Source organism: Castellaniella sp. (assembly GCF_049651205.1).
Classification (GTDB): domain Bacteria; phylum Pseudomonadota; class Gammaproteobacteria; order Burkholderiales; family Burkholderiaceae_B; genus Castellaniella.
Genome location: NZ_JBASBR010000004.1, coordinates 56520 through 113676, shown reverse-complemented (window position 1 = coordinate 113676; position 57157 = coordinate 56520). Strand labels below are relative to the sequence as shown.

General features: G+C 59.7%; 52 protein-coding genes and 2 tRNA genes (2 of these 54 only partly in view). 33 read left to right on the top strand and 21 right to left on the bottom strand.

The window, feature by feature from the left end; translation table 11 throughout:
- A protein-coding gene (locus WA928_RS01680; RefSeq protein WP_424298722.1) for an RNA methyltransferase crosses the window boundary here: on the bottom strand, positions 1 to 819 show its 5' portion. 6 nt of this gene lie to the left of the window's left edge; 819 of the gene's 825 nt are visible here — the first part of the coding sequence; the start codon lies at positions 817 to 819; its stop codon lies beyond the left edge, outside the window.
- A gap of 40 nt (positions 820 to 859) precedes the next feature.
- On the opposite strand from WA928_RS01680, the gene WA928_RS01675 reads away from it, so the two are divergent.
- Together WA928_RS01675 and WA928_RS01670 are read left to right on the top strand one after the other, a co-directional pair.
- Complete coding sequence (locus WA928_RS01675; RefSeq protein ID WP_424298719.1) at positions 860 to 1642, top strand: inositol monophosphatase family protein; 783 nt, start codon at positions 860 to 862, stop codon at positions 1640 to 1642.
- A gap of 12 nt (positions 1643 to 1654) precedes the next feature.
- Positions 1655 to 3235, top strand: coding sequence for a TerC family protein (locus WA928_RS01670; protein WP_424299571.1), 1581 nt, complete (start codon positions 1655 to 1657; stop codon positions 3233 to 3235).
- A gap of 39 nt (positions 3236 to 3274) precedes the next feature.
- On the opposite strand, the gene WA928_RS01665 is transcribed toward WA928_RS01670, so the two are convergent.
- From WA928_RS01665 to WA928_RS01655, 3 genes are all read right to left on the bottom strand, one after another.
- A complete protein-coding gene (locus WA928_RS01665) occupies positions 3275 to 4051 on the bottom strand; it encodes a UDP-2,3-diacylglucosamine diphosphatase (protein WP_424298717.1) in 777 nt (258 codons plus the stop codon).
- Positions 4044 to 4553, bottom strand: coding sequence for a peptidylprolyl isomerase (locus WA928_RS01660; protein ID WP_417252043.1), 510 nt, complete (start codon positions 4551 to 4553; stop codon positions 4044 to 4046). The genes WA928_RS01665 and WA928_RS01660 overlap by 8 nt, the downstream gene beginning before the upstream one ends.
- A 153-nt stretch (positions 4554 to 4706) precedes the next feature.
- A complete protein-coding gene (locus tag WA928_RS01655) occupies positions 4707 to 5411 on the bottom strand; it encodes a tetratricopeptide repeat protein (protein ID WP_424298714.1) in 705 nt (234 codons plus the stop codon).
- 146 nt (positions 5412 to 5557) lie between these two features.
- Between WA928_RS01655 and cysS the strand changes: the two genes are divergently transcribed.
- From cysS to WA928_RS01615, 8 genes are all read left to right on the top strand, one after another.
- On the top strand, positions 5558 to 7000 hold the full coding sequence (gene cysS, locus WA928_RS01650) for a cysteine--tRNA ligase (RefSeq protein ID WP_424298711.1): 1443 nt from the start codon (positions 5558 to 5560) through the stop codon (positions 6998 to 7000).
- Positions 7001 to 7008: 8 nt separating this feature from the next.
- The gene (locus tag WA928_RS01645; protein ID WP_424299567.1) at positions 7009 to 7656 is read left to right on the top strand and encodes a DNA-3-methyladenine glycosylase family protein; all 648 of its coding nucleotides are present in this window, start codon (positions 7009 to 7011) and stop codon (positions 7654 to 7656) included.
- A 28-nt stretch (positions 7657 to 7684) separates the two neighbouring features.
- A complete protein-coding gene (locus WA928_RS01640) occupies positions 7685 to 8647 on the top strand; it encodes an acetyl-CoA carboxylase carboxyltransferase subunit alpha (RefSeq protein ID WP_424298708.1) in 963 nt (320 codons plus the stop codon).
- The gene (tilS, locus tag WA928_RS01635; RefSeq protein ID WP_424298705.1) at positions 8622 to 9665 is read left to right on the top strand and encodes a tRNA lysidine(34) synthetase TilS; all 1044 of its coding nucleotides are present in this window, start codon (positions 8622 to 8624) and stop codon (positions 9663 to 9665) included. The genes WA928_RS01640 and tilS overlap by 26 nt, the downstream gene beginning before the upstream one ends.
- Positions 9666 to 9730: 65 nt before the next feature.
- Entirely contained in the window at positions 9731 to 10999 is a 1269-nt protein-coding gene (locus tag WA928_RS01630) for an aspartate kinase (RefSeq protein ID WP_424299564.1), read from the top strand.
- A 34-nt stretch (positions 11000 to 11033) separates the two neighbouring features.
- Positions 11034 to 11126: transfer RNA gene (locus tag WA928_RS01625), tRNA-Ser, on the top strand.
- 181 nt (positions 11127 to 11307) lie between these two features.
- Positions 11308 to 12210, top strand: a complete 903-nt coding sequence (locus WA928_RS01620) for an ATP adenylyltransferase family protein (RefSeq protein WP_424298702.1) — start codon at positions 11308 to 11310, stop codon at positions 12208 to 12210.
- 112 nt (positions 12211 to 12322) lie between these two features.
- Entirely contained in the window at positions 12323 to 13252 is a 930-nt protein-coding gene (locus WA928_RS01615) for a 2-hydroxyacid dehydrogenase (protein WP_424298699.1), read from the top strand.
- 13 nt (positions 13253 to 13265) lie between these two features.
- Here WA928_RS01615 and WA928_RS01610 read toward each other — a convergent pair whose 3' ends face one another.
- Entirely contained in the window at positions 13266 to 14495 is a 1230-nt protein-coding gene (locus WA928_RS01610) for a nucleoside recognition domain-containing protein (protein ID WP_424298696.1), read from the bottom strand.
- A gap of 15 nt (positions 14496 to 14510) precedes the next feature.
- Positions 14511 to 15065: a hypothetical protein gene (locus WA928_RS01605; RefSeq protein ID WP_424298693.1), complete on the bottom strand. Its 555-nt coding sequence runs from the start codon at positions 15063 to 15065 to the stop codon at positions 14511 to 14513.
- A 187-nt stretch (positions 15066 to 15252) separates the two neighbouring features.
- On the opposite strand from WA928_RS01605, the gene WA928_RS01600 reads away from it, so the two are divergent.
- Positions 15253 to 15327: transfer RNA gene (locus WA928_RS01600), tRNA-Arg, on the top strand.
- Between the two features lie 36 nt (positions 15328 to 15363).
- On the opposite strand, the gene arsC is transcribed toward WA928_RS01600, so the two are convergent.
- The 3 genes from arsC to xerD form a co-directional block, all read right to left on the bottom strand.
- Entirely contained in the window at positions 15364 to 15786 is a 423-nt protein-coding gene (arsC, locus tag WA928_RS01595; RefSeq protein ID WP_424298690.1) for an arsenate reductase (glutaredoxin), read from the bottom strand.
- A gap of 90 nt (positions 15787 to 15876) precedes the next feature.
- A complete protein-coding gene (locus WA928_RS01590) occupies positions 15877 to 16380 on the bottom strand; it encodes an aminoacyl-tRNA deacylase (RefSeq protein ID WP_424298687.1) in 504 nt (167 codons plus the stop codon).
- Between the two features lie 23 nt (positions 16381 to 16403).
- Positions 16404 to 17315 (bottom strand): site-specific tyrosine recombinase XerD, encoded by a 912-nt coding sequence (gene xerD, locus WA928_RS01585; protein WP_424299561.1) that lies wholly within the window; start codon positions 17313 to 17315, stop codon positions 16404 to 16406.
- Positions 17316 to 17448: 133 nt separating this feature from the next.
- Here xerD and modA point away from each other — a divergent pair, with 133 nt between their 5' ends.
- Genes modA through WA928_RS01570 form a run of 3 tightly spaced genes read left to right on the top strand, consistent with a single transcriptional unit; the run spans position 17449 to position 19646 of the window.
- Positions 17449 to 18198, top strand: a complete 750-nt coding sequence (modA, locus tag WA928_RS01580) for a molybdate ABC transporter substrate-binding protein (RefSeq protein WP_424298684.1) — start codon at positions 17449 to 17451, stop codon at positions 18196 to 18198.
- 57 nt (positions 18199 to 18255) lie between these two features.
- Positions 18256 to 18942, top strand: a complete 687-nt coding sequence (modB, locus tag WA928_RS01575; RefSeq protein ID WP_350382142.1) for a molybdate ABC transporter permease subunit — start codon at positions 18256 to 18258, stop codon at positions 18940 to 18942.
- Positions 18939 to 19646, top strand: a complete 708-nt coding sequence (locus tag WA928_RS01570; RefSeq protein WP_350382141.1) for a sulfate/molybdate ABC transporter ATP-binding protein — start codon at positions 18939 to 18941, stop codon at positions 19644 to 19646. Before modB ends, WA928_RS01570 begins: the two co-directional genes overlap by 4 nt.
- Positions 19647 to 19676: 30 nt before the next feature.
- Here WA928_RS01570 and WA928_RS01565 read toward each other — a convergent pair whose 3' ends face one another.
- Positions 19677 to 20513: a TOBE domain-containing protein gene (locus WA928_RS01565; protein ID WP_424298680.1), complete on the bottom strand. Its 837-nt coding sequence runs from the start codon at positions 20511 to 20513 to the stop codon at positions 19677 to 19679.
- Between the two features lie 67 nt (positions 20514 to 20580).
- Between WA928_RS01565 and mog the strand changes: the two genes are divergently transcribed.
- The 7 genes from mog to WA928_RS01530 all read left to right on the top strand — a co-directional run bounded on the left by mog (position 20581) and on the right by WA928_RS01530 (position 26520).
- Positions 20581 to 21222 carry a molybdopterin adenylyltransferase gene (gene mog / locus WA928_RS01560; RefSeq protein WP_424298677.1) on the top strand — a complete coding sequence of 214 codons (642 nt, stop codon included), beginning with the start codon at positions 20581 to 20583 and terminating at the stop codon, positions 21220 to 21222.
- A 70-nt stretch (positions 21223 to 21292) separates the two neighbouring features.
- Complete coding sequence (gene fba / locus WA928_RS01555) at positions 21293 to 22357, top strand: class II fructose-bisphosphate aldolase (protein WP_417252005.1); 1065 nt, start codon at positions 21293 to 21295, stop codon at positions 22355 to 22357.
- A 6-nt stretch (positions 22358 to 22363) separates the two neighbouring features.
- Positions 22364 to 23251 (top strand): phosphoribosylaminoimidazolesuccinocarboxamide synthase, encoded by an 888-nt coding sequence (locus tag WA928_RS01550; RefSeq protein WP_417252004.1) that lies wholly within the window; start codon positions 22364 to 22366, stop codon positions 23249 to 23251.
- A complete protein-coding gene (purE, locus tag WA928_RS01545) occupies positions 23248 to 23766 on the top strand; it encodes a 5-(carboxyamino)imidazole ribonucleotide mutase (RefSeq protein WP_417252003.1) in 519 nt (172 codons plus the stop codon). The genes WA928_RS01550 and purE overlap by 4 nt, the downstream gene beginning before the upstream one ends.
- Before the next feature lie 32 nt (positions 23767 to 23798).
- Complete coding sequence (locus WA928_RS01540) at positions 23799 to 24947, top strand: 5-(carboxyamino)imidazole ribonucleotide synthase (RefSeq protein ID WP_424298672.1); 1149 nt, start codon at positions 23799 to 23801, stop codon at positions 24945 to 24947.
- Positions 24940 to 25959 carry an L-threonylcarbamoyladenylate synthase gene (locus WA928_RS01535; RefSeq protein WP_417252001.1) on the top strand — a complete coding sequence of 340 codons (1020 nt, stop codon included), beginning with the start codon at positions 24940 to 24942 and terminating at the stop codon, positions 25957 to 25959. The genes WA928_RS01540 and WA928_RS01535 overlap by 8 nt, the downstream gene beginning before the upstream one ends.
- A 111-nt stretch (positions 25960 to 26070) precedes the next feature.
- Positions 26071 to 26520, top strand: coding sequence for a MaoC family dehydratase (locus WA928_RS01530; protein WP_417252000.1), 450 nt, complete (start codon positions 26071 to 26073; stop codon positions 26518 to 26520).
- 70 nt (positions 26521 to 26590) lie between these two features.
- Here WA928_RS01530 and purU read toward each other — a convergent pair whose 3' ends face one another.
- The 4 genes from purU to WA928_RS01510 are packed head-to-tail and all read right to left on the bottom strand — an operon-like array spanning position 26591 to position 29276.
- Positions 26591 to 27439: a formyltetrahydrofolate deformylase gene (gene purU, locus WA928_RS01525; RefSeq protein WP_417251999.1), complete on the bottom strand. Its 849-nt coding sequence runs from the start codon at positions 27437 to 27439 to the stop codon at positions 26591 to 26593.
- Positions 27440 to 27444: 5 nt separating this feature from the next.
- Positions 27445 to 27975, bottom strand: coding sequence for a flavin reductase family protein (locus WA928_RS01520; RefSeq protein ID WP_424298667.1), 531 nt, complete (start codon positions 27973 to 27975; stop codon positions 27445 to 27447).
- A gap of 5 nt (positions 27976 to 27980) precedes the next feature.
- Positions 27981 to 28613 carry a pyridoxamine 5'-phosphate oxidase gene (pdxH, locus tag WA928_RS01515; RefSeq protein ID WP_424298664.1) on the bottom strand — a complete coding sequence of 211 codons (633 nt, stop codon included), beginning with the start codon at positions 28611 to 28613 and terminating at the stop codon, positions 27981 to 27983.
- 9 nt (positions 28614 to 28622) lie between these two features.
- Entirely contained in the window at positions 28623 to 29276 is a 654-nt protein-coding gene (locus tag WA928_RS01510) for a gamma-glutamylcyclotransferase (RefSeq protein ID WP_424299558.1), read from the bottom strand.
- A 174-nt stretch (positions 29277 to 29450) separates the two neighbouring features.
- On the opposite strand from WA928_RS01510, the gene WA928_RS01505 reads away from it, so the two are divergent.
- The 12 genes from WA928_RS01505 to acs all read left to right on the top strand — a co-directional run bounded on the left by WA928_RS01505 (position 29451) and on the right by acs (position 49963).
- Entirely contained in the window at positions 29451 to 31121 is a 1671-nt protein-coding gene (locus tag WA928_RS01505; protein ID WP_424298661.1) for a BcsE family c-di-GMP-binding protein, read from the top strand.
- Positions 31122 to 31331: 210 nt separating this feature from the next.
- The gene (gene bcsG, locus WA928_RS01500) at positions 31332 to 33017 is read left to right on the top strand and encodes a cellulose biosynthesis protein BcsG (RefSeq protein ID WP_424298658.1); all 1686 of its coding nucleotides are present in this window, start codon (positions 31332 to 31334) and stop codon (positions 33015 to 33017) included.
- An 11-nt stretch (positions 33018 to 33028) separates the two neighbouring features.
- A complete protein-coding gene (gene bcsR, locus WA928_RS01495) occupies positions 33029 to 33223 on the top strand; it encodes a cellulose biosynthesis protein BcsR (protein ID WP_424298655.1) in 195 nt (64 codons plus the stop codon).
- The gene (bcsQ, locus tag WA928_RS01490; RefSeq protein WP_424298652.1) at positions 33220 to 33954 is read left to right on the top strand and encodes a cellulose biosynthesis protein BcsQ; all 735 of its coding nucleotides are present in this window, start codon (positions 33220 to 33222) and stop codon (positions 33952 to 33954) included. Before bcsR ends, bcsQ begins: the two co-directional genes overlap by 4 nt.
- Complete coding sequence (gene bcsA / locus WA928_RS01485) at positions 33951 to 36581, top strand: UDP-forming cellulose synthase catalytic subunit (protein WP_424298649.1); 2631 nt, start codon at positions 33951 to 33953, stop codon at positions 36579 to 36581. Before bcsQ ends, bcsA begins: the two co-directional genes overlap by 4 nt.
- An 8-nt stretch (positions 36582 to 36589) precedes the next feature.
- Positions 36590 to 38881 (top strand): cellulose biosynthesis cyclic di-GMP-binding regulatory protein BcsB, encoded by a 2292-nt coding sequence (bcsB, locus tag WA928_RS01480; RefSeq protein ID WP_417251990.1) that lies wholly within the window; start codon positions 36590 to 36592, stop codon positions 38879 to 38881.
- A gap of 97 nt (positions 38882 to 38978) precedes the next feature.
- Positions 38979 to 40103, top strand: coding sequence for a cellulose synthase complex periplasmic endoglucanase BcsZ (bcsZ, locus tag WA928_RS01475; protein WP_417251989.1), 1125 nt, complete (start codon positions 38979 to 38981; stop codon positions 40101 to 40103).
- Entirely contained in the window at positions 40088 to 43633 is a 3546-nt protein-coding gene (bcsC, locus tag WA928_RS01470; protein ID WP_424298645.1) for a cellulose synthase complex outer membrane protein BcsC, read from the top strand. Before bcsZ ends, bcsC begins: the two co-directional genes overlap by 16 nt.
- A 94-nt stretch (positions 43634 to 43727) precedes the next feature.
- On the top strand, positions 43728 to 44543 hold the full coding sequence (locus WA928_RS01465; RefSeq protein ID WP_424298642.1) for a tRNA threonylcarbamoyladenosine dehydratase: 816 nt from the start codon (positions 43728 to 43730) through the stop codon (positions 44541 to 44543).
- A gap of 146 nt (positions 44544 to 44689) precedes the next feature.
- A complete protein-coding gene (locus tag WA928_RS01460; protein WP_424298639.1) occupies positions 44690 to 46576 on the top strand; it encodes a propionate--CoA ligase in 1887 nt (628 codons plus the stop codon).
- A gap of 2 nt (positions 46577 to 46578) precedes the next feature.
- Entirely contained in the window at positions 46579 to 47910 is a 1332-nt protein-coding gene (locus WA928_RS01455; RefSeq protein WP_424298636.1) for an MFS transporter, read from the top strand.
- Between the two features lie 73 nt (positions 47911 to 47983).
- Positions 47984 to 49963, top strand: a complete 1980-nt coding sequence (acs, locus tag WA928_RS01450; RefSeq protein ID WP_424298634.1) for an acetate--CoA ligase — start codon at positions 47984 to 47986, stop codon at positions 49961 to 49963.
- Positions 49964 to 50090: 127 nt separating this feature from the next.
- Here acs and WA928_RS01445 read toward each other — a convergent pair whose 3' ends face one another.
- The 7 genes from WA928_RS01445 to WA928_RS01415 all read right to left on the bottom strand — a co-directional run.
- On the bottom strand, positions 50091 to 51440 hold the full coding sequence (locus tag WA928_RS01445; RefSeq protein WP_424298631.1) for an MmgE/PrpD family protein: 1350 nt from the start codon (positions 51438 to 51440) through the stop codon (positions 50091 to 50093).
- Between the two features lie 44 nt (positions 51441 to 51484).
- Positions 51485 to 53038: a class I adenylate-forming enzyme family protein gene (locus tag WA928_RS01440; protein ID WP_350382116.1), complete on the bottom strand. Its 1554-nt coding sequence runs from the start codon at positions 53036 to 53038 to the stop codon at positions 51485 to 51487.
- A 13-nt stretch (positions 53039 to 53051) separates the two neighbouring features.
- Complete coding sequence (locus WA928_RS01435; protein ID WP_424298627.1) at positions 53052 to 54245, bottom strand: acyl-CoA dehydrogenase family protein; 1194 nt, start codon at positions 54243 to 54245, stop codon at positions 53052 to 53054.
- A 63-nt stretch (positions 54246 to 54308) separates the two neighbouring features.
- The gene (locus tag WA928_RS01430; protein ID WP_350382113.1) at positions 54309 to 55166 is read right to left on the bottom strand and encodes a nitrilase-related carbon-nitrogen hydrolase; all 858 of its coding nucleotides are present in this window, start codon (positions 55164 to 55166) and stop codon (positions 54309 to 54311) included.
- 42 nt (positions 55167 to 55208) lie between these two features.
- Complete coding sequence (locus WA928_RS01425) at positions 55209 to 56102, bottom strand: glycine betaine ABC transporter substrate-binding protein (protein WP_350382112.1); 894 nt, start codon at positions 56100 to 56102, stop codon at positions 55209 to 55211.
- A 40-nt stretch (positions 56103 to 56142) separates the two neighbouring features.
- Positions 56143 to 56889, bottom strand: a complete 747-nt coding sequence (locus WA928_RS01420; RefSeq protein ID WP_350382111.1) for an ABC transporter permease — start codon at positions 56887 to 56889, stop codon at positions 56143 to 56145.
- Positions 56886 to 57157, bottom strand: partial view of an ABC transporter ATP-binding protein gene (locus WA928_RS01415; protein ID WP_424298622.1) — the end only. The gene runs 769 nt beyond the window's last position; the window shows 272 of its 1041 coding nt (coding positions 770–1041); its start codon lies beyond the right edge, outside the window; the stop codon is at positions 56886 to 56888. The genes WA928_RS01420 and WA928_RS01415 overlap by 4 nt, the downstream gene beginning before the upstream one ends.

The window sequence follows — 57157 nt, the reverse complement described above, 5'->3', positions numbered from 1 at the left end:
ATTTTCCTGGTGGGGGGCTGCCTTGGCCGTGCGGATCATGGCAGTGCACATGCCTCGCAGCATATCAACTTCGTCCACACTGATGTGGCTGCGTGTCCACAGGTGTTGCATCCGGGGCAGCAGTTTTTTTGGGTGCTTGGGATCCAGAAACCCGACCGCAACCAGGGCTTGCCCAAAGTGTTCTACCAGCGCGTGGATGCGCTCGTTGCTGGCGGGGTCTGCGCCCGGGTTGTGGCGGCCGTGCGTATCCGGCAGGCGGGCCTCGTGTGTGAGAGGAAGCAGCGCGTAGCGCATTTCCCAGGCGGCCAGCTGCAGCGCCTGAGACACATTGAGCGAGCTGTAGGCCGGGTTGGCCGGAATGTGGCACACCTGCTGGCAAAGCAGGATGTCTTCGTTGGACAGCCCCGAACGCTCGGTGCCCAGCACGATGGCGATGGTTGCGTCGGGTGTGTCCAGCGCCTGGGCCGATTGCAAGGCGGCCTCGCGAATATCGCAAGGGGGCGCCCCCAGGGCACGCGCCCGGGCCGTAAGGGCAAAGGCCAGGGTGCTGGGACCCAGCGCTGTGGACAGATCCGGGTGTATCTGCACGCGTTGGAGAACGTCTGTTGCGCCGCTGGCCAGCGCCTGGGCGTCCGGGTGCTGGCAGATATCGGGGTTGGCCGGGGCCACCAGGTGCAAGTGCTCGAATCCCATGGTTTTGATGGCGCGCGCTGCCGAACCTACGTTGCCGGGATGGCTGGGGCTGACCATGATGAAGCGCACGCGAGCGAAGGGATTAGGCCCGCTGGAGGGGAAATCGGAGGAATCTGGCAGAGTCATTTAAAATAGGAAGTTATTTACCCGTGATCTTTGGAAACTTATGCACCCGATGCTTAACACCGCCATCAAGGCGGCACGCCGCGCAGGCGCCATTATTAACCGCGCCAGCCTGGATCTCGAACGCCTGAACGTAGCGCGCAAGGGACCCAAAGACTACGTCACGGAAGTCGACCGCGCCGCTGAAGAATCCATCATCGACATTTTACGCACAGCCTACCCCGAGCACGGGTTTCTGGGTGAAGAATCCGGCGAACATGCCGCGGCAGGCACAGGTGCCGAAGCAGAGTTTCAGTGGATCATCGACCCCCTGGACGGTACCACCAACTTCATTCATGGGTTTCAGCATTACGCTGTCTCCATTGCGTTGATGCATCGTGGCCAGGCCGCGCACGTCGTTATTTACGATCCTTCCCGCAACGAGATGTTTACGGCCAGCCGCGGCAGTGGCGCCTTTCTCAACGATCGTCGGGTTCGGGTCTCGTCCTGCCTGCGATACCACGATTCCTTGCTGGCCTCGCATATCCCGCAATCCACGGCTTTGCCTGCAACGTCTCCTTATGTGTCCTTGTTGGCCGATTGCGCAGCTGCCCGGCGTACGGGCTCTACGGTGCTTGATCTGGCCTGGGTGGCATGCGGCCGTCTCGATGGTTTTTGTGGCGTTGGCCTGAAGCCTTGGGATATGGCGGCGGGCAGCCTGCTTATTCTCGAAGCCGGTGGCCTCATTGCCGATTTTGATGGCGAGCAGGCCTGGCTTCAGTCTGGCAATGTGCTGGCGGCAACGCCCAAGATATTTGCCCAGATGATTTCACACTGGCAGGCCTGATAAGGATTGATGATGGAATGGTTGCTGGATCCGGCAGCCTGGGTGGGGCTTTTCACCCTGATTGTCCTGGAAATTGTTCTGGGCATCGACAATCTGGTGTTTATCGCCATTCTTGTCGACAAGCTGCCACCCAAAGAGCGCGATCGCGCCCGAGTGCTGGGCCTTACTCTGGCCCTGGTGATGCGCCTGCTGCTGCTTACCCTGATGTCGCATCTGGTCAAGCTCACGGCGCCTTTGTTTCATCTGGGAGATTTCGGGTTTTCAGGAAGGGACCTGATCCTGATTGTCGGTGGGTTTTTCCTGCTGTTCAAAGGCACCTTCGAGCTGCACGATCGCATCGAGGGCCGCACACAGCATGCCTCAGGCTCTCGTCTGCATGCGGGCTTCTGGGTGATCGTCACGCAGATTGTGATTCTGGATGCGGTTTTCTCCATCGATTCCGTCATCACAGCCGTCGGGATGGTCGATCATCTGGCCATCATGATGGCTGCCGTCGTGATTGCCATGGGGATCATGTTGGTGGCCTCCAAGCCGCTGACAGCCTTTGTCAATGCGCACCAGACGGTGGTCATTCTGTGCCTGGGGTTCTTGCTGACCATCGGTTTCTCGCTGGTGGCCGACGGCTTCAAGTTTCCCGTGCCCAAAGGCTATCTGTATGCAGCCATCATTTTCTCGGTGATGATCGAGGCCTTGAACCAATGGGCCAAGCGTAACGTCCGACGGGCAGAATCGCGCCGCCCCTTGCGTGAACGCACCGCCGAGGCTGTTTTGCTGATGCTGGGCCGCCGTCCGCTGGTGGGCCCGGAGCCCGAGACGGGCAATGCTGCGCATACAAGCATCCAGGCATTTGGTGACGAAGAACGCAATATGGTCAGCGGCGTGCTGACGCTCAGCGATCGCAATGTCCATTCGGTGATGACGCCGCGCACCGACGTCTCGTGGATCAATCTCGAGTCTCCCCCTGAGGAAATCCGTGAGCTGATCATCCGCGAGCCGCACAGCTTTTTCCCGGTGTGCCGCGGAACACTGGATGAGGTGGTGGGCGTCGGACGCGCCAAAGAGCTGCTGCTCGATGTCCTCGAACACGGTGCCGTCCGCGAAACGCGCCTGCGTGAGCCCATCATTGTTCACGAGTCCATCGAAATTCTGTCGCTGATGGAAACCCTCAAGCGCGCGCACGGCTTGCTGGTGTTGGTGGCCGACGAATTTGGCTCGATCGTGGGGGTGGTGACCCCCATCGATATCTTCGAAGCCATTGCCGGCGAGTTTCCCGATGAGGATGAGGCGCCCGACATCATCGATCAGGGTAATGGCCGCTGGCGCGTGGATGGCGCGGCCGACCTCCATCACCTCGAGCAATTGCTGCACACAGACGGGCTGGTCGATGAGGACGAAGAATACTCCACGATTGCAGGCTACCTGCTCAGCCGCTTTGGGCGCTTGCCCGAGGTGGGTGACCACTGCGAGCTTGTGCATGATTACGATGGCTTTCGCTTTACCGTCGCTGCGCTGCAGGGCAGGCGTATTGCGGCTGTCCAGATTGAGCGTCTATTGTTAGCCGACGCGGATCCGGATGTCGAGGTGCTGGGCTAAGCCAGTGGCCGTCCCCAGGGCTGTCTGCCAGGCCCTGGTTCAGGCATCGGGCGGCCAATGATGTGCCTGGATGCCTGCCTGGCTGATGCTGATCCAGCCGCCACGGCCCTTTGAGTCGTGGTCAAAATCCCAGTCGGGCAACACCCAGCGCTGTGCGGCCTGGCCGTCTATCGTCAGGGTGTGCAGGGCCGGCTGGTGTGTGTGTCCGTGAATCAATACCCGGCTATCTGCGCTACGTAATGCCTGGCAGACCGCCTGCGGGTTCACATCCATGATCTGCATGGGCTTGTGGTGGCGTGCCTGGCGGCTGCGGGCCCGGGCCCAGTCTGCAATGGCACGCCGCCACGAAAGCGGAAAGGATAAAAACAACCGTTGTATCCAGGCTGTGTGCACGATTTGTCGAAAGCGCTGATAAGACAGATCATCGGTGCAGTATTCGTCGCCGTGGGCCAGCAAAATGACGCCTGCCCGGGTGTCAATCAACACCGGGGCAGGCAGCAGATGCGCCCCCAGGGCCGCAGCCAATGCATCGCCCATTAAAAAGTCGCGGTTACCGCGCGACAGGTACACCGGGATGGCGTGCGCCGTTTGGCGCAAGTGTGTCAGTGCTGTGGCCAGCCAATCGGGAGGTTGATGCAATGCGTGGTCGTCGCCGATCCAGGCGTCAAAGACATCGCCGCACAAGATCAGGCCTTGCGCCTGCTGGCGCGCCAAGGCCAGAAAATCATAAAAGGCCTGGGCGGTTTTGGGGATGTCTGCCCCCAGATGGATATCCGAGGCGATCCAGAGATCGCCCTGCAGCGTCAGATTATTCAACCAGCGTGGCGCTTTCGATGACGACGTCCTCGACGGGCACGTCTTGATGAAAGCCCTTGTTGCCCGTTTTAACTTTCTTGATCTCGTCGACCACTTCGGTGCCTTCGATGACCCGGCCAAACACGGCGTAACCCCAGCCATTGGAGGTGGGAGCGGTGAAGTTCAGGAAGTCGTTATCGGCGACGTTGATGAAGAATTGCGCGGTGGCCGAGTGAGGGTCTGCCGTGCGGGCCATGGCCAATGTGTAGCGGTCGTTTTTGAGGCCGTTGTTGGCTTCGTTTTCGATGGGCGCGTGGGTTTGTTTTTGTTTCATGCCGGCTTCAAAGCCGCCGCCTTGCACCATGAAATTATTGATGACGCGGTGAAAGACGGTGCCGTTGTAGAAGCCTTCTTTGACGTAGCTGAGAAAATTCTCGACCGTCTTGGGCGCTTTCTCTGCGTCCAGTTCGATCAGCATGTCGCCCATGTTGGTATGCAGTTGGACGCGTGGGTTTGTGCTCATGGAGTTGCCTTCGGTGGAATGAGTGGGGCTGGACGCTGCGCTGGCCAGGCCCGGGGCCAGGATCAGGGCGCAGCCCAAGCTGAAAATACGTATCCCGGAAAAGATACGCGAGTGAGAGAAGAGATTAAGCATCGTGCAGACCAGAAAACGGGTTTATCGGGTAACCGCATCCGCAGGCTGGCTGGGTGCCTGCATGGCATCCGGCGGAGTACCTGCCGCGGGCTGGGAGGCTGTCTTGCCTTGCATCGCTTTAGCCCGTGCAAAGGACTGTTGGGCCAGTGCCATTTGAACATGCCCGAGGTTTTCGAGGGCAGGGGCAAAATTGGGATCTGAGACCAGCGCCATATCGAGGGCATTGCGGGCCAGCTCAAGGTGGCCTTCACGCGTGTACTCGATGGCTAATGCGTTCCAGGGCTCGGGAAGCTCTGGATAGGTTTGTGTCATGGACAGCCACAGCGCAGTGGCTTGTTTGTGCTGGCCCAATGCCACCAGTGCGCGTCCTTTTTGGAACATCAGTTGCACGTCCTCGCCCAGGGTGCCGGCCTCTTTGCGTGCCGACTCGCGTTGCTGGATGATTTTCAGGGCATCTTGTGCCTTGCCGTTGTCGATGAGGGTAGCCACGCGCTGGCTGATCTGGGCCGGGGTAAGCGGCACCGCTGTATTAACCGATGGCGTGGCTTTTTTAAGGAGATTGGCCAGCCCCTGCCAGCCACCTTCGGGAGCGGGCGCTTCGGTAAACTCGCCTGTTGATGGGTCAAACGTCAGGCCTTGGATCGTGGTGACAGACGCGTTAGTATCAGGGGGCGCACTTTGTGCAGGGGCGACAGCCAGGCCTGTGCACAGAATAAGAGTAGTCAAAAAAACACGGATCACGACGCGCGGCACCTAAGAAGGGGTTTCGGAGATGAGGTCTGGGGACGGTTATACTTGGCAGTTCATTTTACATCCCATTGCGCGGCCCAACGGTTGGGCGCGTCGGGATGGTTTGACCTTCTCCACCCGACATGCTGCACATTTATAACACCCTTTCGCGCCAGAAAACCCCCCTGCAGACAACACAGCCTGGGGTGGTTCGGATGTATGTATGCGGGATGACAGTCTATGATTTCTGTCATCTTGGCCATGCGCGCATGCTGGTCAGTTTCGATGTAGTGCAGCGCTGGCTGCGGGCGTCGGGTTATCAGGTGCAGTATGTGCGCAACATCACAGACATCGACGACAAGATCATTCGTCGGGCCGTCGAACGCAACATGCCCATCCGTGCCCTCACCGAGTTCTTCATCGACGCCATGCATGCCGACGAGCGCGCCCTGGGGGTGCAATCACCTACCCACGAGCCCCGCGCCACCGAGCATGTGGCCGGTATGCTCGATATCATCCAGACGCTCGAAGCCCGCGGCCTGGCCTATCAGGGGACGGATGGCGACGTCAATTTTTCAGTTCGCAAGTTTCCTGGTTACGGCAAGCTGTCGGGCAAATCCCTCGATGACCTCCGTGCGGGCGAGCGCATTGCCGTCTCGGCGGGCAAGCAAGATCCGCTTGATTTTGTCCTCTGGAAATCCACCAAGCCCACCGAGCCCGCCGACACCCGCTGGGAGTCGCGCTACGGCCCGGGGCGTCCGGGCTGGCACATCGAGTGCTCGGCCATGAGCCGGGCCTTGTTGGGGCTGCCGCTGGATATCCATGGTGGCGGGCCTGATCTTAAGTTTCCGCACCACGAAAACGAAATCGCCCAAAGCGAAGGCGCCTTTGGGGGCACCTTGGCCACTACCTGGATGCACTGCGGGCCCATGATGGTGGACGCCGAGAAAATGTCCAAGTCACTGGGCAATTTTCGCCGTATCCGCGATACGCTATCCACGGATGCACAGGATAACGCGGCCACCTATACCGTCAACCCGCGTGAAGCCGAGATGCTGCGTTTCTTTTTGCTGCGCAGCCATTACCGCAGCATGCAGAACTACGCGCCCGACAACCTCCAGGATGCCCAGCACGCGCTGGATCGTCTGTATCAGGCCTTGGCCAATGTCCCGCCGGCGGCAGTCAGCATCGATTGGGATTCCTCGCATGCGCAGGCGTTTCGCGAGGCCATGGACGACGACTTCAATACCGCTGGTGCCGTGGCCATCCTGTTCGAACTGGCTACTCAGGTCAATCGCACGCAAGATGGTCTTGTTAGTGGGCAGTTGCGGGCACTGGGCGGTGTGCTGGGCATTTTGCAGGCGGATCCCCAACACTATTTGCAGTCACCCACCCGGTTCTTGTCGGCGCAGCCGTCGGTGCCACAGTGTTCCTCAGACGACATCGAGGCCCTGATTGCCCAGCGCAAACAGGCCAAGGCCGAGCGTGATTTTGCCCGGGCTGATGACATCCGTGCCCAGCTGCGTGCCTTGGGTGTTGAGCTTGCCGATGTCGCCGCAGGTGACACGCAATGGCGGCGGGTGTAGAGATGGATATGCATTGTCCGGATATGCGCCTGCAACGCCCTGCGTACTGGGATGAGGCCTGCGATCACCTTGTTCAGCGCGACCGCATCTTAAAGAAACTGATTCCCATGTATGGCCAGGAGTGCATTCAAATGCCTCAGGGGCCGTATCAAACGCTTATCCGCATCATTGTGGGCCAGCAGATCTCGTTGGCGCTGGGGCGCAAGCTTTGGCGGCAACTGGTGCAGGACTGTGGCCCAGAGCTGCATCCCGAGTGTATCCTGAGCCGTACCGAGGCCGAGCTTCGTTCTTTGGGCCTGTCGTTGCGCAAGGCACAATACGTGCGCGACGCCGCACAGTATTTTCAGCAAGCCAGTTGGCTGGATGGCGCGTGGTGGCAGGCGCAGGATAACGCGGCCATTGTGGCGCGCCTGTGCGAGATCCGCGGGGTGGGCCAATGGTCTGCCGAGATGTTCCTGATTTTCTTTCTTGGGCGCCCTGACGTACTGCCGCTGGATGATACGGCACTGCTAAAAGCCATCTCCTGTCATTATTTCAGTGGCGAGCCTGTCTCCCGCTTCGAAGCCCGAGAAGTGGCTCAGGCGTGGGCACCCTGGCGTACGGTGGCCAGCTGGTATCTGTGGCGCAGCCTGGATGCTGCCGCCGTCGAATATTGATTTTTTCCTTCCCGGAAATCCTGCTCTTATGCGAAATACATTTCTAGAATTCGAACAGCCCCTGGCAGAACTTGATCAGAAGATCGAAGAACTCCGCTATGTGCAGACAGACTCTGCCGTGGATATCTCCGAAGAAGTCAGCCGGCTGCAACAAAAAAGCCAGGCCCTGGCCAAGAGCATTTATGCCAAGCTCACGCCCTGGCAAACGGCACTGGTGGCGCGCCATCCCCAACGCCCCTACACGCTCGATTACGTGCAGGCGCTGTTTACCGATTTCCACGAGCTGCACGGTGATCGCATGTATGCCGATGACCAATCCATCGTGGGTGGGCTGGCGCGTTTTAATGGCACCCCGTGCATGATCATTGGCCACCAAAAGGGGCGGGACACCAAAGAACGCGCCTTGCGCAACTTTGGTATGCCGCTGCCCGAGGGCTATCGCAAGGCCTTGCGGCTGATGCGCCTGGCCGAGAAATTCGAGCTGCCCATCTTTACCTTTGTGGATACCCCGGGTGCCTATCCCGGCGTAGGGGCCGAAGAACGCGGCCAATCCGAGGCCATTGGCCATAACCTGTTTGCCATGGCCGGCCTCAAGGTACCTATCATCGTCACCATCATCGGCGAAGGTGGATCAGGTGGCGCATTGGCCATTGCCGTCGGCGATACAGTGATGATGCTGCAATATTCCACTTATTCCGTCATCTCCCCCGAAGGCTGCGCTTCGATTTTGTGGCGCAGTGCCGAGAAAGCCTCTACGGCGGCCGAAGCACTGGCCATTACCGCACCCCGCCTCAAAGACCTGGGCCTCATCGACCGCGTAGTCAGCGAGCCCGTGGGCGGTGCGCACCGCGATCCGGACACCATGGCGCGTCAGTTGCACCGTGCGCTGGCCGACGCCTTGCGAGAACTCTCCAGCCTCGAAACCGACGAGCTGCTGCGCCGGCGCATGGATCGCATTTCTTCGTATGGCCGCTTCCAGGAAGCCCGCTAAGCCTGCCTGGGCGCTTGATCCCCACCTGACGGCCGCCCTGCAAAAAGCAGTGCAGGCCTTGCCGGATGCGGCTCCTCTTGGGGTGGCGCTCAGTGGCGGGGCGGATTCCGCCATGCTGGCGGTGCATGCTGCGCAGGTGGCGGCTGTGTCGGGGCGCACGCTGCATTGTTTTCATATTCATCATGGCTTGCAGCCTGCCGCCGACGAGTGGCTGGCGCAGGCGCACCGCCTGGCCGGTATCCTCGGGGTGGCTTGCCACAGCCGGCGGATTCAGGTCAGTGTCCAGGGCACTGGCATGGAGGCCGCCGCCCGAGAGGCGCGCTATGTTGGCCTGGCTGCTCTGGCGCAGGCGGTTGGAGTGGATATCCTTTTTTTGGCCCATCACCAGGACGACCAGGCCGAGACGGTTTTGCTGCGGCTGCTGCGTGGGGCAGGGCCAGAGGCCCTGGCGGCCATGTCGGCACAGATTCACCACCACGGTATCTTGTGGTGCCGCCCGTGGCTAAGCCAGCCCCGGTCCCGGATCCTGCAGGCGGCGGGTCAGTTTGCCGCTATTACGGGCTGGCATCCGGTGCAAGACCCCAGCAACCACGATACCCAATACAAGCGCGCCGCCCTGCGGCACGACCTTGCCCCGGTGCTCGACAAGCATTGGCCGGCATGGCGTACCAGCCTGGCGCGCCATGCCGGCCAGGCGGCTGATCTTGGCCTGTGGATAGCCAGCACCGCCAGCGACGACTGGCAAGGCCTTGATCCTTCTGCCGATGGACGCAGCTTCTCGCTGCTTGCGTGGCGTCAGCTGCCGGCCGTGCGTCAGGCGGCCTTGGTTCGCTATTGGCTGCAGTGTCAGGGCTTGCGCATGCCCACAGAAGCTCGCCTGGCCGATTGGCTGCGCCAGTTTCGGCAGGTGCATGCGCTGGGGCATGATCGCCTGGTTTCTTTGCCACACGAAGGGCATCTGGTGCAGGTGCAACGCGGCCGTGTCGTTCTCTCGGAAACATCTGTGAAACCCAGTTAGAATAACCAGTTCATCTCCGGTTTCGTCTTTTGGCATTGCCGGCCTGCAGTGTTTACGTCTTAGTCATCATGCTTATTGTTCAAAAATACGGCGGCACCTCGATGGGGTCTGTCGAACGCATTCAGAATGTCGCCAGGCGCGTAGCCAAGTGGCATGCGGCAGGCCATCAAGTGGTGGTGGTGCCGTCCGCCATGTCCGGCGAGACAAACCGTCTGCTGGGCCTGGCCAAAGAAATCTCTCCGCAGCCTGATCCCCGAGAGCTCGACATGCTGGCCGCCACTGGCGAGCAAGCCAGCAGCGCCCTGTTGGCCATTGCGCTCATGCGCCAGGGTGTGGCGGCACGCAGCTATGCCGGCTGGCAGGTGCCTGTGCGTACCGACAGCAGCTACACCAAGGCACGCATCAAATCGATTGACGACACGCGCGTGCGCAGCGATCTCGATGCGGGCCGGGTAGTTATCATCACCGGCTTTCAGGGTATCGACGACGATGGTCATATCACCACGCTGGGCCGTGGCGGTTCGGATACCTCCGCAGTGGCCGTAGCCGCTGCCATGAAAGCCGACGAATGCCTGATTTTCACGGATGTCGACGGCGTGTACACCACCGACCCCCGTGTCGTGCCCGAGGCGCGCCGGATGAACGTCATCTCATTTGAAGAAATGCTCGAGATGGCCTCACTGGGGTCCAAGGTGCTGCAGATCCGCTCGGTCGAGTTCGCCGGCAAATATCAGGTGCCTTTGCGTGTCCTGTCGTCGCTCACCGACCCTCTGATCCCCGTTGATGTTGAAATGCATTCGGGCACACTGATTACTTTCGAGGAAGATCAAAAAATGGAATCCGCCGTTGTTTCTGGCATCGCCTTTAGCCGCGACGAAGCCAAGGTTACGCTGCGCAACGTCCCCGACACCCCGGGCGTTGCCTATTCAATTCTTGGGCCCGTGGCTGCGGCCAACGTCGATGTCGACATGATCCTGCAAAACATCTCGCAGCAAGGCATGACCGACTTCTCCTTCACCGTCAATCGCAACGATTTCACCCGCACGCTTGATCTGCTCAATAACCAGATCGGGCCTGCCGTGGGCGCCGGCGAAGTTGTCTCCGACGAGAAAGTCGCCAAGGTCTCCATCGTTGGTATTGGCATGCGCAGCCATGTGGGTGTCGCCAGCCTGATGTTCCGCACGCTGGCCGAAGAAGGCATCAACATCCAGATGATCAGCACATCAGAGATCAAAACCTCCGTGCTCATCAACGACAAGTACATGGAGCTTGCCGTACGTGCCTTGCACAAGGCCTTCGAACTCGATCAGGAGCCTGTGCAGGCCGACGTCTGAGATCCGGCACCTGTGCTAGAATGCCGATCTTGCTGGAGACGTGGCCGAGTGGTTGAAGGTACTCCCCTGCTAAGGGAGCATGCGGCTTATACCCGCATCGAGGGTTCGAATCCCTCCGTCTCCGCCAGCAAGCCCAAAAGCCCTGATTTCTCAGGGCTTTTTGCTTTTCTGATAAAAGGCGGCTGGGCCCGTGTCCAAAAGCACTTTGCATGGATATCCTACAATCGTCCGGGAGTCCGACGGCGGGGGGCCGAAGCGGACAGCATGGGGCCAGGGTGATCATCCCACCCCCAGACCGGGAGAACACCATGGAATTCAGCCTCATGCGCGATGTGCGCATCCGCACTGAGTCGGCCATCGCCTCGGGCGATTTATTGCCTATTCAAGCCGAACAAGTGATTCTGCAGGAGCAGGGTCTGGCTTTTATTGTGCGTTGGGTGGCCGCGCTGGCCGCCAAGGATGCGGCCAGCAAGCCGGCAGCTCAGCCGGGTGCTTCCACAATCTTGCCGGGTGGGCCGCGCGACCCGGATTTCAATCCGTTCCTTCATCCAGACCCTGCCTTATTGGTGGGGGCGGTGGGCGATCATCATGTGGCGATTCTGAACAAGTTTCCGGTTTGCCTGCATCACCTGGTGCTGGCTCGGCGCCAGTTTGCCGAGCAGAGTTCGCCCCTGGAAGAGATTGATTTTCAGGCGCTGGCTGCCGTCCTGTCGGCCGAAGGCGGTCTGGGGTTTTACAACGGCGGTGCGGCCGCCGGGGCCAGCCAGCGACACAAGCACATTCAGTGGATTCCCGCCTCGGACCAGAATGCATCGCTGCAAGCCCTGGGGGCAGGCCTGCCGGCCGGCTTGCCGGAGGGGGCTGTTGCCCGCCATCCAGCCTTGCCCTTGGCTCATTGTTTTGCGCCGGTCAATGCGGGCGTGGGGGCCGATGTCGCAGTCAGTGCTCGCAGTATGCTGGCTGCGTTTACGCAGGCATGCGGGGTGCTGGGCCTGCGCCCCGATGCTGATGGCCTGTTGCCGCCATGCAATATGCTGGTGGGAGATGGCTGGATGCTGGTGTTGCCGCGTAGCCAGGAACATTTTCAGGGCGTATCCCTTAATGCCTTGTCTTTTGGCGGCACGATCTACGTGCGCGATCCCGCCCAGATGGATGCCATCCGGGCGGCTGGCCCGCTGCAGGCGCTGGCCAGTGTTGGTGTGGCGGTTTAGGCGCCTTAGCCAAGATATCGACAGATGGTGATGGTGGCTGGCATTGGCCCAAGTAAAGCAGTACTTGCTAGACTGGCTGCTTTTCCAACACTCGCTACCGCGCGGATCTCCCATGGAAATCGTTTTCGCCTCCCGTCATGATTCTGATCCGCTGCAGTGGGTGCAAGCCCTGCAGGCGGCGTTGCCTGAGCACAACGTCAGTTTGTGGGATGGTGAAGCGCCCTCCGGGCAGGCGCAGGTTGCGGTGGTGTGGGCACCTCCGGCAGAGCTCTTTGCCCGCGAGCCCCAGCTGACGCACGTGTTCAATCTGGGTGCGGGAGTTGATGCATTGTTGCGGCTGCCGGATCTGCCCGCCGATATCACATTGGTGCGCATGGAAGACGGTGGCATGGCTGTGCAGATGGCCGAGTATGTCCTGCATTACCTGATCCGCGAGTCCCGGGATCTGGGCCGTTATGCCAGCTTGCAGTCGCAGGCGTGCTGGCAGCCCCAAGCGGATATCGACCGCGCGGCCTGGCCGGTGGGCGTGATGGGGGGCGGTGTGATGGGGCGCCGTGTTGCCCAGGCCTGTGCTGCGCTGGATTACCCGGTGTCGGTGTGGTCGCGCAGCGGGCAGCCAGTGGCTGGTGCACAGGCGTTTGGGCAAGAGCAGTTATCTGATTTTCTGGCCAACACCCGGGTTTTGGTCAATGTCCTGCCCCTGACCGCGGCCACCCAAGGTATTTTGTCGTGCACGTTGTTTCAGCACTTGCAGGCCGATGCCTATCTTATCAACATTGCCCGGGGCGGGCATCTGGTGGATGCTGATCTGCTGGAGGCCCTTGAAAATGGCCGCCTGCGAGGCGCGGCGCTGGATGCGTTTGTACAAGAACCTTTGCCCAAGGAGCACCCGTTTTGGGCGCATCCGCGTATCCAGGTAACCCCCCACGTGGCAGGCGCCAGCCTGATGGCCATGACAGTGAACCAGATTGCCGGCAAGGTGCACGCCATGACCCGTGGAGAACCCATCAGCGGTGTTGTTAATCGCGCCAGGGGGTACTGATACTGACTGTGCCTCAGGCAAAAAACCAGTAGCACACTGCGATGGCTGCCAGCACACCGGCGAAGTCGGCCAGCAGTGCGCAGCCCACGGCGTGGCGGGCACGCTGGATACTGACGGCACCAAAATACACGGCCAGTACATAAAAGGTGGTTTCAGTGCTGCCTTGCACGGTGGCTGCCAGCAAAGAGGCAAAGCTGTCTGGGCCTGTGTGCTGCATGGTTTCGATCATCAGGGCGCGTGCCGCACTACCTGAGAAGGGCTTCACCAGGGCGGTGGGCAGGGCATCTACAAAGCGTGTGTCCAACCCCAGGGTGTGCACGCTCCAGCGGATGACATCCAGCAATAGGTCCAAGGCGCCAGAGGCCCGCAGCACGCCAACCGCACACAGCATGGCGATCAGATAGGGCAGCAGGTTCTTGCATACCTCAAAGCCCTCTTTGGCCCCTTCGATAAAGCAGTCGTAAACAGCGACGCGTTTCCAGGCGCCGGCCAGCAAAAAGGCGATGATGACGCCAAACAGCACCAGATTGCCCAGCAATGAGGACAATGCCGAGACCGCCACCGCACTGAGGCTGGCCAGTAGCGCCATGAACCCGCCCAGCAGCAGCCCGCCCGTGGCCAGCCAGGCCAGCACCACCGGATTTTGCAGGCGCAGGCGCTGCATAAACGCCACCGACAGCAGGCCCACCAAGGTGGATGCCGACGTGGCCAGAAGGATGGGCAAGAACACCAGCGTGGGGTCGGGTGCCCCTTGCTGGGCGCGGTACATGAAAATCGATACCGGCAATAGCGTCAAAGACGATGAATTCAGTACCAAAAACAGGATCTGCGCATTGGTGGCGGTATCCGGCTTGGGGTTGAGCGTTTGCAGCGCGTGCATGGCGCGCAGGCCAATGGGGGTTGCCGCATTGTCCAGCCCCAGTGCGTTGGCGGCAAAGTTGAGCGTGATCAGCCCAAGGGCTGGGTGCCCGGCGGGTACTTCGGGCATCAGGCGCAAAAACAGGGGGCCCAGCAACCGTGCCAGGCCACGCACCAGGCCGGCCGCCTCGGCAATTTTTAAAAACCCCATCCAGAGCGTCAGGGTGCCCAGCAGCAGCAGCATGATCTTGACGGACAAATCAGCCATGTCAAAGAGGCTGGTGATCAGATCTGAAAAAATATGGGCGTTGCCCAGCACCAGCCACTGGAACAGCCCCGAGGCCGCCGCCACCAGAAAAAACCCGAGCCACAAAACGTTAAGCATCGCTGTGCGCCGGGCTTAGAAGCGTGGAAACATGCGGTCGTGGTCGTACATGGGGTCTGGCCCAGGGTGAAATTTGGTCACCTGGTCTCCGTTTTGCCCCATAAATACATACATCAGTGAGTTCCAGACGTGATCCTGCTTGTATCGGTAGCTCCAGACCACTTGCTGCGAGCCAGGTAAACCGGCGGTGTCGATGATGGCCGGCGGGCCAAACTCGCAACGCACCTGGGCGGCCGTCCAGGTGCCGGTTTTCAGTACCTGAAAATGCTCGTCCGTCAGCACGGGCTGTATTGTGCCGATACGGCCCTGATCATCGATGGTGCTGGCCCAGGCAAACTGTCCCATGGGTTGTTGCGACCACACCGCGCGGTGCAGGCCGTCTCGATCAGTGCATTGCAAGGTGGGGGCCCCAAACTGAGCGGCTACCTGATCCAGGGGGGTGCCGGGTGGTGCTGAAGTAACGGATGTGCAGCCGGCCAGTAATGTGGTGGCACCCAGCAGGGCAGCCATCAACGGGCGTGGGTACGCTTTTGCTTTTGGGTGGCAGGTGAACAAGTAAGCAGGCGCCATGGCAGTCCTCCGGATGAATGCCTCCAGTGTAATCGGCGTTGCCGTTGTTTAGGCACGGAGACCGGGCCGCACGGCAGCCCGGCATGTTTTATACTGGCGGCCTGGTTTGTTGCGGGGTCTCTGCGCGGCAAACCTGCCAGGTGTTGCGTTCGCATACCGTCTGCGCTGGCTGTTGTACCGGCTCAGTGTCTCCTTAGTTAAATGGATATAACTTTCCCCTCCTAAGGGAAGATTGCAGGTTCGATTCCTGCAGGAGACGCCAATTTTTGCCGGTGCCTCAATGCATGGGTTGTGGATATCAGACCCTACGGCCCTTGCTGTCCACAACCGCCTCACCGTCTTCTTTGCTGAAAGCCCTGTGCTGCGCTTGCGGCAGGATATCCAGCACGGCTTCCGACGGCCGGCACAGGCGCGTGCCCAATGGCGTGACAACAATCGGCCGGTTCAGCAGGATCGGGTGCTGCTCGATGAAATCAAGCAATTGGTCGTCCGTCCATTTGGTGTTGCCCAGATCCAGTTCTGCATAGGGCGTACCCTTTTCACGCAGTACGTCGCGGACGCTCAGGCCCGCATTGGCCAGCAACTTTACCAGTGCGGCCTGGCTGGGCGGTGTCTTCAGGTACTCGATGACTGTCGGCTCTTCACCGCTGTTGCGGATCATTGCGAGCACGTTACGCGATGTGCCGCAGGCGGGGTTGTGATAGATCGTAATGGTGCTCATGGGGATGTCCTGGTGATTGGGCCAAGGGTTTTGGGCAGCACGTGTACCCGCTGCATGCCCGCGTGTGTGGATGTCTGCAAGGGACGCAGGTCATTCGTCGGTATCACCCCCCAGCGCCACATCCACAGGTTTTGCCTGCAGTGCGTCACGTAACACCGCTGAGGGCACGCTGATCAGGTAGCCGCGTCGGCCACCGTTCAGGTACACCACATCGTAATCCAGCAGGCTGCGCTCTACCCATACGGGCATGCGTTTGCGCGTGGCAAAGGGCGAGGTGCCACCCACCTGATAGCCCGAGTGGCGCTGGGCGGTGTCGGGCGTGCAAGGTGCTACCTTCTTGACGCCAATCTGGCGTGCCAGGTTTTTGGTGGAGACTTCACAATCGCCGTGCATCAGGACAACCAGGGGATGTGCCTGCTCGTCTTCCATGATCAGGGTCTTGGCCACCTGGTGCAGGGGCACCTCCAGTTGGCGTGCGGCCTCGCGTGCGCCGCCGTGATCCACGTATTCGTAGGGGTGCTCGCCAAAGGGGATCTTTTGCTGGCGCAACCAGTGGGTGGCGGGTGTTTCTGAGGTATGCCGGGATTTGCTCATGGCGGGGGTATGGTCAGAAGGCTTCAGGCCCTGGGGTGATGCTGGGCGTGCAAGGTTTTAAGGCGCTCGCGGGCAACGTGAGTATAGATTTGCGTGGTGGAAATATCTGCGTGGCCCAGTAGCATTTGCACCACGCGCAAATCAGCGCCGTGATTCAGCAGATGGGTGGCAAATGCGTGGCGCAATACATGTGGTGATAGCGGCGCATGGATATCGGCCTGCTGGGCGTACTTGCGAATCAACAGCCAAAAGGCCTGGCGGGTCATGGCTGCGCCGCGCGCAGTCACAAACAGTGCATCGCAGAGCCGTGCCCCCAGGATTGCAGGGCGGCTGTCTGCCAGGTAGCGATCAATCCAGTACAAGGCTTCCTCGCCCAAAGGCACCAGGCGGTCTTTGGCGCCTTTGCCCATCACTACCCGCACCACGCCTTCATTCAGGCTGGTGTTTTGCACACTCAGGTTTACCAGCTCGCTGACGCGCAGGCCGGTGGCATACAGGGTTTCCAGCATGGCACGGTCGCGCAAGCCCAGTGTGGCTTCGACATCGGGGGCTTCCAGCAGGGCATCCACCTGTGCTTCAGACAAAGTCTTGGGAAACCGGGCGGGTTGCCGTGCACTGTGCAGGCCCAGACAAGGGTCTTCGTGACACAGATTGCTGCGCAGGGCCCAGATATAAAACCGGCGCAGTGCCGCCAGGCGACGGTTTGCCGTACTGGCTTTGCTGTGTTGGTGCTGGGCAGCCAGCCAACTTTGGATATGGTGCTGGCTGGCTTGCTCTGGCGGGCAGCCCTGTTTTGCTTGCAGCCAGGAGGCAAAGGCTGTGAGATCTTGCCGGTAGGCGCTCAGGGTGTTGCCTGCCAGGCCGTCTTCCAGCCACAGGGCGTCCAGAAAAGTATCGATGACAGGAAAGGGAGAGGGAGAGGGCGGTTTAAGCATGTCCGCGTCAGGATTGGGGAGGTTACGCGCAACCACGGGTTTCATTCTACCTGACCCGCTTCAGCGGCTCATTGCGTAATATACCTATATATATTACGATAGCCAGCGTTGCTGAAACCTGGGAAGTGCGCTCATGTGGTGCCGCCGTCTTGTCCTCGCAGGGGTGCTGTCCGCCTTTTTGCCGCCCGCCATGGCGGATGAAATTCTGGTGTCGGCAGCATCGAGCCTTACACAGGCCTTCACTGCTTTGGCAGCGCAGTATCAGGCCGCCCATCCGAATACGGTTGTGCGCACCAGCTTTGGTGCGTCTGACGTGGTGCTACGCCAAATTCTCGAGGGCGCCCCTGCGGATGTCTTTGCCTCCGCGGATCAAAAGGCCATGGACAAAGCGGCCCGGGGCAAGGCGATTGACCCGGCTTCCCGCACTGATTTTGTACGCAACCAGCTGGTGTTGGTGGTGCCACGCGATAATCCTGCAGGCGTTACCTCGTTGCAGGGTCTGGCCGGCACAAATATTCATCGCATTGCATTGGGCAACCCGGCCTCGGTGCCAGTGGGCCGGTATACCCAGGCTGCACTGCAAAAAGCAGGGCTGTGGGATAGCGTTCGGGCCCACGAGATTCTTGGGCAAAATGTGCGCCAGGTACTGAGCTACGTCGAACGTGGCGAAGTGGATGCCGGCTTTGTGTTTGCCACGGATGCGGCAATCATGAAAGACAAGGTAAAGGTGGTTCAGACCGTGCAGACGCCCGTGCCAGTGGTGTATCCCATTGCCCTGGTGCAGCGCCCTGATCGCGCGGCCAAGGCCGAAAGCTTTCTGCAGTTTGTGCTGTCCGATACGGGGCAGGCCGTGTTGGCCCAGTATGGCTTCTCCAGGCCCTAAGTAGTTGGGGCAGAGGCATATGTCGGCAGTGTGCATGGATGATGACCGGATGCGGTTATGAATACGGATCTCTGGGTACCCCTTCTTTTATCGCTGAAGGTGGCCGGCTGGGCCACCGTAGTGGCTACCGTGGCCGGGATTGCGGTGGCCTACGGCCTGTCGCGCTGGCCGTCCCGCTGGAGCGATGTGGTGGATGCGCTGCTCACTTTGCCCATGGTGCTGCCGCCCACGGTCATTGGATATTATTTGCTGGTGCTGCTGGGCCGGCGTGGCTGGTTGGGTGGCTGGCTGCAATCGCATGGCATCAGCCTGGTCTTTACCTGGCAAGGGGCCGTGATTGCTGCCGCATTGGTGGCGTTTCCTCTGGTGCTAAAGGCTGCACGCGCAGCCTTTCTGGAGGTCGATGCCCGGCTGGAGCAAGCGGCTGCCGTGCTGGGCTTGTCGCCGGCTGCGGTCTTTTTTAGGGTCAGCCTGCCCTTGGCGGCACGGGGCATTTTGGCCGGGGTGTTGCTGGCCTTTGCCCGTGCGTTGGGCGAATTTGGTGCCACCTTGATGATCGCCGGAAACATCCCTGGAAAAACGCAAACGCTCTCTATCGCCATCTACGAGGCTGTGCAGGCAGGCAACGATGACGCCGCCAATATCCTGGTGCTGGTCACTTCGGTGACTTGTGTAGTGGTGCTGTGCCTGGCGGCGTGGCTGGTGCCCAGTGGGCGTCGCCATCCGGGCAGGAGATCCGCATGAGCCTGTCTGTGGCGTTGCGCTGCCAGGTGGGTGGCGCCGATGGGTTTTTATTGCAACCAGCCTGGCACACCGATGCGCGTCGTGTAGCCCTGTTTGGCCCGTCGGGCGCGGGCAAGAGCCTGACCATGCAGGCCATTGCAGGCCTGCTGCGCCCCGATGAGGGCCGCATTGTGGTGGATGGCCGTGTGTTGTTTGATCATGCGACGCATATCAATGTGCCCCCGCCGCAACGTCATCTAGGCTATCTGTTTCAGGATTACGCGCTGTTCCCTCATCTCACGGTCTGCCAGAACATCGCGTTTGGACTGCGTACCGGCTGGCGCAACTGGCCAGCCCGGCCCTGGGGGCGTGTACGGGTGCTGCCCGCGCAGGCACAGCGCTGGGTGCAGGCGTTTCAGTTGGGGCATCTGCTTGACCGGTATCCCGGCCAGTTGTCAGGCGGGCAGCGCCAGCGCGTGGCCCTGGCCCGTACGCTGGCAACCGGCCCCAGCCTGTTGCTGCTGGATGAGCCCTTGTCTGCCCTGGATATGGGTTTGCGGGTGCAGATGCGCCGCGAGCTGGCCCAATTGCAGCGAGATATTGGTATCCCCACCATCCTGATTACGCATGATCAGGCAGATGTTGATGCCCTGGCCGATCAGGTGTTTCGTATTGAGCACGGTGCTGTCGTGGGCACATCGCCGGTCTTGCCTGCTGCTTCCTGAGCCGTAAGGAACCAGCCGTTTGGTCGATGATCAGTCGAGCGTGCCCAACAACACGTCGCCGGCCTGAAACAGGGCCTGGGCCTGGCTGCCCGATGGCAATGGCGCAGAAGCAGGCAAACCTTGAGTAGCCGCGGAGGCGGCAGCCAGCCCCGTAACCTGGATGCCCGGGGTGATTTCCAGTGTGATTTCCCGCAGGGTGGGGTCTGCCTCGGTGTGGATCAGATGGCCCAGCCACCGCGTGGTGGTGTCTGCCGCCAGCGTGGGTGGGGTGTCTGCAAGCGGTGTGATGGTAACCGCCTGGGCTTTGATGAAGGCCAGGGCGCGTCTGCCGGTGCGTAAGGCCAGACGCCCGGTGCTGGCATGTGTGAGGGTGGCTTTCAGCACCACAGAGGGCGCGATTTCGAGCTCGATTACATCGTTGACGCCTTGCCGGAAAATGGCTTTGACATGGCCCTCGAAGCGGTTGCGGGCCGAAGTCTGCAGCGCCATGCTGTGCAAAAGATCCATATGGCGCACGCTGTCGGGGCCAAATCGTGACAGCACATCCATGAAACGTTGGTGCTCTGCCTGTACGGCCTGGTACCAGGCAAGCAGCTTTTGGGCCCGGGGGGTGAGTTGTGCACCCCCTCCGCGCTTGCCACCCGTGACGCGCTCAACCAGCACGTCGCCCGACACACTGTTCATGATATCCACTGCATCCCAGGCGGCCTTGTAGCTCAGGCCGATCTTGCGGGCTGCTGCGCTGATGGAGCCTTCAGTGCCAATCGCCGCCAGCAGGGCCATGCGACGCTCGGATCCCCAGCTTTGATCGCCGTTGCGTAAGCTGAAGGTGGCGCTGAGTTCGGGAGAGGGTGGGGTGTCGTGCATACTCGCAGTGTACCTGTACAAGGTACCCTAAAATATCCCCATTTATTGCTGTTCTGGTGCCAATCTCATGTCTCAGTCCTTTCCCTTGCAACGCCGTCATCCGGATGATCTGATTGTGGGTCTGGTGTCGGTGTCTGATCGTGCTTCTTCGGGTGTGTATCAGGATCAAGGCATCCCGGCGCTCACCGAGTGGCTTGGCCAGGTGCTGACTCACGCGCCGCAGATTGTGTCGCGCCTGATTCCCGACGAGCGCGACGGTATTGCCGCCACGCTGCGCGAGCTGGTGGACGAAGCCCGGTGCGATCTGGTGCTGACCACGGGCGGGACGGGGCCGGCGCGCCGGGATGTGACCCCTGAGGCCACGCTCGATGTGGCCAGCCGCGAGATGCCCGGGTTTGCCGAGCAAATGCGCCAGGTCAGTCTCAAGTTTGTACCTACGGCCATTTTGTCGCGCCAGGTCGCGGTCATCCGCGAAAGTGCTGATCACGCGGCCCTGATCATCAATTTGCCTGGCCAGCCAAAAGCCATTCGCGAAACCCTTGAGGGCCTGCGCGATGCATCGGGGGCGGTGCAAGTGGCGGGGGTGTTTGCCGCCGTGCCCTATTGCCTGGACTTGATCGGTGGGCCGTATATCGAGACCCATCCCGGGATCGTGAAATCCTTTCGGCCGAAATCGGCACGTCGGGCAACAGACGGCAACCAGCAGTAAATCCCGTTCCGCCTTAAAATCTGGGCAATCCGATTTCTTTTTTCACACCCTTTTACCTGGAGGTCCAGTCATGGCCCTGGTTTCCATGCGTCAACTCCTGGATCACGCAGCCGAGCACGGCTACGGGATTCCTGCCTTTAACGTCAATAACCTGGAGCAAGTCCAGGCCATCATGGAAGCCGCGGCCCAGACAGACAGCCCGGTGATCATGCAGGCCTCTGCAGGTGCTCGCAAATATGCCGGCGAAGGCTTTCTCAAATACCTGATTCAAGCCGCCGTCGAAACCTACCCGCATATTCCGGTGGTGATGCACCAAGACCACGGGCAGTCGCCCGATGTGTGCCAGGGTGCCATCGATCTGGGCTTTTCCAGCGTCATGATGGACGGCTCCCTGATGTCGGATGGCAAGTCCATTTCGTCGTACGAGTACAACCTGGACGTGACGCGTCGGGTGGTACAGATGGCGCACAAGCTGGGTGTTACCGTCGAAGGCGAGCTTGGCTGCCTGGGCTCCCTTGAAACCATGAAAGGCGACAAAGAAGACGGGCACGGCGCCGAAGGCACCATGACGCGCGAACAGTTGCTCACCGACCCCGAACAGGCCGCTGATTTTGTCCAGCAAACCCAGCTGGATGCGCTGGCCATTGCCGTGGGCACCAGCCATGGCGCCTATAAATTTACGCGCAAGCCCACGGGCGACATCCTCTCGGTGCAACGCATCAAAGAAATCCACGCCCGCCTGCCCAATACGCACTTGGTGATGCATGGCAGCTCCAGCGTGCCTCAAGAGCTTCTGGCCGAGATTCGCCAGTTCGGTGGCGACATGAAAGAAACCTACGGCGTGCCGGTCGAAGAACTTCAAGAAGCCATCAAGTTTGGTGTGCGCAAGGTCAATATCGATACCGATATCCGCTTGGCCATGACAGGTGCCATCCGCCGTTTCATGGCCGAGAATCCAGCCAAATTCGACCCGCGCGAATACCTCAAGCCTGCACGTGAAGCCGCTAAAAAGGTTTGCCTTGCCCGCTACGAGCAATTTGGCACGGCTGGCCATGCATCCAAGATCAAAGCCATTCCGCTGTCCGACATGGCTGCCCGCTATGCCGCCGGTGATCTCAAGCAATTGGTGAAATAAACCCACATGAAGGCCTTGCTCCAATCCACTATACAGTCGCTGCCCCTGCTGGGGCGCGGCAAGGTCCGCGACATGTATGCCGTGGGCGAAGACAAACTCCTGATCGTCGCCACAGACCGGATCTCGGCCTTCGATGTGATTCTCGATGACCCCATCCCCGGCAAGGGGTGCGTGCTGACGGCGCTCACCGAGTTCTGGCTCAAGCGCTTGGGTCATCTGATTCCCACGCATCTCACGGGGATTGCCCCCGAAGATGTCGTTGCCCCCGACGAGCGCAGCCAGGTGGCGGGGCGTGCCATGGTGGTCAAGCGGCTTGATCCCATCCTCGTAGAGGCGGTGGCGCGTGGCTACCTGATTGGATCTGGCTGGAAAGACTATCAGGCCAGTGGTGCCGTGTGCGGTGTGCAGTTGCCCGCCGGGCTGCGCCAGGCCGACAAGCTGCCAGAACCCATTTTCACGCCGGCGGCCAAGGCCGAGTTTGGCCACCACGACGAAAACGTGGATTTTGCCTATGTCGTGGCTCAGGTCGGGGCAGAGCTGGCCGCCGAAATCCGGCGTGTCACTCTGGCGTTGTACACCGAAGCTGCTGCCTATGCTGCCCGGCAAGGCATTCTCATTGCCGACACCAAGTTTGAGTTCGGCCTGGATGAGCAAGGCACCTTGCATCTCATGGACGAAGTCCTGACGCCGGATTCTTCGCGCTTTTGGCCTGCGGATGGCTACGCGGTGGGTATCAGCCCACCGTCATTCGACAAGCAGTATGTCCGCGACTGGCTGGAAACCCAGCCGTGGGATAAAACCCCGCCGGCGCCGCGCTTGCCGGCCGAGGTGCTCGAACGCACCGCCGAAAAATATCTCGAGGCGCAGACACGCCTGATACAGGGGGCTCAATGACACAGCCAACTGCTGTTGTCGATACGGTGGTTGTGGGCCTGATCATGGGTTCATCCAGCGACTGGGATGTTATGCAGCATGCAGCCGCTGTGCTCGACGAGTTCCAGATTCCCTACGAGTCCCGTGTTGTGTCTGCCCACCGCATGCCTCAGGATATGGCTGATTATGGCGCCCAGGCCCTGGCACGTGGTCTGCGTGCCATCATTGCAGGGGCAGGGGGGGCGGCACATTTGCCAGGCATGATGGCAGCACTCACGCCCGTGCCGGTGTTTGGTGTGCCCGTGCCATCCCGCTATCTGCGGGGCCAGGATTCCCTCTTGTCCATCGTCCAGATGCCACGCGGCGTGCCCGTGGGCACCTTTGCCATCGGTGAATCCGGCGCAGCCAATGCCGCCTTGCACGTGGTGGCCAACCTGGCCATGACAGACGCCAAACTGCTGCAGCATCTGCAGCAGTTTCGTGCACGCCAGACACAAACGGCACGCGCCATGGTTGTGCCTCCCGAGGTCTCATAATGGCGGGTCAAGCTGCTGCCAGCCGTAACGTGATGGCAAATCCTGGCGCTTGGCTGGGTGTGCTGGGTGGTGGCCAATTGGGCCGGATGTTTTGCCAGTCGGCGCAGGCGATGGGGTATCGGGTGATGGTGCTCGATCCTGCGCAGAGTTCGCCGGCAGGCATGGTGGCCGATGCGCACCTGTGCGCTGCTTACGATGATGCGGCCGCACTCGATCAGCTGGCGGCGCAATGTGTGGCCATTACCACCGAGTTTGAAAACGTACCGGCCGACAGCCTGCGCCGTTTGGCAATGTCCTGTCGTACCACGCCGTCCGGAGACGCCGTGGCGGTTGCCCAAGATCGCACGGTCGAAAAATCCTGGTTGCAAGCAGCCCAGGTACCCGTGGCACCGCATGCTGCAGTGCTGCAGATGGCCGATCTTGATACCTGCCCGGATGCGTTGTTTCCCGGCATTCTCAAAACCGCTTGCCTGGGCTACGACGGCAAGGGTCAGGTACGTGTGCAAACACGTGCCCAGGCACATGCTGCCTTCAAGGCCCTTAAAGGTGTGGCGTGCGTACTAGAGGCCTTGCAGCCGCTCGATTACGAAATTTCGGTGGTGGTGGCCCGCGGGCTGGATGGCCGCACTGTCACGTACCCGCCGTCGCGCAACAGCCATCGTGATGGCATTCTTGCCCTTTCGGTGGTGGATGGGTCGGTGCCGGCAACTGTGGCAGATCAGGCGCGCCAGTATGCATTGCGCGTGGCGGATCACCTGGATTATCACGGCATCTTGTGCGTCGAGTTCTTCATCCTGCAGGATGGTTCCGTGATTGCCAACGAAATCGCGCCCCGGCCACACAACAGTGGCCACTACACACAGGACGGTTGTCTCGTCAGTCAATTCGAGCAGCAGGCCCGCATCATGGCCGGTTTGCCACTGGGGGTTACCGATACGCTATGCCCGGTAGCCATGCTTAATTTGCTGGGTAATCTGTGGTTTGATGCCCAGGGCGCGCAGCGCGAGCCCGATTGGGCCGGGGTGCTTGAGATCCCTGGCACCCGCCTGCACCTGTATGCCAAAACAGAGGCACGCCTGGGCCGCAAGATGGGTCACATCAACATCATCGGAGCCACGGCGTCGCAGTTGCGGGCGCGCATTGGGCGTGTGTGCTCGGTTCTGGGCTTGCCTGATGCCTGAGTTTACCCAGGCCAGGATCCTCGAAGCCGCCCACCGGCTTAGTCAAGGGCGACTGGTGGCTTTTCCCACCGAAACCGTCTATGGCCTGGGCGCGGATGCCGAAAACCCGCAAGCTGTGGCGCGCATCTACCAGGCCAAAAAGCGGCCGGCCAATCATCCAGTGATTGTGCATCTGGCGCCCGATACCGACCCCGCATATTGGGCGGCCCAGTTGCCGCTACAGGCCAGACAGTTGATGGCGGCGTTTTGGCCCGGGCCCCTGACACTGATCCTGCCGCGTGCGACACATATCCCGGATGCTGTCAGTGGTGGGCAAGAGAGCATCGGTTTGCGATGCCCCGCCCATCCGGTGGCACAAACGCTTTTGCACATCTTTGCGTCACTGAAGCCGCATGGCTGTGGCGGGGTGGCGGCGCCCTCTGCCAATCAGTTTGGCCATGTATCGCCCACGCGCGCAGAACACGTGCACCAGGAGTTTCCGGATCTTGATGATCAGGCCTTGCTGGTGATTGAAGGTGGCGACTCCCAGATCGGGATCGAATCCACTATTCTTGATCTTTCGCGGCTGGACAAGGGCGTTGGCCCCACCTTGCTGCGCCCGGGACAAATCAATATTTACCAGTTGGCTGAGATACTGGGTGATCTCCCTGCCTTGCCAGATGCAGCGGCGCCACGGGTATCCGGGTCTCTGAAGGCGCATTACGCGCCCTACACGCCGCTGGTTTTACTGGATTTGCCTGCTTTTCCTGCATGGCTGGATCGGCACCATCGGGCGGGCCAGCGTGTCGCTGCCGTGGTGCTGGATGAGGCTCCGGGGCTTGCTCCTGCCGGGGTGGATTGGGTGATTGTGCCAGCCAATCCGGCCCAGTATGCCAGGCGCTTGTACGCCTTGCTGCGCGAGCTCGACGCGGCAGGCTACAGTCAGATTTTGCTCCAGCGCCCCCCGGATGATGCCATCTGGCAAGGCGTCAACGACCGCATTGGGCGGGCGGCTGCTGCGTTTTCTGGCTAATGCGCCAGATGCCCACCTTGCGGCAAACGGCAAGGCACGGGCCTGCCGGCCAGAAGCGGTTAAACTGACCGATTATTTCTTTTTGATTGCCGGTTATTGCCGGCCGGTATTATGAAATTCAAGGAACTCGAACCGGGGATGGTGATCCACCAGGGGCCTGTCACCATGGACAAGGCTGAAATGCTGGCCTTTGCCCGCGCCTACGACCCTCAATGGTTTCATGTCGACCCGGAGCGCGCCAAAGACAGCCGCTGGGGTGGGCTGATTGCCAGTGGCTGGATGACGTGTAGTGTGGCCATGCGCATGGCGGTTGACGGCATCCTGCACGACTCCGAATCCTTCGGTTCTCCCGGCCTCGAGCGCCTGCGCTGGATGGTGCCTGTGCGTCCCGGCGATCAACTCAGCCTCGAAGCCACGGTCGACTCCAAACGGGTGTCTTCTTCGCGTGAAGATCTCGGCATCATCCGCTGGACATGGCGTTTGTTCAACCAAGACAGTGCTCAGGTGCTCGAAGTCGAAGTCACCAGCCTGTTCGAGCTCGAACTCCCCGCCTCACACTGATTCTCTTTGCTTGCCTGCGCAGCAGCCAGGCCGATTGCGTATTGCACAGGCCTGGGGTGCCTTGCAGTGTTTACCGAAACACCACCGTGCGCCGGCCGTTTAGCAAGATGCGATGTTCGACGTGCCAGCGCACGGCCCTGGACAACACCACGGATTCAATGTCACTGCCGATGCGGGTCAGGTCTTTCGGGTTCATGGCGTGGTCAACGCGCTCGATATCCTGCTCGATGATCGGGCCCTCATCCAGGTCTTGCGTCACGTAGTGTGCGGTGGCGCCAATAATTTTTACGCCGCGGGCATGCGCCTGATAATAAGGGCGCGCGCCTTTGAATCCGGGCAAAAAGCTGTGGTGGATATTGATGGCGCGGCCAGACAGCGCCTGGCACAGATTGGCCGACAAGATCTGCATATAGCGCGCCAGCACCACCAGATCTACACGCTCTTGAGTGCATAAATCAAGGATCTGCTGCTCTTGGGTGGCACGGGTGTCTGCTGACACTGGCAAGTAGTGAAACGGCAGCCTGTTGGCTTCGGCCAAGCTTCGGAAGTCTTCGTGGTTGGATACTACTCCGGCAATCTCTGCAGGCATCTGCCCGCTGTGCACTCGAAACAGCAAGTCGTTCAGGCAGTGGCCCTGACGGCTTACCAGCACCAGCAGGCGTGCCTTGTGGTGGGTATCATGAAAATCGAACTGCATGTCGAAGCGCTCGGCAATGGGCGCAAAGTCTGCCTTTAACATGCCGAGGTCGGCGTCCTGTGGCAGAGAAAAGTGCACGCGCAGGAAAAACTGCTGGCTGTCCACATCGCCAAACTGCTGGGCGTGAACAATATTGCCATGGTGCGTCAGCAACCAGCTGCTGACAGTATGAACAATGCCCATGCGATCTGGGCACGAGAGCGTCAGAATGTAATCGTGCATACGGTTCAGTTGCGAGACAAGGGTTCGCTGCCTTGAGTCAGGTCGAAGTCGCCCGCGTGATAGATGAGCGGAGAAAGCAATTGCCGTTGGCAGTGCTCTACCCGGCCCACAAAAATAGTGTGATCGCCCGCTTGATGGTGCTGGGTGTTGTGGCACTCAAACCAGGCCGCGCAACGGTTGTCAGCCAGCATCAGGGTGCCGTTGGGGGCACGCTCCAGCGCCTGTCCGGCAAAGCGCTCGGCGTGTGGGCCCTTGGCAAAGCGGCGTGCCAGATCGATCTGGCTGGCCGACAGCACGTGGATCACATAGTGATCCAGCGCCAGGAATGCCTGCAGGGAGACCGCTGTCTCCACCAAAGACCATAGCACCATGGGTGGTTCGAGCGAGACTGACGAAAACGAGCTGATGGTCAGGCCCAGGGGCAGCCCTGTGTCGGGGTGTTCGGCCGTAATAATAGTGACACCGGTAGGAAAGCGGCCGAGTGCAGAACGAAAATATAGAGACGGGAAATCAGGAGACTGAGGGTGTGATGTCATGGCAATCAGGGAGCCAGGCGTGTCAATTGCCAATGTTGGGAGTCATCCAGATCATAAACCAGGCGGTCGTGCAGCCGCGAGGGGCGCCCTTGCCAGAACTCGATATGGTTGGCCTGTATTCGATATCCGCCCCAGTGGGGTGGCCTGAGGGGCTGGTCTCCCAGCTCTTTTGCTAGCGCACTGGCCCGCTGTGCCAGTGCGTCGTGGGTGATGGGCTGGCTTTGAGGAGATGCCCAGGCGCCGATCCTGGAGCCCAGCGGCCGGCTGGCATAGTAGGCGTCGGATTCGGCTGTTGCCACTTGACTGACCATGCCTTCGATGCGTACTTGCCGTTCAAGTTCGGGCCAGAAAAACAGTAGGCTGGCATGCGGGTTGGTGTTTAATTCCTGCCCCTTGCGCGACTGGTAATTGGTGTAAAACACAAAGCCTTGGGCGTCAAAGCCCTTAAGCAGCACGATACGGGCCGATGGCTTGCCGGAACAATCTGCCGTGGCCAGCGTCATGGCAGTGGGCTCATGCACCTCGCTGTGCAGCGCTTGCTGAAACCATCGATCAAACTGGGTGTAGGGATCCGCCGCAACAGTCGATTCAAGCAGCTCAAATTTTTGGTAGGTCTGGCGAATATCAGCAATGGACATGGTGCCTGCTTATACGAAAGAAGAGGTGGGCGCCTGCAGGGCTTGCGCGATTGCCTTGAGCCGGCGGTCAGGGATGCCCGCCGCGTCCAGTGCATGAGCCGTTTGCAAGACGTAGTCGGTGCATGCGCCATAGCGCCCGTGCCCGCGCAGCACCGCTGCCACGGTTTGCTCGAGGCTGAGGCCGGAGACATAGCCGTTATCCTGGCGGTCCATGGTGAAAACTAGGCCAGGCACCACCCCCGCATCTGTATGGCACGACAGCCATCGTGGAATATACGAGGCACTGGGCATTTCGCGCTTCCAGAGAGCCAACATGCTGTCGGGTACCTGCTCTGCTGCAATCCGAAACGCCCGGCCGGTGCAAGAGCCACCCAGATCCAGACCAAAAACCAGCCCTGGTTGCTGAGGTGTGCCCCGATTGATTCGTGACCACAGGCAAAGTGCGCGATGGTAGCCGTGGATTCTGGCCTGGCGGGCCTCGATGAAGTTGAACTCGGGGCGCCAGATGAGCGAGCCATAGCCAAATATCCAGAGGTCGGATCGTTTATCCCAGTGCCGCAAGGTTTCCCGGATGGATGCCTGGTGCCATGTCTCATTGCGCAGGTGTAATGCATCGGGGGCGGGAGGTGACAAGGGTGGGCGAGGGATTCGGTTCACGGCAATGCGACAAAGTCGGTCGAGTGGAGCCCTCTATTGTAGTTTGTAGCAGACAGATCGACATGACCGTCAGGCAAATCGTGGTGTTCCGGACGATTGGAGCAGCGGATTCATGTATTTTTTGCTGAATTCTATGCGTCAAATGTATGGAGATTGCCGCTATAGTAACGGTCACAATTCATGTGTCGAGCGGGGCGATGGCGAATCGGTAGGCCCCAGGTTAATCAGCTTATCGCTAAAAGTCTGGAGCCAACGGCTTTGTTTACTAGATGCCTACCCGGTACTTCACATCTTGCAACCCCCCTTTCTGAGGCCACGCTGGGCTTTGTCCACATGGCAGCAGAATATAATCGTGTGCGGGAAGGGGGCATTTACTGTATCTGCTTTTCGAATAATTCAGCTCTTTCAGTTTTCGGGCAGATCCTGTTGCAATCGCGCGACCGTCGGCCCGCGACATTGCTGGTGGGCGAGGCAGATCTGGTGGGTGTGCTGGAGGTGGGCCGGGGCGTAGCCGGTGATAACCGGGCGCACAAGGCGTTTGCCATCAGCCCGATGGGGCACGCGGCCTTGCGTGTGCTTACCAAAGATCTTGATCGCGCCCTTCGGCCGCGCCATCGCGTGATAGTGTTAGCCATCCGGGCTAGCGGGTTGCCGGCCGACGCAGCTTTTCGTCAATACTTGTTGCAATGGCGGCGGTGGTTAGGTGGCAATGGCTGCGTATTGCTGATTGCGCTGCTGGGAGAGGAACCCCTGGTTTTGACGCAGCAAATGATGGCCCATAACGAGTATCTCTCCGGCGTTTCCTGCCTGCGCGCTGAGGACAATCAATGGCACTATGAAGTACGTTATTGGTGTAATCAGGTGGGGGTTTCTGGTGGCAGCAGATTTTCCATCCAGGCCAAAGACGGTGCATTCATCGCATCACCGCGTACCTTTCTGGACTCGGTACGTGAAACTGACAGCACAGTCGTGTTGCTGGAGCGTCGAGCGCTGCTGGAGCTGCCCTTGCGACAGGACACCGACTGGCAGGTATTCGAAGAACCGAATCAGTTACTTGATCGTGCCCTGACCGCACATGCGGCCACCGTCATTTTTGCCTGTGAAGGCCGTCAGGCCTTGCCGCAGCTGGCCCGATGGCTTTATCGCTTGCGTCTTGTGCGTGGGCCCAGGCTTAAGCTGCTGATCCGGGAGGTCGGCGGCGAGTTGCGTGATCAGGATGTTGAGCTGCTCTTGTCCTGTGGCGCGACATGGCTGCTTCCCAGGCGGCTGTTGCCTACGCAGATGATGCATTTTTTGACCTTGGCACGAGGTTTCAAGCACACTCGACCGCTGCTGGAGAACCTCGAGGATCACCTCGCCTGGCGATGGGGCGACCGCATTGCTGGCGTCGTTCTCATGCCCGATTTTCTGGATTATCTGCAGCAGCTTCTGAGCAATATGCGTGGCCTGTCGGGCCAAGGTGTGCTGGTAGTACTACAACCGGCCCCGGGCCTGTCTCCGAGCCACATTCTTACGCAGCTCAACCTTCAAAGGGCGGGAGACGCGGCTGCTGCACTGGCGGGCCAGATTTATCTTTTTCTGGCAGGTTGCCGCCCCGAGTTTGTCGCGGTGGCGCTAAAGGCGGTATTCAGTCTCGACTATCGCGAGCTCGTCACCAGCCATGAGGTTTGCGCCGACCACGGCGCAATATCAGACAAGCTCGAGGTGCTGCGGCAAACACCGGCAGATCGGGTCGATCCTGCATTGGAGTACACCCAGATGCTGTCAACGCCGGGTGCGCGCGGTAGGCCTCAGCCTGATCAGCCCCGTCTGGCGGGTGTCGGCGCGCCAGAACCGGAGCGCTCCAAATGATTGCACCGATACATCTGTGGTGGATCGCATTGATCAGTGGGGTGGTGCTCGGTGTGTTTCTCGAGCGTTTGATCCGGTGGTGCTGGTGTCGGTACGACCTCAATCTGCGCGGGCCCAGGTATCTCAAAAAATACGTACCGCCACCGGCGGGTTCTACGGCAAAAGCAGCTTATCCAACGTCGGGAACACCAGCACAGGAGCCGGGTCATCATGACAACTGAAATGCCAAACGGTTCCCCGTCGTTGCTCTGGAAAGGGTTGGGTCTGTGGAACCTGTACTTTATAGCCAAGCTGTTGATGTATTGGTTTGGAGTCATCCAGTTTGATGTTTATCTGAATCTTCTGTTTGCAGCAGCCTTGTTGTTTCCGTTGCGCAATGTCTGGCTCTCACGGTTGCGGCAGTTGCTGGCCGTGCCGGCGGGTATTGCGCTTCTTTACCACGATACCTGGTATCCACCGTTTTCCCGCCTGCTGGCGCAACGTCACGATCTGCTTGGGTTTTCGCCTGCGTATCTGCTTGAGCTGATGAGCCGCTTCATCAACTGGGATCTGATCGGTGCCGGCTTCATTTTTCTCGTGGCCTATCTATTTGCGGCGCAGTGGCTGCGCATGACAACGTTTACGGTGCTGGCGCTGGTTTCGGTCTCTTTAAGCAGTGTGGCAGGCATCAATATGGGGTCGTGGGTAACCCCCGGAGCAGGCGTGAGCAAGGTACTAAGTCACTCGGTGGCACAAACAGAAGCGGCACCCACGCTCCAGCCTGGTGGCGGGCCGGCTGCTCAGAGTGCCTCGGGTGTCTCGGGCCAGCAGGCCAAGCCCACCCAGGAACAATTAAATCAGGCGCTGACGTCCTTTTACACCTCTGAAGCCACACGCGTGGTTGAGTTTCCGGCGTCGATGCCGACAGAGCAGCCTTTTGATGTGTTGGTGCTCAGTATTTGTTCGCTTTCCTGGGCAGATCTCCAGGCCAGCGGCCTGGATAATCATCCCTTATTACAGGGCATGGATGTGATCTTTGATCAATTTAATGCTGCCACCAGTTACAGCGGGCCGGCGGTGCTTCGGCTGATGCGGGCAAGTTGCGGACAGGTGTCACATCAGGCTTTGTATCAACCCGCAGAAGATCGGTGCTTTCTGTTTGATAATCTTGAAAAACTGGGGTTTAAAACAGAGACGGCGCTTAATCATAATGGCCAGTTTCAGGGGTTCCTGGATGAAATTACGGCGTCTGGCCGCTTTCCAAAACCCTATATCCCCGAGGCGTTGGATGCCAGGCTTCGGGCGTTTGATGGCTCCCCGATATGGGGCGATCTAGACACCCTGACACACTGGTGGCAACAAAGAACTTCCTCGGGCGATTCACGCGTTGCATTGCTGTACAACTCCATCACCTTGCACGATGGCAATCGTGAGGCAACCGCCGCGGGTGGTAGCCAGGCAGCGCCTTACGGAGACAGACTGCGGCGGCTTTTCGATAATCTGTCCGCGTTTTTCGCCGAATTACAGCGCAGCGGCCGGAAAGTACTGGTTGTCCTGGTGCCGGAGCATGGTGCCGCGTTGCAGGGTGATCGTATGCAGATTCCGGGTATGCGCGAGATCCCCAGCCCTTCTATTACTCGTGTGCCCGTCGCTCTGAAGTTGATCGGAGCCAAGGCGCCGCATGGCCAGCCGGTCAAAGTTGAGAAACCAAGCAGCTTTTTGGCACTGTCTGAACTGATGTCCGAGCTGGTCTCGATCGATGCTTTTGAACAACCAGCGCTCGATTGGACTCGTCTGGTCGCCACGCTGCCCGAGACAAATCCGGTGTCGGAGAACGATGGGACTGTGTTGATGGAGTGGCAACAAAATCCTTACGTCCGGATGGGGCAGGGGTCATGGATCCCATATCCAAAATAGGAAACCACAAGATGGATCTTGATATTCAAGTGACTTCAGATGCTACGCCTTATACCTTGAGTACGGCGGGGGGTGATGATATTGCCGCGTTGCAAGACTACCTGAAACCCACCTCCTTTCGGTATCGGGATATTGCCACCTTACGGGCGCATCACGAGGCATTGAGCCGCTGGCCCCTGTTGCAAGAGATCGTGCAAAACCCATGAAAAAAATTATGGTCAGCGGTGTGAGAGGAGGGGTGGGTACCACTAGCGTGGTTGCCATGTTGGCGGATGCGCTGTGTACCTATGGCCAAACTGTATTGATGATAGACCTGACCTCCTCAGACTTGCTGCGCTTGCACTTTAACGTGCCCTGGCGTGATGCCCATGGCTGGTGCAACAGCCAGGCTGACGGGGGCTGGCAACGGCGGGTATTTTCCGTTCGGCCCGGTTTGTATTTTCTGCCGTCCGGGCAGCTCCGGCCAGAAAACCCCACGATCATCCCCGATGACGATGCCTGTGCCTGGCTCGAGCAGCAGTGCCTTCCCCATCTGGCCCACGTGCCATGGACAATCGATTGGGTCATCTTCGATTGTCCCTCTGTGCGCCATCCGGTTACCACCTGTTTGCGGCCCCATGTACTGCACGATATTACGGTGGTTTGGCCGGATGCAGGTGTGCATGCCTTGCTGGGCGCGTATGGGTTGGCACAGGGCTCACATCTGTTGATCAATGGGGTGCGTCCCGAACGGCAACTGTCTGCAGATATCGTGCTGGATTGGCGTGTCCGGTTCAAGCAAAGCGTCTTGCCGGTCTGGTTGCATGAAGATGAGTCTGTACAAGAGGCAATGGCCTGGAAGATGCCGGTTACCCGGTATCGGCCGGGATGTGCCGCCAGCGATGCCGCGCGATCCCTGGCGATGTGGTGTATCGGACGCGGAAACCATCAGCCATGACAACCCTCGCCCAGTTAACTCTGACAACGCATGTGGCCAGCGCGCTTGGCCAGCGCCGCCTGCAGTTGCGCCGCCAGTTCGGCCTGGGGCCCCTGGGCGCACACGCTGCGCTTGTGCTTTGGGTGCTGGCAAGCTTGCTTTTGCGCCTTGATGCGCCTGCCTGGCGGCATGCCGCCAGGCGCTACGGAGAGTGCTTTCGCCGGGTTCGGGGGCAACGTTCGTTCAGTATTTTTGACCCCATCCGCTATCTGGTGCAGGGCGTGTTTCTGCTGTGTGTAGTACCGTTTCCAGACAGGTCAAAACAGGGGGCGATCCTCTCCTTATTCCACTGGCTGCAGCGTTGCATACACCTGGTTGCTGTGTTTGTGGATACGGTGTGGACGGCGAGGATGACAGCGTTGCCCGATAGCGGGATTGTCCGCGGCGCAAGGTTGTGGGTGCGCGAACTCGGAAGAACAGGACGCTTGCTGGTCTTTGGCGCCCTGTCACTGCTTGCCGTGGTGCTGGTCAGCTTGCTGGTAACACAGCCGTTTAACTACATGGCTCAGTTTGTCTTTGTCTCGCTGCTTTTCGGCCTGGCATTGGTGGTGCGCAAGATTCCCGGCAGGTTTTCTTTGCTGATGCTGATGGTGTTGTCAGTGACAATTTCCGGCCGCTACATCTGGTGGCGATATACGTCGACATTAAACTGGACAAACGCGCAGGATCTATCCTTTGGCTTGCTGTTGCTGGCGGCAGAAACGTATTCCTGGGTGGTTCTGTTGTTGGGATATATCCAGGTGGCTTGGCCGCTTAATCGCCAGCCCGCGCCCCTGCCTGAAGATATCAGTTTCTGGCCCGTGGTGGATCTGATGATTCCCACGTACAACGAAGAGCTCTCTGTGGTCAGGCCTACTGTATATGCCGCTTTGGGGATGGACTGGCCGGCTGATCGCCTCAATATCTATTTGCTGGATGACGGCCACCGTGAGAGTTTTCGGGCATTCGCCCAGGCAGCAGGAATCAACTACATCAGCAGGCCAAAAAATGATCATGCAAAGGCCGGCAATCTCAACTATGCCTTGAAGCAGACAAACGGGGATCTGATCGCAATTTTTGATTGTGACCATATTCCCACCCGGTCGTTTCTCCAGCTTACCGTAGGTCATTTTCTGCGGGATTCAAAACTGGCGTTGGTGCAGACGCCGCATCACTTTTTCTCTCCCGATCCATTCGAAAAAAACCTGGGGCATTTCGGTACCAAGCCCAACGAGAACACGTTGTTTTATGGCCTGGTTCAAGATGGCAACGATCTCTGGAACGCTGCGTTTTTTTGTGGTTCGTGTGCAGTTCTCAGACGTGTGGCTCTGGATGAGATTGGCGGGTTTGCTGTCGAGACGGTTACCGAGGACGCACACACGGCTTTGTATCTGCATCGAGCGGGCTGGAATTCCGCGTATTTACGCATTCCCCAGGCCGCAGGCCTGGCCACTGACAGTCTGGCATCGCACATTGGTCAGCGGATTCGTTGGGCCAGGGGCATGGTGCAGATTTTTCGACTGGATAATCCTTTGCTGGGCAAGGGCTTGTCGCTGTTTCAGAGGCTTTGCTACACCAACGCAATGCTGCACTTCCTGTCTGGTGTGCCTCGGCTGATATACCTGACAGCACCCTTGGCGTTTCTGTTGGCACACTCCTATATCGTGTACGCACCCGCCCTGGCCATTCTCCTCAATGTCGTGCCTCATCTGTTGCATGCCAATCTCACCAGTTCGGTTTTGCAGGGCAACTACCGGCGAACCATGTGGGGCGAAATCTACGAAACGGTCCTGTCCTGGTATATCGCCAGACCCACTTTGGTCGCCTTGTTTGCCCCGCAAAAAGGAGCATTTAATGTCACAGCCAAGGGGGGCTTGATTCAGTCGCGCTATTACGACTGGAAAATTTCCATGCCGTATGTCGTGCTGGCCTTGCTAAATGGCCTGGGCCTGCTTTTTGGTGCCTGGCGCTTATGGACGGGGCCGGCCGATGAGGTCAATACGGTTCTGATCACGATGGTGTGGGTGTTATTCAATATGGTGATCCTCGGCGGGGCCCTTGCGGTGGCGGCCGAGTTGCGTCAGGTGCGCGAAACCCATCGTGTGCCGACAGCATTACCGACATGTATCCGTTTGGAAAATGGTCATGTCCTCACGGCCACCCTGTCAGATTTCTCAGAGGGTGGGGTGGGTATCACCCTGGCTGAATCCGCGACAGTTGCTTTGTACAGCAATGTCCGCGTGTATCTCACGCGTGGTGATCGAGAGTTTTCCTTTCCTGGCAGTGTGGTGCGGTCGCAAGACAAAAGTATCGGTGTTCAGCTCGATATCCCGCAGCGTCAAAACCAGATCGATCTGGTTCAGTGCGTCTTTGCTCGTGCGGATGCCTGGTTGGCATGGCAGGGGCGTCTGGAAACCGATCGACCGCTGGATAGCCTGCGCGGTGTGGTCAGGTTGGGCATTTCCGGATACTACCAGGCCGCTCGCTACATGCCATTTCCGATCAGCATCATTTTGCGTATGGGCGCCGGTTTTGCTGCCTGGCTGCTTTCTTTTTTACCCCACTTTCCATCCGCTGTTGTCTCCGGCCGTGTGGGCCGATCTTCGTGAGCATTTCTATGTCCATTAAAGGCACGTTTGTCATCTGGCTGGCGTTATTGATGTTTGGGGCCGCAGGCCATGCGGCAGAGCCGGCCCCGTCCAATGCCCTCCTGCCTGCTTCTGTGGCCAATGTTGAACCCAAGGCCTCCCCCGAGGCCGATCACTGGATTCACACCGAATGGCCTCTGGATAGGTTGATTAACCGGAGGTCGTCCTTACTGAATGGGCTGGCGGACAGCCAGGTGCTGGAGTTCACCCTGCGTAAAGACAGAATCGTTCGGCAGGCCACGCTGAATCTGGTGTTTACACCTTCTCCCACATTGGTTGAGCGCTTGTCTCATATCCGGGTGTATCTCAATGATGAGTTGATGGCTGTTGTACCCATCAATGTCAGTGGCAAGAGTGGGCGCCAGAGCACCCGGTTGCCGCTTGAGCCCAATCTGATGCGTGACTTCAACCAGATCCGGCTGGAGTTTGTTGGCCACTATGAATCTGTGTGTGCGGATCCAGCCAACTCGTCTTTGTGGCTGGATCTCAGCGGAGAGACCCGTTTGATGCTCGAGGAAGAGCCACTGAGTACGCGTAACGATCTGGCGTTTTTCCCCGAACCCTTTCTGGACCTGAATGACATGCAGACACAGGCGATTCCGTTTGTGTTTCCGGCAGCGCCGGATGAAACGCTGGTGCAGGCCGCTGGTGTGCTGGCGTCTTACTTTGGCAGTACTGCCGGTTGGCGCCAAGTGCGTTTTCCGGTTGTCTATGATCGGTTGCCCGCTGCCAATGCAATTGTGATGGCGGACAACCTGCATCGCCCGGCATTCCTGGCCGATTATCCGGCCGTGGACGGGCCCACCCTGGATCTGATCTCTGCACCGGACGACCCTGCCCACAAATGGCTGCTGATCTTGGGCCGGGATGGCACGGATATTCTGAAAGCGTCTCAGGCATTGGCCAGTGGCAGTCCATTGCTGCGTGGCCGCAGTGTGCAAATCAAAGACTTCGAAGCGCTGGCCGATCGGCTTCCCTATGATGCCCCTCGCTGGGTGCCGACAGATCGTCCTGTCAGCTTTAAAGAGCTGGCCGATTTTCCGGGGCAGCTGGAGGTGCGTGGTTTGCAGCCGGCCCCTATCGTGCTGAATCTGAACTTGCCTCCCGATCTCTTCGTCTGGCGTAACGCAGGTATCCCCATGAAACTGCGATATCGGTACACGCCTCCCAGCCGGATGGATGAGTCGAAACTGAACATCAGTCTGAATCGGCAATTTGTGCGTAGTTTTCCCTTGTTGCCTGCTGGCCAGGAAGACCAGCTGCTGACGCGCCTGCCTTTGATGGGTGACGATTCAGCCAACGATAGTTCGCAATTACTGGTTCCCGCGCTCAAGGTGGGGGCGAACAATCAGCTGCGGTTTGATTTCTCCTTCTCCAGTACCCTGGGTTCTGCGCAGCAAGGCCAGTGCCAGACCAAGCTGCCCGTTGATCAACGGGCTGCAATCGATCAGGCCTCTTACATCGATTTCTCCGGATTTCAGCATTACCTTGAGATGCCAAACCTGCGGGCGTTTTCCAGTAGTGGATACCCGTTCAGCCGTATGGCCGACCTGTCGGAAACGATCCTGGTGGTGCCGTCAAACCCTGGCCCGCGACTAGTCAGCAGCGTGCTGGAGGTGTTGGCGTTTGTGAGTGCTCAAACAGGCGTCCCCGCATATCGCGTTCGCGTCATGCATGATTGGCAACAGGCCGCTGACCAAGATGCCGATTTGATCTGGTTTGGTCAGATACCGGACGCATTGCGCAAACAGCCCAACATGACGTTGCTGATTGAAGGGATGCGCACAAGCCTGAAGCTGCCGCGTGATCCCCAGGGCAGACAGGTGTTTGATGGTGGTATCGGGGAAGTGGCGGCGCCTGCCCAGGAGGCAGTGAACCACCTGGGTGTCGTGGCTTCGGCTCCCTTGGCAGCGATCCTTGAGATGCAATCCGGGAGCTATCCACAACGCAGCTGGCTGGGCTTGCTGGCGTCCACCCCTGCAGATTTTGATCTCCTGCAAGATGCGTTGTCCGATACCGGGAAGCGCGATGCGATCAAGGGAGGCGTGTCCATCATCCGGGAATCCGGTGTGTATAGCAGTGCGGTTGGCCAGCACTATTTTGTTGGCTACTTGCCCTGGTGGCAGCGGCTTTGGTACCAGCTGTCAAATTATCCTGTTCTATTGGCCACGGTTGCTGTGGCAGCGGTGATACTGGTTGCCGTACTTCTTTGGTGGTTGCTGCGCCGGGTAGCCCGCCGCCGGCTGGAACGAGATGCTTAAGACACCTTCGTCCCATGGGCTGAGGCGTGCCGCCGTCTTCAGTGGAGCCAGGCACCGGCCGGGCCTTCTCTGCGTGTATTGGCTGATCGGCTTTTTCATGCTGACTGCTGCCGGAATGTCCGGCAACAGCCAGGCTGCGCAAGAAGGCCAGGCGGCCGCCGCCTTGCAATGTACCGAGCAGGCTGCGTGGTCACACTGGGAGATATTCAGGCAGCAGGCCATCAGTTCAGACGGGCGAGTCATAGATCATTCGGATAGTCGCCAGATCACCACGTCTGAGGGGCAGGCGTATGGTTTATTTTTTGCGCTGGTCAATTCCGACGAGGCCCTGTTTCGGCGGCTGCTGAGTTGGTCGGAAAGGCATCTGGCAAGTGGGGATCTCACGGGCCACTTGCCTGCCTGGCTATGGGGGCGGCAGGCAGATGGGCAGTTTGGTGTTCTTGACGATAACTCTGCGTCGGATGCCGATGTGTGGATGGCTTATGCGCTGATCGAGGCTGGCCGGCTGTGGGACGAGCATTCTTATGCTGCTTTGGGGCTTCTGTTGATGCAGCGTATTGCCCGAGAGGAAGCCCTGGATGCCCCCGGCCTGGGATGGGTGTTGCTGGGTGGTCGAGAGGGGTTTGTCCATGGCCGGCAATGGACGGTCAATCCCAGCTATATGACGCCCCAGATCTATCAGCGGTTTGCTGAAGAGGCTCCCAGTAGTGCATGGGTGCATTTGAACGCAAATCTCAAACACATATTGTTGGCGACTGCTCCCAACGGGTATGCCCCCGACTGGGCAGTCTGGTCGGCGGAAAACCATGGCTGGGCCGATGTGCCGAAGGGGGCTCAGGGCAGTTATGACGCGGTTCGAGTGTATCTATGGATTGGAATGCTGGCCGATCATCAGGCCGAGGCCAAGCGCCTGAAGCGCCACTATAGGAGGGTGGAAAGCCTTGTTGGCAAGATGGGCCAGGTACCGCAGCACATCAATATTTTTTCTGGTGATGTCGATGGAGAAGGGCCTGCGGGCTTTTCTGCCGCCCTGTTGCCCTTGTTGCGTGCAGCGCCGGTAGCTCCTGCCTTGCATCAGCGCATGGCAGAGATCCGTTTCGATTCATCCAATTATTACGATCAGGTGCTGGCCCTCTTTGCCGAAGGCTGGTTGCAGAAGCGTTATTGGTTCGATGAATCCGGGCGTTTGCATATCGGAGGTCAGCCGTGTTCCGAAGACTGAATCTGGCCGTACTGCTGGCCGCTCTGGTGACCACAGCATCCAGCAATGGGTGGGCGCAAGAGGCCGATGCCCGGTCTCAACTGCTGCAACAAGTCCATTTGGGTGAGACACTGTTTCGGGATGATATGGTCCAAAGCGCGCTGGATCGGCTATTTCGCATCGATCCCGACGATTCTGCTGCGCTTGCGGCCAAGGTGCGCCTGGCCCTGCGGCGTGGAGACCTTCTTCAGGCGCAGCAAACGCTGGCGCAACTGTCTCAGCTGGCGCCGAATTCCAGCGCCCGGCGTCAGGCGGATACCAGCTATCGCCTGGCGACAGACCCCGCCACAATCGAGGCCTTGTCCAAGGCCAGGCTTTACGCAGCGGCCGGGCGCTTGCCAGAGGCGCGTGCCGAGTATGACAAGGCATTTCGCGGAACATATCCAAGCGCTGATTACACGCTGGAGTACTGGCAGTTTCGTGCGCGTCTGCCGGCGGATCATGATCTCTCTGTCTCGCAGCTCGCATCGGCACTGGAGCATTACCCTAAGCATGCCGGCCTGCTGACGGCGCTTGCACGCTTGGCCCTGGATGATGATGAGGGTGATCTGGCTCTAACGTATCTTCATCGTTTGGCGGCTATCCCCGCAGGCCGAACCTCGGCTGCGGCGCTTGAATTCGGGTATTGGTCACAAAAGCCCGTTGATCGCCAGACGCAATTGGCCTGGCAAGGTTTTGCAAACCGCTACGCGGGCTTGCCGCAGGCTGCGGATGCTGCCCGCAAGGCATCGCACCAGGCAGCCCTCATCAACGACCCTGCCTGGCAGGCAGGCCGCGAGGGGATCGCGCTGATCGAACGCGGCCAGGATGCAGCAGGGGCCCTGCTGCGCTTGCAGCGAGCCGCTCGTGCGTATCCTGACGATGCCGATATCCTCGGCAATCTGGGCCTTGCGTATTCAAGAACGGGCGATCGCACTCAAGCCCTGAAGTATTTCAAGCTGGCGGCCAGTCACACCCACCAGATTGGCGGGGCGTCAGCCTGGGTCAGCCTGATTGATTCCACACGCTACTGGTTATTGCTTGAAGACGCCGCCACCGCGGTTAACCGTCAGCAATGGAAACGTGCTCAATCCCTGTTCAATCAGGCACGCCAATTGGATCCATCAGATGAGACGGTGTGGATTGACGAGGCGGACATGAATGCCCGCAGGGGCTACCCGGAAAAGGCACTAACGGGGCTGTTCAAGGCGTTGCAATTAACACCGGACAGTTCAGGCGCCATGCGGGGGATCCAGCGTGTTTTATTGCAGATGCCGCCGCAACAGGCGCTGCTGCGCATGCAGAAATTTCCTGCCTCCCGATCTAGCCGGTGGCAGGGCATCCGGCACGCGCTACAGGTGGCGCAACATACCCGGCAGGCAGAGCAGGCTGAGGCATCCGGGCATTGGGATGAAGCCGCCTTGCAGTGGGCCATGGTTCAGCGGCTGGATCCGGATGATCCCTGGGCCAGCTACCATCTGTCGTCAGTCCTGAGCAGGCAGGGCAAACCGGTGGAGGCGGTCATGGCTGCGTACGATCGTCACTTGACCCGCCATCCCGACAGCCCGCCCAGTCGGTACGCGCAGGCTTTGTTGCTGGCATCTGCAGATCAATGGCAACCTGCCTTGTCTGCTTTGGAACACATCCACCCGCAAAAATGGACGCAAGAAATGCACGCCTTGGCGCAGCGTGTAAAAACCCGCCAGCGGATCGCCCATGCCCGTCAGTACCACGACGCAGGAAACATCCAGGCAGCCATTGCTGCCCTTGAGACAGGGCCGCAGACAACTGAGATACGCCTGCAGATTGCGGCGTGGGCACTCGAGAATCAAGATCTGCCCAAGGCCGGAATGCTGTATGCGGCGGTGCTCAGAGAGGATTCGCAGCAAGCAGACGCATTTCTTGGGCAACTTGAGGTCTGGGCACAGAAGGCACAGTGGTTGCGCGTGCGCAGCGCCCTGAGCCGCCTTCCGCAATCGCTCGAGCATCCCGATCCTGCACAGAGCCGTCAATTGGCGGATTTGTGGCTGGCACTTGATTCGCCCGCAAGAGCCGAGGAGATCCTTCAGGCCAGTGTCGGGAAAGATCATGACCCCTTGGTGTCCCGGGATCTCGGGAGAATCGTGAGCCGTCGCTCCGCGCCGGAAGCGCTTCAACACTATGCGCAGTCGATGCGCGGGCTTGGTTTGTTGCCCGCCTCAGGTGTTGATGATGAACGGAATGCTGTCGAACTGACTCAAGCCACCCGGCAGCGGGCTGAAGACGATTGGCGTATGCGTGGTGTTCGTCGTGAGACCGCTGCGCTGTATCAACAACAAAACCCGGTGTTGACGGTGCTTGAAGATGCCTCATATCGTGCAGACGGTACGCCGGGGCTCTCGCGCTTAGGCACATCCACCACGATTGCCCGGCTGGAATTCCCTTGGCGCACCGGGCGTGTGTTTGCGCAGGCCGATCACGTGCGGATGGACGCGGGAACATTCGACACGGACGCCTCTGGTGCACACACCGAGTGGTTTGGTTCCTGCCGGATCGAAGGTGAGGACAGCAGTGGTCGCAGTCAATCTCTACCGGGTTGCAGCACAGCCTTGCATCAGACCGCGCGTGGAACCAGCCTGGGTTTTGGCTATGAAGGCGATCGCTGGTCGTGGGATGTCGGCCATAGCCCGCTTGGGTTTCCCGTTGGTAACTGGCTGGGCGGTTTGTCCTACCGGGGTGATCTTCAGCAGATGGGCTGGCGTTTAACCCTTTCAAGGCGGCCCATCGATAGTTCGATCCTGTCCTTTGCTGGTTTGCGCGACCCAAGAACAGGCGCGTTATGGGGGGGAGTGGTGGCCACCGGCCCCAGTCTGGGGCTTAGTTGGGATCAGGGCGAAGCCAATGGGGTGTGGGCAGACATCAGTTATCACAAGTTGACAGGGCGTCATGTCGAGCCCAATCAGCGCTATCGTCTGATGGGCGGGTACTACCGGCGCCTGATTAATCAGCCCAGTCAGGAACTCAGCGTTGGCATCAATGCGATGTATTGGCACTATCAAAAGGATCTGGGCGCGTATACCCTGGGGCAGGGCGGGTATTACAGTCCTCAACGGTACGTCTCGGTGTCGCTCCCTGTCAGATATGCCTACCGGTCGTCGGATTGGTCTTTTGTGGTGGATGCTTCGGTTTCCCGATCCTGGACCAGGACTCAGGGTGGGCCGTATTATCCGCTCCCGGGGCTGCTGGCGGATCCGTTACAGGCGATGGCCCTCAGGGGTGTCAGTGCCGATAATGTACTGGCAACCAGCCGGACAGAAGACAGCACGGGGGGCGGCTTTGGTTACCAGCTGCGGTTTGCAGCAGAGCATCGCCTGAGTAATCATTGGGTGTTGGGTGGCGTGGTGGACGTGCAAAAAAGTGAAGATTACTCACCCAATCGTCTGATGCTGTATTTGCGCTATACGTTTCGGCCATGGCAAGGCGATATGGCCATGCCTGTGTCACCTATCTCTGCGTACGCACAACGCAAGTAGGTGCGTCGGGTGTACCTCGCCGCGGATCTGACGTAAAGCCGGGACCAGCTCCTGTGCGTGTCAAAAATCTTGCTGTCGTCGTTTATGGATATGTATGTCGATGCCAAATTCTCTGTTAATGGATTTCACCACCCCAGACCTCGATCGCCGGTTTTCCGGCCTTGATCGTCTTTATGGCGCGGGTGCGTGGCAATCTATTTCCCAGCACCATGTGGTGGTGGCGGGTATTGGTGGGGTGGGCTCGTGGTGCGCCGAGGCGCTGGCACGATCCGGGATCGGGCATCTGACGCTGGTGGATCTCGATCACATCGCCGAATCCAACATCAATCGGCAGGTGCATGCGCTGGGCAGCACCCTGGGGGCCTCAAAGGTGGCTGTGATGGCCGCACGGGTGCGCGATATCAATCCAGCGTGCCAGATCACCGAGGTCGATGATTTTGTGGATGCCGGCAATATCCAGTCCATCCTGGCGGATCATCCTCCCGGGGTACTGATTGATTGCACGGACCAGGTGCCTGCCAAGATTGCCATGATTCTTCAGGCACGCACCAGCGCCTGGCCCATGCTGTGTTGCGGCGGGGCGGGTGGCAAAACAGATCCGCTCAGTCTGCGGGCGGGTGATCTCTCCGAGGCCGCCCACGATGCCTTGCTGGGACGTATCCGGCAAACCCTGCGTCAGCAGCATAGCTATCCCAAGGGCGGAGCTACCGGCGGCAAGCCCAGGCAGCGGGTGCCGCGCATGAAAGTTCAGTGCCTCTGGTTCGAGCAGCCTGTGCGCTTGCCTGAGGCCTGGACGGCAGCCGCGCCGCAGGGCCTGTCGTGCGCCGGATATGGGTCCAGCGTTACTGTCACGGCCACGATGGGGCTGGCTGCCGCCAATTGGGCACTAGAGCGTTGTCTGGCCGGCTGAGCGACTCCGTGTAAGTCCTGTGTCAGGATTCCGCAGTACGGTCGAGGCTGGTGTAGCATGTTGGCACCAAAACCATTCAAGATACGTCCGCATTACGGGTGTCTGGCAGGATGCTCGGGTAGCAGGACGACCAGGAGACAGACATCATGCAGAAAATCCGCGAGGTTCATCGCCAATCGATACAGGATCGGGAAACCTTCTGGGCTCAGGAAGCCCGGCGGATTCACTGGGAAACCCCGTTCTCCCAGGTGCTGGATTATTCCCGGCCGCCGTTTGCGCAGTGGTTTGTGGGCGGGCGCACCAACCTTTGCTATAACGCAGTCGATCGCTGGCTGGATACACAGGCGGATCAGCCTGCCCTCATTTGGGTCTCCACCGAGGTCGACAAAGAAATCGTCTATACCCGGGCGCAGCTTTCCCAAGAGGTCAACGCAGCAGCAGCGATTCTGCAAAGTCTGGGCGTCCAGCAGGGTGATCGTGTCCTCATCTATCTGCCCATGATTCCCCAGGCTGCATTTTTCATGCTCGCCTGTGCACGTATCGGGGCTGTTCATTCGGTCGTGTTTGGTGGATTCGCAGCGCACAATCTTGCGCAACGCATCGACGATGCCGAACCTAAAGTCATTGTTTCTACTGATGCAGGCTCGCGTGGCGGGCGGCCGGTTCCCTACAAGCCGCTGCTGGATAAGGCCATCGAACAATCCGCCCATGTGCCCGAGCACGTAGTCCTGGTGGATCGCAACCTGGTGCCCATGCAACTGACTGAGGGGCGCGATCTCGATTACGCCACTTTGCGAGCCCGCCATCTGGACGTGCAGGTGCCGGTGGTATGGCTTGAATCCAACGCGCCCAGCTATATCCTGTATACCTCCGGCACCACCGGAAACCCCAAGGGCGTGCAAAGAGACGTCGGTGGTTACGCGGTGGCCCTGTGTGCCTCGATGGAGTACATCTTTGGGGGCAAGCCTGGAGACGTCTATTTTTCGGCCAGCGACGTAGGCTGGGTGGTGGGGCACTCGTATGTGGTGTACGGCCCACTGCTTAACGGCCAGGCCACGGTGATGTACGAAGGCACGCCCGTGCGTCCGGATGCGGCCATTTTGTGGCGCATTATCGAAACCTATCGCGTCAGTGCGCTGTTTTGCGCCCCCACGGCCATCCGGGTGCTTAAAAAGCACGACCCGGCCTTGCTTACCAAGCACGACCTCTCCAGCCTGGATCGCATTTACCTGGCTGGTGAACCACTGGATGAACTCACTGGACAGTGGCTTTCCGAAGCCCTCGATAAACCAGTCATCGACAACTACTGGCAAACGGAAACCGGCTGGCCCATTTTGTCTGCCCAGCCGGGTATCGAAGAAATCCCCCTGCGTTTTGGCAGCCCCTCGGTGCCTGTCATCGGTTTTGATGTCCGGGTGGTCAACGAGGCCACGGGCCAGGATTGCGGCCCCAACGAAAAAGGCGTGGTGGCCATCCAGCCACCCCTGCCGCCGGGGGCCTTAAGCACTATCTGGCGCAACGACGAGCGCTTTGTCAAAACCTATTTCGAATCCTTCCCGGGCCGGCTTACCTATTCCACGTTCGACTGGGGGCTGGTGGACAAGGACGGCTATTGGTTTATCCTCGGGCGCACCGACGACGTCATCAATGTCGCCGGGCACCGCCTGGGCACCCGCGAGATCGAAGAATCCGTCAACACCCATGCTGCCGTGGCCGAGTCTGCCGTGGTGGGGGTTGCTGATGAGACCAAGGGGCAAGTGGCCATGGGGTTTGCCGTACTGCGCAACCCCGCCATGCTCGACGAGCCAGGCAGCCGGGATCGTCTCGAGGCCGAAATCAAACATGTCATCGAAGAGCGTAACGGCCCGGTGGCACGGCCGGCCCGCATCCTGTTCGTCACCAACCTGCCCAAAACGCGTTCCGGCAAGGTGCTACGCCGCGCCATCGTAGCCCTGTGCGAAGGCCGGGACCCTGGCGATCTCACCACCATCGAAGATCCCAGCGCTCTGGAACAAATCCGCGCGGCGCTGTAATCATGGGTCGAGCAAAGGATGCAGTGGCCGGGGGGGCATTGCATCCCGGGGTGCGGCGGCGAGAACTCTGGTCGTGGGCCATGTACGATTTCGCCAACTCGGGCTACACCACGGTGGTGCTCACCACAGTCTTTAACGCCTATTTTGTGGGCGTGGTGGCGGCGGGGCACACCTGGGGCACGCTGGCGCTTACCGCGGCCTTATCCACGTCCTATCTGATCGTGATGTTGTCCATGCCCTCACTGGGTGCGCGGGCCGATGCCCGGGCGGGGCACCGACGGCTTTTGTTTACCAGCACTGTAGGGTGTGTGTTGGCCACAGCCGTCCTGGCCACCGTGGGCCCCGGCGCCATTGCCTGGGGCCTGTTCTGGCTGGCGGCCTCCAATGTATTTTATTGTGTGGGCGAGTCTACCGTGGCTTCTTTCCTGCCATCCCTGGCGCGCCCGGAGTCCATGGGCCGGGTGTCCGGCTGGGGCTGGAGCTTTGGCTATTTTGGCGGCATGCTGGCATTGGGCCTGGCCTTGTGGGTGGCCAGCACTGCCGGAGCACGGGGCTTGTCTGCCTCCGATTACGTGCCCTGGATCATGCTGCTCACCTCGGTTCTGTTTGCCTTGGCGGCGCTTCCCTCATTTGTGTGGCTGCGCGAGCCCAAACATAGGCAGGCAGCGCCTCCGGCACAGCCGGTGTTTGCCCAGCTGCGCGCCGCCTGGCAAGAAACCCGGCGTGATTTCCCGGATTTCCAGCGCCTGTTGCTGTGTATTGCCTGCTACCAGGCAGGGATCACCGTGGTCATTACCTTGTCTGCGGTCTATGCTACCGAGGTGATGGGGTTTGACATGCAGCACACTATGCTGCTGGTGTTTCTGGTTAATATCGCTGCGGCGGCTGGGGCGTTTGCCTTTGGCTATGTGCAGGATCGCATCGGCCACAAGCGTGCACTGGCCATTACCCTGGTGGGGTGGATTGTCATGGTGCTGCTGGCAAGTGCCACCCAGACGCTGGCGGTGTTCTGGCTGGCAGCGGCACTGGCAGGTTTGTGCATGGGCACCAGCCAAAGTGCCGGCCGTGCGATGGTGGGCGTGTTGGCGCCGGTCCATCGCCCCGCCGAGTTTTTCGCACTCTGGACATTTGCAGTTCAGCTGGCGGCAGTCGTGGGCCCCCTTACCTATGGCGTGCTGGTGTGGCTTACGGGTGGCAACCACCGGGTGGCTTTGCTGGCCACCGGTGTATTTTTTATGCTGGGCCTGTGGATACTGGCTGGGCTGGATTTTACCCGGGGCCAACGTGACCGGGATGCAGGCAATCAGGCGGTTGCATTTGTCAGGGTCAAGTAAGACTCGTGCAGTACGGTACACAGAACACAATTCAAACTTGATGTCATCACATCAAACAAAAGGAGCGAGCGCAATGGCTACGGAGATTGAATCCATACTGGTAGAAAACCGTGTTTTTCCGCCACCGGCAGACTTGGTCAAGCAGGCCAATGTGTCTGGGATGGAAGGCTATAAAGCCCTGTGCGACGAGGCCAATCGGGATCCAAACGCGTTCTGGGCCCGTCTGGCCACGGAGAACCTGCTCTGGGAAAAACCCTTTACCCAGGTGCTGGACGAATCCAACAAACCTTTCTACAAGTTTTACCCGGATGGCCAGATCAATGTCTCGGCCAACTGTCTTGATAAACACCTGGGCACACCGGCCGAGAATCGGGTTGCCCTGATTTTCGAGGCGGACGACGGTGCCGTCACCAAAGTTACCTATAAAGAACTGCACGCTCGCGTGTCGCAGTTTGCTAATGCGATCAAATCGCTGGGCTTCAAGAAGGGCGAGCGCGCCGTCATCTACCTGCCGATGTCCATCGAGGCGGTGGTGGCCATGCAGGCCTGCGCACGCCTGGGCATCATTCATTCGGTGGTGTTTGGCGGCTTCTCGGCCAAGAGCATCCACGAGCGTACCGTCGACGTCGGCGCCACGCTGATTATCACGGCCGATGCACAGATGCGCGGCGGCAAGGCCATCGCGTTAAAGAATGCCGTGGACGAGGCCATTGCCATGGGCGGATGCGAGGCCGTGCGCAAGGTTATTACCTACAAGCGCACCGGCTCTGATGTGCAGTGGGATGCCGGCCGCGATCTCTGGTGGCACGATGTGATCAAGGGGCAGTCGTCCGATTGCCCGCCCGTGCCTGTGGATGCAGACCATCCGCTGTTCATCCTGTATACCTCCGGTTCAACCGGTAAGCCCAAGGGCGTGCAGCACTCCAGTGCGGGCTTCTTGCTGTGGTCCTTGATGACCATGAAATGGACGTTCGACTCCAAACCAGACGACGTCTTCTGGTGTACCGCCGACGTCGGTTGGGTGACCGGCCACTCGTATGTCACCTACGGGCCGCTGGCTGCCGGGGTTACCCAGGTGGTGTTCGAGGGCGTGCCCACTTACCCGGATGCGGGCCGGTTCTGGAAGATGATCCAGGAACACAAGGTGTCGGTGTTCTACACAGCGCCTACGGCCATCCGCTCGCTTACCAAGGCGTCCGAGGCGGATGCCAAGGTTCACCCCAAATCCTACGATCTTTCCTCGTTGCGCATCATCGGCTCGGTGGGCGAGCCCATCAACCCCGAAGCCTGGGTGTGGTACTACAACAATGTCGGCAACCAGCGTTGCCCGGTGATCGATACCTGGTGGCAAACCGAAACCGGTGCCCACATGATCACACCGCTGCCGGGCGTCACACCGCTCAAGCCCGGTTCCTGCACCTTGCCGTTGCCCGGTATTGATGCCGCCATCGTGGATGAAACCGGCGAAGAAGTCGAACGCGGCAAGGGCGGCTTCCTGGTCATCCGCCGCCCGTGGCCATCAATGATTCGCACCATCTGGGGCGATCCCGAGCGTTTCAAGAAAACCTATTTCCCTGAAGAACTCAAAGGCTATTACCTGGCTGGCGACGGCGCCCAGCGCGATAAGGACGGCTATTTCTGGATCATGGGCCGTATCGACGACGTGTTGAACGTCTCGGGCCACCGCTTGGGCACGATGGAAGTCGAATCCGCCCTGGTGGCTCACGAGCTGGTGGCAGAAGCTGCCGTGGTGGGTCGTCCCGACGATACAACCGGCGAAGCCGTGGTGGCCTTTGTGGTGCTCAATGGGCCGCTGCCAAAAGGCGATGAGGCTGTCGCAATGGCCAAGCTGCTGCGCGATTGGGTGGCCAAAGAGATTGGCCCCATTGCCAAGCCGCGTGAAATCCGCTTTGGCGAGAACCTGCCCAAGACGCGTTCGGGCAAGATCATGCGCCGTCTGCTGCGTGTTGTCGCCAAGGGCGAGCCCATCACTCAGGACGTCTCCACGCTGGAGAATCCTGGCATCCTGGATCAGTTGGCCAAGGTGCAGTAAAGAGTGTCGACCGATGCGCTGTGATCCAGCGCACCGGGCACAGCCGAAGGGGCGGGGATACATTCCCGCCCCTTCTTTTTTGGGTGTCGGGTGAGCCCCATTATGGGGTTTGGAATGTACTGCCTGTTCAGGTGGCCGTGAGTATCAGATCCAGCAGTGTATTTAGCACGGGGCCTTCGGCGTCGTCATCGCCCAAGGTGTCGATCGTTTGCTGCAATTGTCGGCAGCGTACCTGGCCCAACACCGGTTCAGCCAATGCCAAGAATTTATCGGCCACTTCCGTGTCCGTAAGCGGCGCTTCTGCGTCGCCGCGTGCCGTGTGGGGGCCGGATTGCAGTGTGCGCCCATCGTGCAGGATGATCGTTGCGTCCGCCCAGCGCTCGGCGGGGAAACGTTGGCTATATGACGCGTTTTCGGTGATCACCATTTCTTCGCTGAGTCGCCAGACCTCAGGGTCTTGCAATGCTGGTCCGTTGATTTCCCCGGCGCCTAGCCGTTGATGGCATAGGGCGGAAGCAACCGGGAATGGCAGGCTGTACTGTGCTTGCTCTGTGGTGTCCGGGTGACGTGTGGCCAGACGCGAGGCTTCGTAGAATGTTGAAATCCGGATCTCGGCAATATCGGCTGCCTGCAGGGCGTGGGTGCGAGCCAGGGACAGTGCTGCTTCAACGGCAGGCTGCGCCCAGCGGCAGACGGGGTAGGGTTTGAAATACTGTTCCATGATTGCCCACCGTCTGCCCGTATCCTGCCAGAAGGATGCCACCGTTTGGTCTTCCATTGTCACGGCGGGTGCGCCTGTGAAGCCGTCGGCGGCCAGTAGGGCTGCCGATACGCCGGCCATGGCGCCCCAGGCAGAGCCATCTTTCACCATGGTCGGATGATCGATGCAACGCATCATCTGACTGCGCGGGCCGAAGTATTCGGCAATACCCAGTGCCTCTCGCGTGCGATTCGTGTCCAGTGCCAGGGCACGGGCTGTCAGCGCGGCCGCGCCGAGCGCGTTCCAGGCACCGGAGGTGTGGTAATCACAAGCGGTGGCATGCAGGGCCACCCCCGCACGTGTGGCGATTTCGTAGCCCAGCGCCAGGGTGGTCAGAAACTCGCGGCCGTTCCTGATCAGGCCGGCATCCGCCAAGGCGGCCGTGACAGGCAGGATGGTGACGCCAACATGGCCCTTGGTAAGGACATGGCCGTCGTGGGCGTCGATGCTGTCGATCGTTGCCGCACCGGCCAACACCATGCCCGGAAGGCTGACAGATCGGCCATCGAACAGCATCCGGGCACTGTGTGTTGTGGCGCCGTATTGTGTGGCCGCATGCTGGCGCATGATTTTTGAAAGAGGGGTGACTGTTCCTGCAGCGGCGACGCCGCACAAGTCCAGCAGGCATCGGCGTGCCTGCAATACCCCGGCTTGCAGCAGATCTTCAAAGCGCAGCGCATGAATAAATTCGAAAACATGGTGCGAATGATTGGACATGATTGGTCTGATCGTTGGTGTGGATGATGAAGCGCGGCCGGCGTTTATGCTTCCAGCCCGTACTGCCGGATGAGTTCGTGCTTCAGCACCTTGCCGCTGGGATTAAGGGGCAGCTGTTCGGCAAAGAAAAACCGCCGTGGGCGCTTGAAGGCGGCCAGCAGGCCACTGTTCTGACAAAAGGAATCAATGACGTTGGCGTCCAGGTGAGGATCAGAGCGGACGATAATCGCGGTGACCATGTGCCCCCATTTCGGATCCGGCAAGCCGATGACCGCTGCTTCCCTGACACCGGGGCAGCGGTACAGTACCTCTTCTACTTCGCGCGGGTAGATGTTCTCGCCTCCAGAAACGATCATGTCATCGGTACGCCCCTGGAATGTGTAATAGCCGTCGGTATCCTGGCTAAACAAATCCCCGGTATAGAGCCAGCCATGTTTCAGCTTGCGGGCGGTCTCGGCTGGGTTGTTCCAATAGCCTGCCATCATTTGGGGGCCTTGCACGATCAGTTGGCCGATAGTGCCCGGTGAAACAACTTCGTCTGGTGGTACGTCGCGCTGGGGGTTGTGGGAGACGATCCGTGCCTGGGAGATCAGGGTAGGCTTGCCGCAGGAGCCAGGGCGAGCCAGCGCGTCTTCGGGATGCAGGAGCAGGGTGAGGCTTGCTTCAGTCATGCCGTAGCCGTTGTATACACCGCTGCAGAATTCGCGCAGCACCCTCTCCATCGTGGTTGCGGCGATGGCGGCCCCGCCCGTCGTGATCATGCGCAGGGATGAGACGTTGAAATCCCGGAAGTGAGGGTGAAAGAGCATTTGCTGGATCTGGGTGGGCACCGCAAACAGCGTCGTGATGTGCTCGGCCTGGATCATTTCCAGTGTGGCGCCTGCCTCGTAGTGGCTGGCGATGATGTTGGTGCCACCGACGAGTACGTGCGGCAGGAAATAGGCCTGCATGCCGCCCACGTGATAAAGCGGTGCAATGTGCAAGGCCCGGTCTGCGGCGCCCAAGCTGTATTCCATTGTGCAGTTCATGGCGATGGCAACATCGTTGGCATGCGTGTGCATGACCCCTTTGGGGCGGCCGGTTGTGCCGGAGGTGTACACCAGCGCGGAGAGTTGTCCGGCATCCGGGTGATAGGTTGGTTCTTCCGTGTTGCCGCTGCTGGCCAGTGCCTCGTAGTCGTGGTGGCCGGGGGTGACAAGCACACCTTGCGGCGCGACAGCAATGAAGTCGTGAGTACTGTGCACTTCTCGCGCAGCCGCCAGCGCACTGGCGGCGTGCGATTGGCTGTAGGCCAGCACGCGTGCACCCGAATCGCGCAAGATATGAGCAACTTCTGCGGGTGCCAGCCGGAAATTCATTGGCACGACCACGGCACCAATTTTTTGGCAGGCAAAGTACAGGGTTGCGGATGCTTCGTCCGTCTTCAAATACAGCGCGACACGGTCCAGCGGCCGCACGCCCATATCAGACAGCGCGTGGCAGAGGCGGTTGATCCTGGCATTCCAGGCCGCGTAAGTCCATCGCCGTCCTTCAAAGACCAGCGCCTCCTTGCCAGGATGCTTGTCCACCGTTTGGGTGAGAATCGAGGAAACGTTCATACTGGGCTAGTCGTCAGAGGTTGGGTTTGATGGAGGGCATGTCGGTGCTGGCAATGAGGTACTTCACCATTTCGGAGGTGCCGCCAACGATGGTGAGTGCGCGTGCATCGCGGTAGATTTGCTCGGCGCGACCATATTCTTTGGTCAGGCCGTCTCCGCCCAGAATCTGGACGGTGGCATCCGCACAAAACAGGGCGGTCTCGGTGGCAACCAGCTTGGCCATCGAAGCCGGCTTCATCAGCTCTTTGGCGGAGAGCGCTCCGGCGTCGTAAAGCAGGGCAGCCTTGTAAGTGAGCAGCTCGGCGGCATCGATGCGCCAGCTCATTTCTGCCACGCGATCCCAGATGAGTTGTTTGCACCCCAATTTCTGCCCGAAGCTGTTGCGCCGCTGTGCGTGCGTGGTGGCAATGTCGAATGCCGCGCGCGCCTGCCCCAGGCCCGAGCCGCCGAGGATGATCCGCTCGAAATTGAACATGCCCAGCATGATGCGAAACCCTTCGTCTCGACGGCCCAGCAGGTGGTTGGCGGGTACCCGGCAGTCCTGGAACTCGACTTCTCCGACAATGCAGCCCCGTCGCCCCATGAAGGTGTAGTTGCGAGGGAAGCGGATGCCGGGCGTGTCCTTGGGGACAACGACGGCACTCATGCCTTTTTGCGCGGTTACCGCAGGGTTGCTGATGCCGTAAACGATGTAGGTGTCGGCCACGGATGCATTCGAGATATAGCGTTTGAACCCGTTGATCACCCATTCGTTGCGTGTATCGTCGAACGTTATCCGGGTTTGCATGCCCGCACTGTCTGAACCTACGTTGGGCTCAGTGACGCAAATCGCCCCTATTTCACTACCCCCGATGATGCCGTCCAGATAGTGGGCCCGAATGTCGGGCAGCGCATAGCGGTGTAGGGGATAGGCGCAGGAAATTGCCGTGGCGATGGTGGTCTCAAAGGCGTAGTTGATCGCGGCGGCTTCTTCGGACAGAATCACGGCATGAACAAGGCCGGGTGTGGATAGCGAGCCACGGTAGAGATCAGGAAACATCAGCGTCAGGTAGTGGGCCTTGCCCAGTGCCTGGACAACGGCCTTGACTGCTGCCCAGTCCTGTCTGTTTTCGATCGCGTCCGATCGGGGGGCGAGTTCGCGCTGCAGAAATTCGCGGGTGGTGGCGCGGAACTCCCTGGCTTCCGGGTCCAGAAGATAATCCTTCATCGTTTGTCCTGTACGTGTTTTGTATTGCGGGTTTGTGTCGTGCGCTCGGAGGATGGCTTGAGGTCAGCCGGGGGAGTTCATGATGCGCTGCAGTTCCCGCAGGTTCAGGTCGGGGTTGCAGTCTCGCAAAGTGGGCAGGTTGAATCGCGCCTGGCGTACGGCTTCGTAGTCCAGGTCGGCCCAGGCCAAGCCACTTTTCCCTTCGGGCACTTGTGCCACGATCTGACCTTGCGGATCGAGAATGCGTGAGCCCCCCCAGAATTGGGTGTTGTGTTCCTGCCCCAGCCGGTTTGCCATCAGGATTGGGGTGCCGTACATCATGGCGTAGAAGCGCGTGGCGAGATCCCAGCCTTGGGGGTTGGAGAAGCCGCCACTGACAACCCCGAGGGCGGAACTGATGGGTGCCAATAGCACGGTGGCCCCCTGCAGCATGGCCAGGTGAACCAGGGCTGGGTTCCAAAAATCGGCGCAGATCAGCAGGCCGGCTTCCCAGGGGCCGCGAACCGGGCAGGTATTCACTTGTTGGCCGGCGGCGTACAACTTGCCTTCTTCCAGTTGGCCGTAGGTAGGCAGATTGATCTTGCGGTGCACGAAGCGCACGGCGCCGTCCCGCGCCACGGCCATGACGTTGTGAAACCGGGCTGCCGGGGCTTCTTCCACGAAACCGAAGACGACATCAATGCCTTTGGCTGCGGCCGCAATTTTTTGGATGATTTCATGGTCGGTGCGTCGCGCCAGCGCCAGTGCCGCGTCGCCCAGGCTGTAGCCCGTCAGGGACAGTTCCGGGAACAGCAGAAGATCCGCCTCCTGGGCCCGGGCCTCTTCGATGAGTGCCAGGTGTATCTCCAGGTTGTAGGCCAGGTCGCCGCATCGCCCTTCGGTCTGGGCGACGGCGGCACGCAGGCGTGAAGCGTCGGTCATGGTGTCATGTCCTTTGATTGCAAATGGCACGGTGGGCTCTGTTCAGATCAGCCCTTTTTCCTTGAGAAACGCTTGGCATACATCGCTGATGGATTTGTGATCAACGTCAACCTGAGCGTTCAGGTGGGCCATGGTCTTGTCGTCCAGTACGGCAGACAGGCTGTTCAGGGTGTCGGCCAGCTTGGGTTGTTTATCCAGGACGGCCTTGCGAATGACCGGGGTGAGTGCATAGGATGGGAAATAGTCTTTGTTATCTTTCAGCACCACAAAATCAAAGGCGGGAATACGCCCGTCCGTGGCGAAGACCAGGGCGACGTCCACCTGTTTGTCACGCAGTGCCTGGTAGGTCAGCCCGGTATCCATGCGCTTGATGTTGGCGCGTTTAAACTCGAAGCCGTAGGTCTTCTGAAGCGGTTTGAGGCCGTCGGCGCGGGCATAGAATTCGGCATTGACGGCAAAGGTCAGGTCTTTGCCACCGTTCAGGGTGTTTGCCAGGTCGCTGATCGTATGGATGCCCAGGCTATCGGCTTCTTGGTGACGCATGGCTAATGCATACGTGTTGTTGGCCTTGGAGGGGTTCAGCCAGACCAGCCCCTTGGCGGCGTCCAGTGCTTTCACTTTGGCATAGCCGTCCTGCGCCGACATCGGCGTGGTTACTTTGTTGTAGACAATCAGCGCCGTGCCGGTGTACTCCCAATAGACATCGACCTGGCCGTTTTCCTGTGCTTGGCGCAGCACGGCGCTGCCCATGCCGGCGCGTGTGTCAACGTCATGGCCCTTGGCTTTCAGCAACTGGCTGGTCATCTCTGCCATGATCTGCTGTTCAGTGAAATTTTTGCCGCCAACCACGATGGGGTCGGCGGCCGCCGCCTGCCCGGAAAAAATAACGAGGGCCGCGGTGGCGCTTGCCTGGACGAGTTTGAGGATCTGCTTCATTTGTCTACTCCTTGGGGAAGAAAAGCTGCGCTTGTAAACGCTATCGCAGTGGATTGACGCCTCGGGGGATCAGGGCGTTGGCCGTCATGCCTATGAGGGCATCGACGGCAATTGCCAGCAGAGCCGTCGGAATAGCGCCTGCCAGCATGGTTCCGGTGTCGTTGAGGTCGATGCCGGTAAAAATCAGCTCGCCCAGCCCGCCGCCGCCCACCAGGAAAGCCAGGGGCACGGTTCCGACGTTGATGGCCAATGCAGTGCGGATGCCTGCAAAGATCACGAACAATGCATTGGGCAGTTCTACCTGCCACAGCACCTGCCAGGCGTCCATGCCTACGCCATAGGCAGCCTCTTGCAGATGCTGAGGGACGGCGGTCAGGCCAGAGTAGGTGTTACGCACGATGTACAGCAGTGAGGCAACCCACAGTGCAAAGATGGCCGGCGCGGTGCCGATCCCGAGCAACGTCATGGACAAGGCCAGGACTGCCAGGGTTGGAATAGTGGTGCCGATATTGAGCAGCTGCATGGCGCCTTCGGCCCAACGGCGCATAAAGCGGCGGCTCAGCACAATACCCAGCGGCAAGCCGGTGGCAATGGCCAGGCCGCCAGAGATCAGTGTGAGTTCGATGTGCTGGCGGGTCAGGTAAAGAATGTCATCCCAATGAGAAAGGATATCCTCGGCCATACCATTTATCTGCAGCCAGACGCCAGCCAAGGCCAATAGGGCAAGAATCAGCAGACGGTCGTTTTTGACGCTGGGCTGCCGCGGTGTGCTGACCCCCCGGCTCATGATTCGGGCCCCTGCAATTCCCGCGCCGAGGTGTCCTGGCGAGGTACCTTGTCGTGGTGGCTCAGCATCTGCCGGATCGCTTGCTGAGTAATCCTGCCGCAGTATTGTCCGGCGGGGTCAATCACCGTCAGTTCGTCCAGATCATAGGTAAACATCTGCGACACGGCCATGCGCAGATCCTCGTTTTCAAGGATCTGGCATTCGGGTCTGTCTTCCTGTGCTTGATCAGGCTGGCCGGTGTCCCCAGAGGCCGGTAGCGCGGCCAGCA

Coding starts and splice junctions, on each gene's coding strand:
- WA928_RS01640 (WP_424298708.1), top strand. CDS start 7,685: ATGCGAAATACATTTCTAGAATTCGAACAGCCCCTGGCAGAACTTGAT.
- fba (WP_417252005.1), top strand. CDS start 21,293: ATGGCCCTGGTTTCCATGCGTCAACTCCTGGATCACGCAGCCGAGCAC.
- bcsZ (WP_417251989.1), top strand. CDS start 38,979: ATGCTGACTGCTGCCGGAATGTCCGGCAACAGCCAGGCTGCGCAAGAA.
- purU (WP_417251999.1), bottom strand. CDS start 27,439: ATGCACGATTACATTCTGACGCTCTCGTGCCCAGATCGCATGGGCATT.
- WA928_RS01430 (WP_350382113.1), bottom strand. CDS start 55,166: ATGACCGACGCTTCACGCCTGCGTGCCGCCGTCGCCCAGACCGAAGGG.
- WA928_RS01660 (WP_417252043.1), bottom strand. CDS start 4,553: ATGAGCACAAACCCACGCGTCCAACTGCATACCAACATGGGCGACATG.
- WA928_RS01570 (WP_350382141.1), top strand. CDS start 18,939: ATGAGCCTGTCTGTGGCGTTGCGCTGCCAGGTGGGTGGCGCCGATGGG.
- WA928_RS01565 (WP_424298680.1), bottom strand. CDS start 20,513: ATGCACGACACCCCACCCTCTCCCGAACTCAGCGCCACCTTCAGCTTA.
- WA928_RS01540 (WP_424298672.1), top strand. CDS start 23,799: ATGGCAAATCCTGGCGCTTGGCTGGGTGTGCTGGGTGGTGGCCAATTG.
- WA928_RS01620 (WP_424298702.1), top strand. CDS start 11,308: ATGGAATTCAGCCTCATGCGCGATGTGCGCATCCGCACTGAGTCGGCC.
- bcsB (WP_417251990.1), top strand. CDS start 36,590: ATGTCCATTAAAGGCACGTTTGTCATCTGGCTGGCGTTATTGATGTTT.
- WA928_RS01550 (WP_417252004.1), top strand. CDS start 22,364: ATGAAGGCCTTGCTCCAATCCACTATACAGTCGCTGCCCCTGCTGGGG.
- WA928_RS01520 (WP_424298667.1), bottom strand. CDS start 27,975: ATGACATCACACCCTCAGTCTCCTGATTTCCCGTCTCTATATTTTCGT.
- WA928_RS01425 (WP_350382112.1), bottom strand. CDS start 56,102: ATGAAGCAGATCCTCAAACTCGTCCAGGCAAGCGCCACCGCGGCCCTC.
- WA928_RS01615 (WP_424298699.1), top strand. CDS start 12,323: ATGGAAATCGTTTTCGCCTCCCGTCATGATTCTGATCCGCTGCAGTGG.
- bcsG (WP_424298658.1), top strand. CDS start 31,332: ATGACAACTGAAATGCCAAACGGTTCCCCGTCGTTGCTCTGGAAAGGG.
- cysS (WP_424298711.1), top strand. CDS start 5,558: ATGCTGCACATTTATAACACCCTTTCGCGCCAGAAAACCCCCCTGCAG.
- arsC (WP_424298690.1), bottom strand. CDS start 15,786: ATGAGCACCATTACGATCTATCACAACCCCGCCTGCGGCACATCGCGT.
- WA928_RS01670 (WP_424299571.1), top strand. CDS start 1,655: ATGGAATGGTTGCTGGATCCGGCAGCCTGGGTGGGGCTTTTCACCCTG.
- mog (WP_424298677.1), top strand. CDS start 20,581: ATGTCTCAGTCCTTTCCCTTGCAACGCCGTCATCCGGATGATCTGATT.
- modB (WP_350382142.1), top strand. CDS start 18,256: ATGAATACGGATCTCTGGGTACCCCTTCTTTTATCGCTGAAGGTGGCC.
- WA928_RS01445 (WP_424298631.1), bottom strand. CDS start 51,440: ATGTCCAATCATTCGCACCATGTTTTCGAATTTATTCATGCGCTGCGC.
- WA928_RS01535 (WP_417252001.1), top strand. CDS start 24,940: ATGCCTGAGTTTACCCAGGCCAGGATCCTCGAAGCCGCCCACCGGCTT.
- WA928_RS01530 (WP_417252000.1), top strand. CDS start 26,071: ATGAAATTCAAGGAACTCGAACCGGGGATGGTGATCCACCAGGGGCCT.
- tilS (WP_424298705.1), top strand. CDS start 8,622: ATGGCCGCTTCCAGGAAGCCCGCTAAGCCTGCCTGGGCGCTTGATCCC.
- bcsR (WP_424298655.1), top strand. CDS start 33,029: ATGGATCTTGATATTCAAGTGACTTCAGATGCTACGCCTTATACCTTG.
- WA928_RS01675 (WP_424298719.1), top strand. CDS start 860: ATGCACCCGATGCTTAACACCGCCATCAAGGCGGCACGCCGCGCAGGC.
- WA928_RS01505 (WP_424298661.1), top strand. CDS start 29,451: ATGTGTCGAGCGGGGCGATGGCGAATCGGTAGGCCCCAGGTTAATCAG.
- WA928_RS01435 (WP_424298627.1), bottom strand. CDS start 54,245: ATGAAGGATTATCTTCTGGACCCGGAAGCCAGGGAGTTCCGCGCCACC.
- WA928_RS01605 (WP_424298693.1), bottom strand. CDS start 15,065: ATGGCGCCTGCTTACTTGTTCACCTGCCACCCAAAAGCAAAAGCGTAC.
- purE (WP_417252003.1), top strand. CDS start 23,248: ATGACACAGCCAACTGCTGTTGTCGATACGGTGGTTGTGGGCCTGATC.
- WA928_RS01610 (WP_424298696.1), bottom strand. CDS start 14,495: ATGCTTAACGTTTTGTGGCTCGGGTTTTTTCTGGTGGCGGCGGCCTCG.
- WA928_RS01460 (WP_424298639.1), top strand. CDS start 44,690: ATGCAGAAAATCCGCGAGGTTCATCGCCAATCGATACAGGATCGGGAA.
- xerD (WP_424299561.1), bottom strand. CDS start 17,315: ATGCTTAAACCGCCCTCTCCCTCTCCCTTTCCTGTCATCGATACTTTT.
- WA928_RS01645 (WP_424299567.1), top strand. CDS start 7,009: ATGCATTGTCCGGATATGCGCCTGCAACGCCCTGCGTACTGGGATGAG.
- modA (WP_424298684.1), top strand. CDS start 17,449: ATGTGGTGCCGCCGTCTTGTCCTCGCAGGGGTGCTGTCCGCCTTTTTG.
- acs (WP_424298634.1), top strand. CDS start 47,984: ATGGCTACGGAGATTGAATCCATACTGGTAGAAAACCGTGTTTTTCCG.
- WA928_RS01420 (WP_350382111.1), bottom strand. CDS start 56,889: ATGAGCCGGGGGGTCAGCACACCGCGGCAGCCCAGCGTCAAAAACGAC.
- bcsA (WP_424298649.1), top strand. CDS start 33,951: ATGACAACCCTCGCCCAGTTAACTCTGACAACGCATGTGGCCAGCGCG.
- WA928_RS01440 (WP_350382116.1), bottom strand. CDS start 53,038: ATGAACGTTTCCTCGATTCTCACCCAAACGGTGGACAAGCATCCTGGC.
- WA928_RS01455 (WP_424298636.1), top strand. CDS start 46,579: ATGGGTCGAGCAAAGGATGCAGTGGCCGGGGGGGCATTGCATCCCGGG.
- WA928_RS01590 (WP_424298687.1), bottom strand. CDS start 16,380: ATGAGCAAATCCCGGCATACCTCAGAAACACCCGCCACCCACTGGTTG.
- pdxH (WP_424298664.1), bottom strand. CDS start 28,613: ATGTCCATTGCTGATATTCGCCAGACCTACCAAAAATTTGAGCTGCTT.
- WA928_RS01465 (WP_424298642.1), top strand. CDS start 43,728: ATGTCGATGCCAAATTCTCTGTTAATGGATTTCACCACCCCAGACCTC.
- bcsQ (WP_424298652.1), top strand. CDS start 33,220: ATGAAAAAAATTATGGTCAGCGGTGTGAGAGGAGGGGTGGGTACCACT.